The following is a 57409-nucleotide window of genomic DNA, read 5'->3' on the forward strand; positions in this document are numbered from 1 at the left end:
GGCGAAGCCACGCGACTGGATCTCCGGTCCGACGACGCACTGGCCGGTGGTGAAGTCGACGGCGCAGAAGACGGAGATGAACCCCTCCTCCGCCAGGACGCGACGGTCCTTGAGGTCGGCGTCGGTGATCTCGCCGACGGTCGAACCGTCCACGTACACGTACGCGATGTCGAGCTGACCCGCCACGGTGACCTCGCCGTCCTTCAGGTCGACGACGATGCCGTCCTGCCCGAGGATGACGTTCCGCGGCGGCACGCCCGTCTGGATCGCGAGGTCCGCGTTGGCGTACAGGTGGCGGTGCTCGCCGTGCACGGGCAGCACGTTCTTCGGTCGCAGGATGTTGTAGCAGTAGAGCAGCTCGCCGGCCGAGGCGTGTCCGGAGACGTGGACCTTGGCGTTGCCCTTGTGCACGACCTTCGCGCCGAGCTTCGTCAGCCCGTCGATCACGCGGTAGACGGCGTTCTCGTTGCCCGGGATCAGGCTCGACGCCAGGATGACGGTGTCGCCCTCGCCGATCTCGATCTGGTGCTCGAGGTTCGCCATGCGCGCGAGGACGGCCATCGGCTCGCCCTGCGACCCGGTCGACATGTAGACGATCTGGTCGTCGGGGACGTTCTTCGCCTTCTTCGTGTCGATGAGCACGTTCTCGGGCACCCGCAGGTAGCCGAGCTCGGCGGCGATCGTCATGTTGCGGATCATCGACCGGCCCATGAAGGCGACCTTGCGGTTCGCCGCGGCCGCGGCGTCGAGGACCTGCTGCACGCGGTGCACGTGCGACGAGAAGCTCGCGACGACGACCTTCTTGCGGGCGCGCGTGATGATGTTCTCGAGGACCGGACCGATGTCGCGCTCCGGGGCGGTGAAGCCCGGCACGTCGGCGTTGGTCGAGTCCGGCAGGAACAGGTCGACGCCCTGCTCACCGAGCCGCGCGAAGGCACGGAGGTCGGTGATGCGGTCATCCAGCGGGAGCTGGTCCATCTTGAAGTCGCCCGTGTGCAGGACCCGACCGGCGGGGGTCGTGATCGCGACGGCGAGGGCGTCCGGGATGGAGTGGTTCACGGCGACGAACTCGAGGTGGAACGGGCCGAGCTGCTCCGTCTGGTCCTCCTGCACGACGAGCGTGTAGGGCTTGATCCGGTGCTCCTTGAGCTTCGCCTCGACGAGTGCGAGCGTCAGGGTGGAGCCGATCAGGGGGATGTCGCCCTTGAGCTTGAGCAGGTACGGCACGGCGCCGATGTGGTCCTCGTGCCCGTGGGTGAGCACGACGCCGAGGACGTCGTCGAGGCGGTCCCGGATCGGCCCGAAGTCGGGGAGGATGAGGTCGACGCCCGGCTGGTGCTCCTCGGGGAAGAGCACGCCGGCGTCGACGACGAGCAGCTTGCCGTCGAACTCGTACACGGTCATGTTGCGACCGATCTCGCCGAGACCCCCGACGGGGATCACGCGGAGGGTGCCGGGTTCGAGCGGCTGCGGTGTGGAGATCTGGGTGGGCATTCGGTCCTGACTGTCGTGCGACGCGCTCCGGGCGAGCCGCGGTCTTCCTAACGTGTGGTGCCTGGCACCTTCGGCAGTGCGCCGCCGGCCGCCGCGTTGCGGTCCGGGCGGAAGTTCGAGAAGTCGGCGCCCGGGATGTCCCGGACCGCTTCGAGGGAGGTCTCGATGGCGTAGGCCTCGGTGTCCTCGGGGCCGACGAGCGGCAGGCGGACCCGCGGGCTGCCGATGCGCCCGAGCCCGTGCAGCACGTACTTCGCGGCGACGGTGCCCGGCACGTGGGTCATGATCGCGCGGACGAGCGGCTCGACGCGCTTGTGCTCGGCGGTGGCGGTCGCCAGGTCTCCGCGGTTCACGGCGTCGACGATCGTGCGGTACGGGGTCGACGTGATGTTCGCCGTCACGCCGATGAGCCCGGTCGCGCCGATCGACAGGTGCGGGAGCACGTTCGTGTCGTCGCCGGAGAAGTACATGAGGTCGGTGTTGTTCAGCACCCGGGAGACCTCGGCGAAGTCGCCCTTGGCGTCCTTCACCGCGAAGATGTTCGGGTGCTTCGACGCCCGCACGAGGGTTTCGTAGGTGATCGGGATGCCCGTGCGCCCCGGGATGTCGTACAGGATGACCGGCAGGTCGGTGGCGTCCGCGATCATCCGGAAGTGCGTGAGCACGCCCGCCTGGGTGGGCTTGTTGTAGTACGGCGTGACGATCATGACGCCGTCCGCGCCGGCCCGCTCGCTCTGCTTGTAGAGGTGGATCGCGTGCGCGGTCTCGTTCGAGCCGCCGCCGGTGATGATCTTCGCCCGACCGGCGGCCACGGACTTGCCGACCTCGACCAGTCGGAGCTTCTCCGGGTCGGTCAGCGTGCTCGTCTCGCCCGTGGTCCCGGTCACGACGATGCCGTCGGCACCGGCCGTGATGCAGTCGTCGATGTGCTGCTCGACGCCGGGCCAGTCGACCTCGCCGTCGGCCGTGAACGGCGTCACGAGGGCGACGAGGACCTGACCGAAGGGATTCTCACGCTGGGACACGCGCACCAGCGTACCGGGGATGCGCGCCGCGGCTGCCGTCCGGTCGGACGGTGCGCGGCTCCCGGACGGTCGGGAGGCGCGGTCGGGAGGCGCGGCTCGCCCCCGCCACGGCCGGTCCCGCCCGGCACCGGTGGCGGTCCACCGCGAGCGGCGCGGCGCGCTACGCGCGGCGGCGCCACTCCAGGAAGCGGTAGCGGGTGCCGTCGACGCGGGACTCCTGCCACGGGCCCTCGTCGACGAGCTCCCACGCGTCGTCGAGCCCGGGCGCGCGGGTGTCGCCCGGTACGTCGAGGTCGACGATCGTCTCGGAGACCCGATCGGCGAAGGGCAGGGCGTCGGTGTAGACCGCTCCCCCGCCGATCACCCACACCGGCTCGTCGGTGTCGAGCGCTGACGCCAGGTCGTGCACGACCTCCGCGCCCTCGGCGGACCACGACGCGTCACGCGTGAGCACGACGTTCCGGCGTCCGGGCAGCGGACGGAAGCGCGGCGGCAGCGAGTCCCACGTTCGGCGACCCATCACGACGACACCGTCACCGGTCACCTGCCGGAAGTGCGCGAGGTCCTCGGGCACGTGCCACGGGATCCCACCGTCGGCACCGATCACCCCGGAGGCGGTGCGCGCCCACACCATGCCGACGCCGCGGACGGGCTCGGTCCAGCCGGAAGCGCCTGTCCCGGTCATCAGACGGCGACCGCGGCCCTGATCGCCGGGTGGTGCTCGTAGCCGACGACGGAGAAGTCCTCGTACTCGTAGTCGTCGATCGAGTCACGCGGTGCGATCTCGAGCGTCGGGTACGGGTACGCCGTACGGGACAGCTGCTCGCGGACCTGCTCGACGTGGTTGTCGTAGACGTGGCAGTCGCCGCCGGTCCACACGAAGTCGCCGACCTCGAGCCCGGTCTGGGCCGCGATCATGTGCGTGAGCAGCGCGTAGGAGGCGATGTTGAACGGCACGCCGAGGAACATGTCCGCGCTCCGCTGGTAGAGCTGGCACGAGAGCTTGCCGTCGACGACGTAGAACTGGAAGAACGCGTGGCACGGGGCGAGGGCCATGTCGGGCACGTCGGCGACGTTCCACGCCGACACGATGAGCCGTCGCGAGTCCGGGTTCGTCCGGATCTGCTCGATCACCTGCGCGATCTGGTCGACGTGCTCGCCCGAGGGCGTCGGCCACGAGCGCCACTGCACGCCGTAGACCGGGCCGAGGTCGCCGTCCTCGTCCGCCCACTCGTTCCAGATCCGGACGCCGTGCTCCTGCAGCCAGCGGGCGTTGCCGTCGCCGCGGAGGAACCAGAGCAGCTCGTACGCGACCGACTTGAAGTGCACGCGCTTGGTGGTCACGAGCGGGAAGCCCTGCGACAGGTCGTAACGGAGCTGCGCCCCGAAGATGCTGCGGGTCCCGGTGCCGGTGCGGTCGCCCTTGGGGGTCCCCTCCTCGAGCACCCGGCGCAGCAGGTCCTCGTACGGAGTGGGCACTGCAGGGGTCGGGACGGTGGGGTCGGGCTGCACGGTCTCGGTCACACGAAGACTCTACGTGGCGTGAGTACCGTGGCGGTCATGTCGACCCAGCCGCTCTCGATCCTCGTCGCCGGTGCGTCCGGCTTCATCGGGACCCCCCTCGTCCGTGCCCTGCGCGACGCCGGACACCACGTCACGACCCTGGTGCGCCGCGCCCCGCGCTCGGCGTCCGAGTTCCGCTGGTCCCCCGGCACCCGCCCGCTCGACCCCGCGATCCTCGACGGTGCCGACGTCGTGGTCAACCTCGCCGGCGCGAACATCGGCAAGCTGCCGTGGACCGAGTCGTACAAGCGTGAGATCCTCGACTCCCGGGTGCACGCCACCGAGACCCTCGTCGAGGCGATGCGGCACGCCACGACGCCCCCGGCGCTCTTCCTGTCCGGGTCGGCGTCGGGCGTCTACGGCGACCGCCCGGTCGACGTCCTCGACGACGACGCGACCGCGGGCACGGGCTTCCTCGCGGAGGTCTGCACCCGGTGGGAGGCCGCCGCGACCGCCGCACCCGAGGGGGTCCGCGTCGTGCTGCTCCGCACCGGGATCGTCGTCGGACAGGGCGGTGGCGCGCTGGCGCCACTCGTGCCGCTGACGAAGGCGGGCCTCGGCGGGAAGCTCGGCACCGGCGGGCAGTTCTGGCCCTGGATCGCCCTCGAGGACGAGGTGGGCGCGATCGTCCACCTCGCCACCAGTCCGGACGCGGCCGGGGTGACGGGACCGGTCAACCTGGCGGGACCGGAGGCAGCGGTCGCGACCCGGATCACGCGCCGGGTCGCCGAGGACCTGCACCGGCCCTACCTGTTCAGCGTGCCCGCCTTCGCGCTGCGGACGCTGCTCCGCCAGGCCGCGGACGAGATGCTGCTCTCGAGCCAGCGCATGGTCCCGCGGAAGCTCACCGAGTCCGGCTACCGGTTCCGGTACGAGCGCGCCGAGGACGCGGTCGACGCCGCGTTCTAGTCGGCCCTGGCGGTCCGGTCCGCCCTGGCGAGCGCGGTCCGCATCGCCACCCGGGCACGCTTCCGGTCACCGGCGGCGTCGTAGACGACCCCGAGCCGGTACCACCCCCGCCAGTCGTCGGGATCGGCCTCGACCGCGTCCCGGTACCGCGGGAAGAGCTCGTCGGCGGCCTCGCGGGTGGGGCGGCCCGACGGACGGACGGGGACGACGTCGTCCGGGGTGCCGCCCTCCCGTTCCAGCCGCGCGCCGAGCCGGGTGATGCGCACGCCGAAGCGCAGCTCGAGCACGAGGAGCAGCGCGCCGATCGCGGCGACGACGAACAGGGCCACGCCGATGCCGATGCCGATCGGCTGCCCGGTCCGGACGAACGCGACCGCGCGCTGGCCCACGAGCACGATGTAGAGCGCGAGGAGCAGGGTCATCAGCGCGGCGCCCCAGAACGGGGAGCGGAGCGACCGCCAGAGCGTCGACACGGCTCAGCCCACGCCGAGGACGCTGCCGAGCCCGACGGTGAGCCCGCGGGCACCGACCACGGCGGACAGTGCGGCGCGGATGCCGGCGACGTACGCGACGTCGTCGTTCGTGTCGTGGCGGATCGTGACGGTCTCGCCCGGGCCGCTCAGGAGCACGTCCTGCACGGCCTTCACGCCGGGCAGCCGGAGCGAGTGGATCGGGACGCTCGCGACCTGCTGCCCACGGGCGCGCTGGTCCACGTGGGGGGCGTCGACCGGGCCCACGTCGCGCCGGGCGTCGGCGATCAGCTCCGCGGTGCGCACGGCGGTGCCCGACGGGCTGTCGATCTTGCCCGCGTGGTGCGTCTCGACGATCTCGACGGACGGGAACCACGGCGCGGCGATGGTGGCCAGGTGCGTCGCGAGCACGGAGCCGATGGAGAAGTTCGGCACGACGAGGACGCCCTGCTCGGGCCGGTCCTCGAGCCCGGCACGGAGCGACGCCAGCCGGTCGAGCGACCAGCCGGAGGTCCCCACGAGCACGTTCGCGCCGCTCGCCAGCGCGTGCTCGACGATCGCCGGGCTGAGCGCCGGCACGGTCACGTCCACCACGACGGCAGCTCCCCCGAACACCGACGGCGGCGCCTCGTGCACGGCGTCCTTCGAGGACAGCGACGCGACGAGCTCGAAGCCGTCGAGCGACTCCACGACGGAGGCCACGAGGCCCCCGAGACGACCGGTGGCGCCGACGACGGCGACGGGAGTGACCATGCCCCCATCCTAGGATCGACCCATGTCGCTCCAGGTCAGGTCCGTACCCGCCGACGCCCCCGAGGTGGACGCCCTGCTCGACGCCTACCTCGACGAGCGCGAGGCGACGTTCCCGAGTGCGCAGGGCTCCTACTCGCGCAAGCGCACCCCGGCGGCCGAGTTCGTCGCCCCGGACGGTACCTTCGCGCTCGCGGTCGACACCGCGGACGGCACCGAGGTCCCGGTCGGCTGCGGCGGTCTCCGACGGATCGCGGACGACGGCGACGACGTCCGGTTCGAGGTCAAGCACGTCTACGTCACCCCCGGCGGACGCGGACGGGGTGTCGCGACCGCACTCATGGACGCGCTCGAGCAGGCGGCGCGGGACCTCGGTGCCACGAGCGTGGTCCTCGACACGAACGACTCCCTGGTCGCCGCGGGTGCGATGTACCGGAGTCGGGGCTACCAGCGGGTCGAACCGTTCAACGAGAACCCGAACGCGACCGCCTGGTACCGCAAGCCGGTGCGCTGAGGCGAGCAGCGCCTCCAGGCCGGTGCCCGCCCGGACGCCGGACGCCGGACGCCGGACGCTAGACGGGCTGGTCGACCGGCAGGCCCGTGCGCAACTCGACGGGCAGGTGCGCCAGGTCGTTGAGCGTGACGACCTCGGCCGGCTTCGCGGAGCGGATGCGGATGATCGTCAGCGCGGTGTGCGCGACGTTCGTGCCCATCCAGCGCCACTCCGGGGCCTGGAACGCCTCGCGCACGAACCACCCGATCACCGCGTTGTGGGTGATGAGCAGGTCGTGCCGGTCCTCGCGCGCGGGGGTGAACCACTCGGCGACCGCGTCGCCCATCTGCGCCTGGCCGGCGACGATCTCCTCCTCGGTCACGCCGCCGTACCAGCCCTGGTAAGCGTGCGGCATGTCCGGGGTCGGACCCGAGGGGATGCAGTCGAAGAGCAGCGTGGACGCTTCGGGCTGGACGGCCGGCAGCCGCTGCGCGAGGAACGACGCCGTCTCGCTCGGGGCGTCGAGCGGCGAGTGGTACACACCGTCGAAGGGCACCCCGCCGAGCCGGTCGGCGACGAGCATCGCCTGGCGCTTGCCCCGCTCGGACAGCTTGCCGTCGCGGAGCCCGTGCTCGGCGTCCTGGTGTTCACCGTGGCGCACGAGGTACAGGTAGTGGGACACGTCCGTCACCCCTCGGCACCGATGGCGGCGGCGAGTCGGTCCCGCTCGACCGCGCCGACGACCGAGGTGATCGTCGGACGGGTGAGCAGGTCCCGCGCGAGGTCGAGCACGTCGGCGGCGGTCACGCGGTCGACCCGCTGCAGCGCGGTGCCGAGGTCGGTGAACTCGCCCGTGCCGAGCTCGGAGCGCCCGAGCCGGGTCATGCGGGCGTCGGAGTCCTCGAGCGAGAGGGTCAGCGCCCCCTCGATCTGCCCCTTCGCGCGTCGGAGCTCGTCCTCCGTGATGCCGTCGTCGACCATGCGGGCGAACTCGGCGTCGATGATCTCGACGACCCCGGCGACGTTGTCCGGCGCGCACCCGGCGTACACGCCGAACGCGCCGTTGTCGAGGTACGCCGGCGCGAACGACGAGACGGCGTAGGCCAGTCCGCGACGCTCCCGGACCTCCTGGAACAGCCGGGAGCTCATGCCGCCACCGAGCACGGCGTTGAGCACGCTGAGCACCGGTCGCCGGTCGTCACGCAGGTCGAGGCCCTGCGATCCGCGGAGCATGCTGACCTGCTCGGTCGGACGGTGCGCGACAGTGAGCCGCGGCACGGCGGGGTCGGCGACGGGCTGCGGGGTCCGACGGGCGAGCGGCGACGCCTTCGGGGCGTCACGGAAGACCCGCTCGACGAGCTCGCGGAAGCGGTCGTGGTCCACGGCACCGGCGGCCGTCACGACGATGCCGTTCGGCGCGTAGTGCTCGCGGTAGTGGTCGAGCACCTCGTCGCGGCCGACGGCGCGGATGCTCTCCGGGGTGCCGCCGATCGGGCGGCCCAGCGGGTGCCCGTCGAACGCGGCGGCGAAGAAGGCCTCGCCCGCGACGTCCGCCGGGTCGTCGGCGGCCATCGCGAGTTCCTCGAGGATGACCCCGCGCTCGACGTCGAACGCGTCGGCCTCGAGCACCGAGCCGGTCACCATGTCGCCGATCACCTCCACCGCCATCGGGACGTCGGTGTCCCGCACGCGTGCGTAGTAGCAGGTGTACTCCTTCGCGGTGGCAGCGTTGTGCTCGCCACCGACGGAGTCGAACGCGATCGCGATGTCCAGGGCGCTCCGGCTCGCGGTGCCCTTGAAGAGCAGGTGCTCCAGGAAGTGCGTCGAGCCGAACTGCCCCTCGCGCTCGTCGCGGGAGCCGACACCGACCCAGAAGCCGAGGCTCGTCGAGCTCGCCCCCGGGACCGACTCGGTCAGGACCCGGACCCCGGACGACAACACGGTTCGACGGACGAAGGCGCCGCCGGACGTCAGGAACGACGTGTCCTGCGACCCGAGCGGCAACGGCACTGGCTGGTTCATCGGGTAGGAGCCTACTGATCCGCCACGGCCCGCTGCCCAGTTTCCCCAGCCCGGAGCCACGTGCCTCGAAGTGGGGTACATCGAGTGAGGATAGAAAGACTCGTCTGTCTGTCCTCCCTGTGGTACAGTTTCTTCCATCGGGTCGGAAGCCCCCCTAGATTCCGACCCGGTGGCTCGGGACATCAGTCCTGCGCGCGGGAGTCCCCCCACTCCCCCGCGAAGCCGATGAGTCCGAGGAGCAGCGCTGTGACGGTCGATTCCCCCCAACCGGCCGTCCAGCGTCTCCCGGGCCCGAGCACGAACCTCGCGTCGCCGGACGGGTCGAGCGTCCCCCCGGCTCCCCGTTCCGGCGGCGCGAAGGTCCGCATCCTCGAGACCGCGACGCGGCTCTTCTACGAGGAGGGCATCCGCGGCGTCGGCGTCGACCGCCTCATCTCCGAGGCCAGCGTCACGAAGGCGACGTTCTACAAGCACTACGGGTCGAAGGACAACCTGATCCTGGCCTACATCCGGTCGCAGGACGAGCGGGTCCAGCGCGCCTTCGAGCAGCTCGTGGCGGACGCGGACAGCCCGACGGACGCCGTCCGCGCGTGGGTCGCCGCCGTCTCCGACGAGGTCGGCCGCTCCGAGTTCCGCGGCTGCGCCTTCCTCAACGCCGCTGCCGAGTACCACGACCCGCGCGACCCGGTCCGCCAGGTCGTCGCCGCGCACCGCGACTGGTACACCGAGCAGCTCGCTTCGTTGCTGCAGCGTGCCGGACACCCGCTCGCGGGCGACGGCGCCGACGAGCTCATGCTCGCGCGCGACGGCGCGATGGCCGGTGCGTACGCCGGCGACGCGATCGCGGCGACGGCGGCGCTCGGCCGGGTCGCCGAACGGGTCCTGACCGTCTGACGCTGACCGCCTGACGGTGGCCACCTGACGGACGGGAGGCGCGTGGCGGCGCCGCCACGCGCCTCCCGTGGCGTCCCACCCACGCACCAGGGCCCGGGTGTTGGCTGGGCACATGGCCAACGACCCCAACTGGAACCTCCCGGAGGTCCCGTCCTTCACCCTGTCCAGCCCCGACTTCACCGACGGCGGCGTCCTGCCCGACTGGGCACGCGGCTCCGACGCCGGCGGTGGTGGCGAGGACCGCTCCCCCGCCCTCGAGTGGGAGGGCGCGCCCGAGGGCACCCAGAGCTACGTGCTCACCGTGTACGACCCCGACGCCCCGACCGGTTCGGGCTTCTGGCACTGGAGCCTCACGGACCTGCCGGCCTCGGCGACCTCGCTGCCGCAGGGCGCCGGGACGGACGACGCGCTGCTGCCCGCGGAGGCCCTGCGCCGCCGCAACGAGTACGGCACCGACACGTTCCTCGGTGCCGCACCGCCCGCCGGCCACGGTCCGCACCGGTACTTCTTCACGCTCAGCGCGCTCGACGTCCCCGTGCTCGAGGCCCCGGCGGACGCCACCCCGGCGGTCGTCGGCTTCGTGCTCCGCGAGCACCTGCTCGGCCGCGCGCAGCTGATGGGCACGCAGGAGACCCCCGCGTCCTGACCCGCACCGCCCACACGGCCCGCAACGGCGAACGGCCGCCGCTCCAGCAGGAGCGGCGGCCGTTCGGGTGTCCGGGGATCAGCCCTCGGCGGGCGCCTCGGCGTGGGTCGCGTGGTCGTCGCGGCCCTCGGTGTCCACCTCGTCGGCGACGACCGGCGCGAGCGACAGCTTGCCGCGGTCGTCCACCTTCGTGACCTCGACCAGGATCTTCTGGCCGACGCCGAGCACGTCCTCGACGTTCTCCACGCGCTTGCCACCGGCGAGCTTGCGGACCTCGGAGACGTGGAGCAGACCGTCGCGGCCCGGGAGCAGCGACACGAACGCACCGAACGTCGCGATCTTGACGACCGTGCCGAGGAACTGGTCCCCGATCTCCGGGTTCGTCGGGTTCGCGATCGCGTTGACCTGGGCGCGGGCGGCCTCGGCCGACGGACCGTCGACGGCGCCGATGTAGACCGTGCCGTCGTCCTCGATCGAGATGTCGGCACCGGTCTCGTCCTGGATGCCGTTGATCGTCTTGCCCTTCGGGCCGATCAGCTCGCCGATCTTGTCGACGGGGATCTGCACCGAGATCACGCGCGGGGCGGTGTCGGCCATCTCGTCGGGGGCGTCGATCGCCTCGGTCAGCACGCCGAGGATCGCGGAGCGCGCTTCCTTGGCCTGCTTCAGCGCGGCGTCGAGCACCGACGACGGGATGCCGTCGAGCTTCGTGTCGAGCTGGATCGCCGTGACGAACTCCGAGGTACCGGCGACCTTGAAGTCCATGTCGCCGAGGGCGTCCTCGGCACCGAGGATGTCGGTCAGCGCCGCGTAGCGGGTCTGACCGTCGACGGTGTCGGAGACGAGGCCCATCGCGATGCCCGCGACCGGCGCGCGCAGCGGCACACCGGCGTTGAGGAGCGACAGGGTCGAGGCGCAGACGGAGCCCATCGACGTCGAACCGTTGGAGCCGAGGGCCTCGGACACCTGACGGATGGCGTAGGGGAACTCCTCGCGCGACGGCAGCACCGGCACGAGGGCGCGCTCGGCGAGGAAGCCGTGCCCGATCTCGCGACGCTTCGGCGAACCGACACGACCGGTCTCACCCGTCGAGTACGGCGGGAAGTTGTAGTGGTGCAGGTAGCGCTTCTTCGTGACGGGCGACAGCGAGTCGATCTGCTGCTCCATCTTGAGCATGTTCAGCGTGGTGACGCCGAGGATCTGCGTCTCGCCGCGCTGGAAGATCGCCGAACCGTGGACGCGCGGGATCACGGCGACCTCGGCGTCGAGCGGACGGATGTCGGCGAGACCGCGACCGTCCATGCGGACCTGCTCGGTCAGGATGCGGCCGCGGACGACCTTCTTCGTGACCGACTTGTAGGCGGCGCTGACCTGGCCGTTGGCGCTGTCGGGGAGCTCCCCGGCCTCGACCTTGGCGGCGACGGCCTCCTTCACGCGGGCCTTGAGGGCGTCGTCCTTGTCCTGACGCTCGAGCTTGCCGGCGATCTGGTAGACGTCCTTGAGCTCGTCGAGGGCGATGGCCTCGACGGCGTCGTAGACCTCGGGGGCGTACGGCGGGAAGACCGGGTAGTCCTGGATCTCCTTGGCCGACTGCGCGGCCATCTTCGCCTGCGCCTCGACGAGGACCTTGAGGAACGGCTTGGCCGCCTCGAGGCCCTGCGCGACGATCGCCTCGTCGGGCTTCGTGGCGCCGCCCTGGATGAGACCCCAGGCGTGTTCGGTGGCCTCGGCCTCGACCATCATGATCGCGACGTCCTCGTTGCCCTGGTCGTCGGTGACGACACGCCCGGCGACGGTGAGGTCGAACACGGCCTCGGCGAGCTGCGAGGCCTTCGGGAACGCGACCCACTGGTCGCCGATGAGGGCGAGGCGCACACCGGCGATCGGGCCGGAGAACGGCAGACCGGAGATCTGCGTCGACGCCGACGCGGCGTTGATCGCCAGCGCGTCGTAGAACTCGTCCGGCGCGATGCTCAGGACGGTGATGACGATCTGGACCTCGTTGCGCAGGCCGTCGACGAACGACGGACGCAGCGGCCGGTCGATCAGACGGCAGACGAGGATCGCCTCGGTGCTCGGACGGCCCTCACGGCGGAAGAACGAGCCGGGGATCTTGCCCGCGGCGTACGAGCGCTCCTCGACGTCGACCGTCAGCGGGAAGAAGTCGAAGCCCTCGCGCGGGTGCTTGCCGGCGCTGGTGGCCGAGAGGAGCATGGTCTCCTCGTCGAGGTACGCGGCGACCGCGCCCTGGGCCTGCTGTGCGAGTCGGCCGGTCTCGAACCGGACGACGCGCTTGCCGAACTTGCCGTTGTCGATGACGGCCTCGGCGAACTTGATCTCGGGACCCTCCAAAAGGGTGCCTCCTTGACGTGTTCGGCAGACCTGGGCGACGGCACTCGATGGTGCGTGCGCGCCGAGGGGTCGGGACGCATGTCTGGTCAGCAGTAGAAGCACTCGGGACGGACGGACTGCCCGCGAGCCACCACCGATGACCAGCTCCGTGCCCGGTCTGCGCAGTGTGTGTTGTGACGCCCGGGGAAACGGTCCCCGGACGAGGAGGACTTTACCAGTCCTCAGGTCGCTCGCGGGTGTTGCTCCCGGCGAACGGGCGTGTCCCCGGTAGCCTGCCGCCATGCGCTTCACCCCTTCGCGGGGCGTGCTCGTCGCGGCGGCCGTGGTCGTCGGCGCGCTCGTCGCCCCGGTGGCCACCGCCCTCCCCGCGACGGCGGACACCCAGCAGTACCCGAGCTGGCAGGACGTGCAGCGGGCGAAGGGCAACGAGCAGGCCGCGGCGGCCGAGGCCACGAAGGTGCAGTCCGCCCTCCGGTCCGTGCAGGCCGACGCGGCGGCGAAGTCGCAGGCCGCGCTCGAGGCGTCAGCGGCGTCCGACCGCGCCGCGGCGGACCTGGCCTCCGCCACCCAGGCGGCCACGAGCCTCCGGTCCCAGGCGGACAGCGCCGACCGGACGGCGGCCCGCGCCCGGGAACGAGCCGGCCAGCTCGCCGCCACCCTGTACCGGGACGGCAGCGGCAACGCGATGACGACGCGGATCGCGACCGCCGACGACCCCCGGCAGCTGCTCTACCAGCTCGGAGCGATGGACCAGCTCTCGACGACGTGGGAGGGCGTGCTCGACGAGGCCTCGGTCGCCGGACACACCGCGTCCGCCCTGCACGACCAGGCCGAGCGGGCCGAGTCCGAGCGGACGACGCTCGCGCGCGCCGCCGAGGAACGGTCGGCAGACGCCCGCTCCGCCTCGGACGCGGCCGCACGGAGCGTCGCCGACACGCAGCAGCACAGCGACGAGCTCTACGCCCAGCTCGCGGAACTGCGGGACACGACCGCCGAGACCGAGCAGCGGTACGAGCTGGGTGTGCAGGTCGCGGCCCAGAAGGCGGCACAGCAGCGCGCCCGCGAACGAGCCGCCGCGGCAGCCGCGGCATCGGCGGCCGCGGCTGCCGCAGCGGCGTCCACGCCCGCCGCCACGAGCGGCGGATCGGGCACGTCCTACCCGAGCACGGACGGCGTCGCCGTCGACCCCGCCGGCGCGCAGGCGTACGCCCGCGGCGCCATCGGCTCCTACGGGTGGGGCGGCGACCAGTTCTCGTGCCTCGTGTCGCTGTGGAACCAGGAGTCCAGCTGGCGGGCGAACGCGCTCAACGCCTCGAGCGGGGCCTACGGCATCCCGCAGTCACTGCCGGCGAGCAAGATGGCCGTCGCGGGGGCGGACTGGCGGACGAACGCCGCGACCCAGATCGACTGGGGGCTCGCGTACATCCACGACGCCTACGGCTCCCCCTGCGCCGCGTGGAACCACGAGATGAGCGAGAACCCGCACTGGTACTGACCCCCACGGGGCGACCCGCTCAGTGGCCGAGGCCGCCGAGCAGCGACGCGAAGTCGGTCGGTGCCGCGAGCACGTCCACCTGCTGCGGCGCCCGCCGGGAGGCGCGGATCGCCCAGGCCAGGTCGACCCCGGCCCGGCGGATGCGTGCGTCGAGCGCGGCCGCGTCCTCGGGGCTCCCCCAGTCGTCCGTGGCGGCGAAGACGCCGGTCGGCACGACGGCGGCGCGCAGGTAGGCGAACACCGGTCGCAGTGCGTGGTCGATCGCCAGCGAGTGACGGGCGGTGCCACCCGTCGCGGCCAGCAGCACCGGCAGGTCCGCCACGGCGTCCTTGTCGAGCACGTCGAGGAACGACTTCGCGAGACCGCTCACGCCGGCGGTGAAGACCGGCGTGACGAACACGACCGCGTCGGCCTCGAGCACGGTCGCCTGCGCGGCGGCGAGCCCCGGCGCGGCGAACCCGGTGAGCATCGCGTCGACGATCTCGTGGGCGATCGGGCGCAGCTCGACGTGCCGGACGTCCACCGCGGTGCCGGGCTGGTCGGCCTCGACGGCGGTGACCGCGGCGCTGGCCAGGCGGTCGGCGAGCAGACGGGTGGAGCTGGGCTCGGAGAGTCCGGCGGAGACGACGGCGATGGTGGTCACGGGAGCACTGCCCTTCGGGAGTCTTTCAATGCGTTTGCATGAACATCGTACCGAACCGCGCCGCCCACGGCGACATTCCCCGGGAACGAGGAACGCCCCGGTCCTCACGAGGAGGACCGGGGCGTTCGGTCACGCAGTGTCTGCGAGTCGACCAGTGGCGCTACTGCCTAGCGGCGGAGGCCGAGACGCTCGATGAGCGCGCGGTAGCGGTTGATGTCGACGTCGGAGAGGTAACCGAGGAGACGGCGACGCTGACCGACCATGAGCAGCAGACCACGACGCGAGTGGTGGTCGTGCTTGTGCTCCTTGAGGTGCTCGTTCAGGTCGTTGATGCGACGCGTCAGAACGGCGACCTGGACCTCGGGGGATCCGGTGTCGCCCGGGTGGGTCGCGTACTCTTCGATGATCTCCTGCTTGACCTTCGCGTCAAGTGCCATGGATGATCCCCTCTCTGTCCGTTGCGCGGTGCCCGTACCTGATGCACGAGCGCTCTTGATCCGCGGCCGTTCGACGGCAACCGGACGAGACTACCAGAGTTCAGACCGTGCGGGCGCGGAGCCGCTGACGCCGGGGTGCGGGCAGCAGACTCCGGAACAGTCCGACGAGCGTCGCGCCGAGCATGCCGCCGAGCCCGTTCGACAGCACGTCGCGGGGGTCGGCGACCCGGTACGGCAGGTACAGCGCCTGCGCCACCTCGATGCCGACGGAGAGCCCGACGGCGACGACGGCGCCGAGCAGCCACCAGCGCCGCGGCAACCAGAGCGCCGCGAGCATGCCGACGGGCACGAACATCCCGATGTTCGCGAGGAACTCCACGCGGTCGTACGAGAACCACGTGCCGTGCGGCAGCCGCTGCAGCCAGGCGATGGCGTGCTGCACGAGCTCGCCCTGCGCGTGGGTGAAGACCTGCGGCGTGAGCGTCATCCGCCAGATCACCCAGGCGTAGCCGACGGTGACGGCGAGCAGCAGGAGCTTCCGGAACATCCGGTCAGTATCGCCGTGCCGTCCTGGCAGGAGCCCGCGTCCCACCTGGGTGGACGCCCGGCTCCGCTGGCACCGAGGCTCCCGCTCCTGCGAGCATGGGGGCATGCCGCACCAGGGGGAACGCGACCACCGGACGTCGGTCCGGTCCGGTGCCGGTCGTCGGCAGTGGGCGTGGCTCGGGGTCGGCGCACTGGTCGCGGGCGGGCTCGTCGCCGCCGTCGTGCTCGCCGTCCTGCCCGCGCGCGATCCGGACGGGATCGGCCCGGACGGACGCTCGAGCGACCGGCCGGTCGCGGCGAGGGCCACGGCGGCCGAGGCGTTCCCCGGCGGTCTCGCGCGCCAGCCGTCCGCCGTCAACCAGGCGGCGCGGCAGGCGGCCGAGGCGCGTGCGGACGGGCGGGACACCACCGCCGCACGCATCGACGTCATCGCCGACGAGCCGGTGGCGACCTGGCTGACCGACCCGTCCGAGCGGGCCACGGCGCAGACGGTCCGACGGGTGGTCCGCAGCGCCGAGCAGCAGGACCGCACCCCGGTGTTCGTGCTCTACGCGATCCCGGACCGCGACTGCGGCAGCTACTCGGCCGGCGGCACGAGCGACGACGCGTACCTGCCGTGGGTCCGGTCGGCGGTCCGGGCGATGGCCGGGTCGCACGCCGTGGTCCTGGTGGAACCGGACTCGATCGCGCAGATCCACGTGTGCGAGCGCCTCGGGCACGACCGGCTGCGGCTGCTCGACCGGGCGGTCGACGAGCTCGCCGGGCACGGGCTGACGGTCTACCTCGACGGCGGCAACGAGGACCGGGTGCCGGTGGCGACCATGGCCGACTGGCTCCGCCGGGCCGGGGTGGACCGGACGCAGGGCTTCGCCACGAACGTCTCGAACTTCTACCGGGTCGACCAGGAGCGTGCCTACGCCGACCGGTTGGCGGACGCCGTCGGCGACGATCCCCACTACGTCATCGACGTCTCGCGGAACGGGCAGGGGTGGCGCGGGACCTGGTGCAACCCCGAGGGCGTCGGCCTCGGGCAGGCACCGCACGTCACCCGCGGGACGACCCGCCTCGACGCCCTGCTGTGGGTGAAGACGCCCGGACTGAGCGACGGCACGTGCAACGGCGGACCGGCGGCCGGGCGGTGGTGGGAGTCGTACGCACTGGCCCTGGTCGAGCACCGCGTCCGCGACTGACCGCCCGTCGGACGTCGGTGGTTGCATGTCGCCATGACCGCCACCGACCGTCGCCGCTCCGTCGTCCCGCCCTACCTGCTGCGCGCCGTCGCCGCGGCCGGTGAGCACCCCCGCGCCGCCTCGGCGGCAAGGACCGCCCTGGCCGAGATGTCGGCCGTCGCCGCACCCAAGCACGAGCACCGCGTCCGGCCGCAGGGCGTCACGGGCACCGTCGACCGGTCCCCGCAGCGCACCGTCGCGGACGCGCACGGCTCGACGACGCTGCCCGGCACCGTCGTGCGGCGCGAGGGCGACCCGGACTCGGGCGACGCCGCGACCGACGAGGCGTACGCGGGCCTCGGGGCGACGCACGCGTTCTGGCTCGACGTGTTCGGACGGGTGTCGATCGACGGCGCGGGTCTCCCCCTCGACGCGACCGTGCACTACGGGCAGGACTACGACAACGCGTACTGGGACGGCAGCCGCATGGTGTTCGGCGACGGGGACGGCGAGGTCTTCCGGCGCTTCACCGTCGCGCTCGACGTCATCGGGCACGAGCTCGCGCACGGCGTCACCCAGTACACCGCGGACCTGACCTACGAGGGGCAGTCCGGCGCGCTCAACGAGTCGGTCAGCGACGTCTTCGGCTCGCTCGTCGCGCAGTACGCCGCCGGACAGACCGCCGACCAGGCGACGTGGCTCATCGGCGAGGGCCTCTTCACGGACGCCGTGCACGGGGTCGCGCTGCGGTCCATGCGGGCACCGGGCACCGCCTACGACGACCCGGTGCTCGGCAAGGACCCGCAGCCGGCGACGATGGCCGACTACGTCGAGACGACCGAGGACTCCGGCGGGGTGCACCTGAACTCCGGCATCCCGAACCACGCCTTCTACCTGGCCGCCACCGCGATCGGCGGACACGCGTGGGAGGGTGCCGGCGCCGTCTGGTGGGACGCCCTCACCTCGGCGGAGACGACCGCCGGGATCGACTTCGCGGGCTTCGCCGGGGTGACGGTGCGCGCCGCCGCGGACCGCTTCGGCGACGGCTCGGCGGAGCACACCGCGGTGCGGGACGCCTGGCGCACGGTGGGCGTGCTCGCCGCGTCGTGACGGCGTAGAACCGGAGCATGCACATCGTCGTCCGCCGCAGTGGTGGACTCGCCGGGACCTCGCGGGGCTGGCGGGTCGACACCGAGTCGCGCGACGACCCGGACGCCTGGTACGACCTGGTCGGCGCGCTCCCCCGCGAGGAGCCCGTGCGCCGGAGACGCGCGGTCCCCGACGACTTCACCTGGACCGTGACGGTCGCCAGGACCACCGTGACCATCCCCGGCAGTCAGCTGGACGGCCCGTGGGCGGCCCTGGTGCGCCGCGTCCGCGACGAGGGCGACCCGGACTGAGCGGGGTGCGGGAGCACGCGCCGGGTGCCGGCACGCCGGGTGCCGACGTGCCGTGTGCCGACGCGCCGACGCGCCGTGTGCCGTCGTGCTCTGTGCCCGACGGGAGGCGCGCGGCGCTGCCGCCACGTGCCTCCCGTCCGTCAGTCGGTGACGTCGACGACCACGAGCCGTCGCGTCGGACGCGTCATCGCGACGTAGACGGCGGCCGCGGCGCGCGCCGCGTCGGCTCCCACCCGGTCCGGGTCGACGAGCAGCACGCCGTCGAACTCGAGGCCCTTCGCGTCGGCGCCGGTGAGCACCGTGACGGAGCCGGGACGCGGCGAACCGAGCCCGCGGACGTCGGCGTCGGTCCGTGCCAGGCGCTCCCGGACCGCGGCCACGTCGGCCTCGGGCACGACGACCCCGATGGTGCCCGAGCCGATCCGGTCGCGCTCGGCGTCGACCCGCTCGGCGACCGCGTCGAGCAGCGCCGCACGCGGCACCGTGACGCGGTCGACCGGGTCGCCGTCGCGCACGGCCTCGGTCCGGGTGACCGTCAGTCCGGCGGCGGCGGCGAACGCCCCGGCGGCCTGCACGATCGAGCGCGGGGTCCGGTAGTTGACCGTGAGCTCCTCGATGCGGTGGTCGAGCGGCACGACCGGCGCACGGCCCCGACGACGCCGGGCGAGGGCGCCGAGCACGTCGTCCCACGTCCGCGCGGCTGCCGGTGAGGAGCCCTGCGCGGTGTCGCCGACGATCGTGAAGGACCGCAGCGGGTTCCGACGGGCGAGCACACGCCACTGCATCGGCGAGAGCTCCTGCGCCTCGTCGACCACGATGTGTCCGTAGGTCCACTCGCGGTCCTCGGCGGCGCGCTCGGCGGTCGTGCGCGGGTCGCCGCCCTCGGCGAAGGACCCCGCGACCTGCTCGGCGCTGACGATGCCCTCGACGCCCATGTTCTCGATCGCCTGGCGCGCGTTCTCGATGTCCCGGTTCCGGCTCGCCTTCGCGGCGCGCTTCGCGGCCCCGCCGGTCGGGTCGAACGGGCCGAGGAGCTCGGCGGCCTCGTCGAGCAGCGGGACGTCCTCGATCGTCCACGCGGTACCACGGGACCGCTGCAGCAGGGCGCGGCGCTCGGGCGTCCAGTCGGGGGTCAGCGAGGCGAGCCAGTTCGGCCGCGCGTACAGGTCCTCGAGGAACTTCTCCGGGGGCAGCGGCAGCCACGCGGTGTTGAGCAGGACCCGGGCGTCGTAGGAGCTGCGGATGTCCTCGCGCAGGACCTTCTCGTCGGCCTCGTCCACGGTCGTGCCGCGCGCCCGCAGCTGCTCGGCGAGCAGGCGGGTCATGGCGTCGAGCGCGATCTTGTTGAACGTGACGCGGGCGACGTTGTGCGGCTTCCCCCGGTCCTGCGCGCGCTTGAGCGCGTCGGCGACGAGCTGCGGCGGCACGGTGAGCCGCTCGCCCTCGACCTCCAGGGTGACCGACGTCGTCGGGACGACCTGGCGGGACCGCACGGCCCGGTGGAGCAGCGAGGCCATCTGCGCCGACCCCTTGACCGCGGCGACGTCCCCGTGGTCGTGCGTCGTCGCGTGCACGCCCGGGTAGAGCGACCCGAGCGACGCCATCACGACGCCGGTCTCGCCGAGGGACGGCAGCACCTGCTCGATGTAGGTGAGGAAGGCCGGCGACGGACCGACCACGAGCACGCCGGAGCCACGGAGCCGCTCGCGGTGCGAGTAGAGCAGGTAGGCGGCGCGGTGCAGCGCGACGGCGGTCTTGCCGGTGCCGGGGCCGCCCTGCACGACGAGCACGCCCTCGAGGGGCGACCGGATGATGCGGTCCTGCTCGCCCTGGATGGTCGCGACGATGTCGGTCATCCGGCCGGTGCGCTCGACGGTGACGGCCGCGAGCAGCGCCCCCTCGCCCTGCAGGTGGGTGCGCTCGTCGTCGTAGAGCGCGGCGTCGAACACCTCGTCCTCGACGCCCTCGACCGTGCGGCCCTCGAGGGTCAGGTGTCGGCGGGCGCGCATCCCCATCGGGTGCGCCGCGGTCGCCTGGTAGAAGGCGCTCGCACCGGGGACGCGCCAGTCGAGCAGGAGCGGCCGGTGCTCGTCGTCGCGCAGGCCGACGCGGCCGATGTACCGGAAGGCGTCCTCGGTGGAGTCGGGGTCCGCGACCTCGAGCCGACCGAACACGAGCCGGTCGCCGACCCGCTCGAGCGTCGCGACGGTGTCCTCGTAGAGCCGGGCGTACGCATCGCGTTCGCTGCGGCTCTGGTGGTTGCCGCCCACCGCCTGGCGGCGGGTCTCGGCGAGGCGCTGCTCGGCGTCGGCCGTCAGCTCGTCGAGACGGGCGAAGAGCCCGTCCACGTACCCACGCTCACGGTCGATCTCGGTCGGTTCGGACACACGCCACCCTTCGGGAAACAGGGGTGTCCAGTGTAGTCCCGCCGGGCGACCACGAGGGGCGTCGTGACGCCGGACGGACGGGAGGCGCGTGGCGGACCCCGCCACGCGCCTCCCGTCCCGGGCACTCGGCCCTACATCTCCTCGTGCGTGTCCGGGTCGCCGTCCCACAAGCGACCGCGCTCGAGCCCGGAGATCGCGCGGACCTCGTCGTCGGAGAGCTCGAAGCCGAAGACGTCGAGGTTCTCGCGCTGCCGGTCCGCGTCGCCGGACTTCGGCACCGGGACGGCACCGAGCTGGACGTGCCAGCGCAGGACGACCTGGCCCGGCGTCACCCCGTGCGCGGCGGCCGCGTCGAGCACCGGCTGCTCGGTGAGCAGCTCGGACTGCTTCGCCAGCGGGCTCCAGCTCTCGGTGACGATGCCGTACTCGGCGTGCACCTTGCGGAGCTCGGCCTGCGGGAAGTACGGGTGCAGCTCGACCTGGTTCACCGCGGGCGCGACACCGGTGGCGTCGATGATCGCCCCGAGGTGCTCGGGCGTGAAGTTCGAGACGCCGATCGAACGGACCTTGCCGCTGTCCCGGAGGTCCACGAAGGCCTTCCACGTGTCGACGAACCTGCCGACCGACGGGTTCGGCCAGTGGATGAGGTACAGGTCGACGCGGTCCAGCCCGAGGTTCCCGAGCGTCTCGTCGATCGACCGGTGCGCCTCGTCGTAGCCGTGGTGGCGACCGGGCAGCTTCGAGGTGACGACGAGGTCCTCGCGGTCGACCTCGGACTCGCGGACGGCACGGCCGACGGCGTCCTCGTTGCCGTAGTTCAGCGCGGTGTCGAGCAGCCGGTAGCCGCTCGTGATCGCCGCACCGACGGCAGCGGTGCCCTCGTCGCCGTTCAGCCCGTAGGTGCCGAGGCCGAGCTCCGGGAAGCGGTGGCCGTCGTTCAGCTCGATGGTGGGCGCGCCGACCTGCATCAGCGGACCCCGAGCAGGTCGATGATGAAGATGAGGGTCTTGCCGGACAGGAAGTGTCCGCCGCCGGCGGGGCCGTAGGCCAGCTCCGGCGGGACGACGAGCTTGCGGCGGCCGCCGACCTTCATGCCGGGGATGCCCTCCTGCCAGCCGCGCACGAGCGCCGCGAGCGGGAAGTCGATGGGCTCGCCGCGGTTCCAGGAGCTGTCGAACTCGTCGCCGGTCTCGTACTCGACGCCGGCGTAGTGCACCTTGACCGTCGAGCCGGCGGTGGCTTCGTCGCCGGAGCCCTCGACGATGTCGGTGATCTCGAGCTCGGTGGGGGCCGGGCCCTCGGGGGCGTCGAACTCGGGCTTGCTGTTGAGGTCAGTCATGCCGGCCAGTCAACCAGGTCGGTGCGCGGCCGATCCGGGCCGCGCGGTGGTCTCGCTGCCCGCGAACGGGCACGATCCGTCGCGGTGGACGGACCGTTGCGACCGATTCCGCCCGCTCGTGCGGCGGGGGCACCAGAATGGTTCCACCGTGACACGACCTGACATCGCCCCGCGCCGCCGCCTGCTCGCCGACCTCACCCCGCTCCGCCGCTCCCCCGCGTTCGCGCGGCTCTGGGCCGGTACCGCGATCGCCGGCATCGGCACGCAGATGACCACCGTCGCCGTCGGCCTCGAGGTCTACGAGATCACCCGCTCGACCTTCGCCGTGGCGCTCGTCGGCGTCATCGCCCTCGTGCCGATGATCGTCGCGGGGCTCTACGGCGGCATGCTCGCCGACGCCTTCGACCGGCGGCTCGTGGCCCTGGTGTCGTCGATCGTCGCCTGGGGCGCGGTCGCGCTCATCGCCACGCACGCCTGGCTCGGGCTGCACAGCGTCGCGCTGCTCTACGTGCTCGCGACCGTCAACGCCGTGGCCGCGACGGTGAGCAACGCCTCGCGGTCGGCGATCGTCCCGCGCCTGGTCGGCACCGACCTGCTCCCCGCGGCGAGCGCCCTCGGCGGCATCGCCTCCGGGTTCCAGGTCACCGTGGGTCCGGCGATCGCCGGGGTGCTCATCGCGAGCGTCGGCTTCGCGCCGACCTACACGATCGACGTGGTCCTGTTCACGTTCGCGTTCCTCGGCGTCCTCACCCTGCCGCGCATGGCCGCCGACCGCGACGCCCTGCGGCCGGGGTTGGGCTCGCTCGTCGAGGGCGCCCGGTTCCTCCGACGCTCCCGGAACATCACGATGACGTTCGTGCTCGACATCGTCGCGATGACGTTCGGGCAGCCCCGCGTGCTCTTCCCCGCGATCGGCGCGCTCGTGATCGGCGGTGGATCGATCACGGTCGGGACGCTCACCGCCGCCTACGCGATCGGCGCGCTGCTGTCGAGCGTGTTCTCCGGTCCGCTCGGCCACGTGCGGCGCCAGGGCGAGGCCGTGGGCTGGGCGATCACCGCCTACGGAGCGGCGATCGCGGCGTTCGGCGTGGTCATCGCGCTCGCGCACGTGCTCGGCGGTCGCTCGGGCGAGGCCTTCAGCACCGGGATCCTGCCCGCGCTCGGGCTGGCGGCACTGTTCCTCGCCGCGGCGGGCGGCGCCGACAACGTCAGTTCGGTGTTCCGGAACACGATCCTGCAGGCGGCGTCGCCCGACGGCATGCGCGGGCGGCTCCAGGGCATCTTCATCGTCGTCGTCACCGGCGGCCCGCGGCTCGGCGACCTCTACGCCGGCCTCGTCGTCGCGGCCGGCATCGCGTACCCGCCGGTCATCGGCGGCGTGCTCATCATCGGGCTCGTCGCGCTGCTGCTCCGGCTCGTGCCGTCCTTCCGCCGCTACGACGCGCTGCACCCGCACGCGAACTGACCGCCGTCGCGCCCCGGGCGAGAGGACGAGACTCGCCCCGGCGGACGAGACTCGCGCGCGGACGCCGCGGAAGTGTCCGCCGGGCCGAGTCTCGTGGAGCGGGTCCGGTACCGTTCACTCCATGCCCGACAGCGCCTCGCGCGACCTGCAGCGGACCGGTGTCCGCGCGGTCGTCCGGCGCACCTACCACTCGGTGATCCGGCACCGGGTCGTCGACGCCGCCGCGTCGCTGACGTTCTTCGCGCTGCTCACGGCGTTCCCGGCGGCGCTCGCGGTCGTGTCCGCCCTGTCCGTCGTCGACCGACAGGGCGACAGCGTGAACGACATCGTCGAGGTGCTCGGCTTCATCGTCCGACCGGAGACCGCGCAGCACCTCGAAGGGCCGCTCCGGCAGCTCCTGACGCTCGACGACCCGTGGGTGGGCTTCTCGATCGGGCTCGTGCTGACGCTCTGGTCGCTCTCCGGGTACGCGACGGCGTTCGGTCGCGCGATGAACACGGCGTACGAGGTCGAGGAGGGCCGCCGGATCTGGAAGTTCCGCAGCATGATGCTCCTCGTCACGCTGCTCGTGATGGTGGGCGGGGCGATCGCGATCGTCATCCTGCTCGGCACCCCGACGGTCTCGGCCGCGATCGTGCGGCAGCTCGGGTGGGCGCCCTGGATCGACGACCTGTGGAACGTGGCGAAGTGGCCGGTGCTCGCGGTCGTCCTCGTCGTGATGGTCGCGGTGCTCTACACCGCGACGCCGAACGTCAAGACCCCGCGGCTGCGGTGGGTGTCGGCCGGGGCGGCCTTCGCGATCCTGACCTGGGCGCTGGCGACCGTCGGCTTCTCGGTCTGGGTCGAGACGGTCGGCAGCGGCGGGAACCGTGCGTACGGCTGGCTGGGCGGCGCGATCCTGCTGCTCGTCTACCTGTACATCTCGAACTTCGTGCTCGTGGTCGGCGGGGAGCTCGACTCCGAGGTGATCCGGCTGCGGCAGCTGCTCGCGGGCATCGAGGCCGACGAGACGATCCGGCTCCCGCTCCGCGACGTCACGCGGAACTTCACGCTCGCCCGGTGGCGGGACCAGGACGTCCGCGCGGCGCAGGACGTCCGCACCGCCGCGCTCGAGCGGGCCGCGGAGGACGACGAACCCGACCTCGAGGCCGAGCGCCTGCGCGAGCTGTCGCAGCAGGTCCGCGTCGGCGAGCGCCCGCTGCCGTAGGGCGCGGCGCTGCCGCCGGCGCTCGCCGTCAGCGCTCGCCGCCGGCGCTCGCCGTCAGCGCTCGCGAGCGGCCTCGTCCAGCATCTCCTCGGTGACAACCGGGATCGCGCCCGTCGCGAGCTCGATGCCCGACAGCCGCGCCGGCGACAGGACGCGGTGCACCTGGTCCTCGTCCATGAGCCCCGCCGCCGTCACGAGCGTCGCGATCGGCGTCGAGGTCGTCAGCGCCGTGTGCGCGATCGACGCGGCGGCCGCGTACCCGATGTAGGGCGTCAGGGCCGTCACGACGCCGACGTTGGTGTCGACCTGCGCCGCGAGCTTGGCCTCGTTCGCCTCGATCCCGGTCACGCAGTGCACCCGCAGCGTCGCGCACCCGCTGGCCATCCACTGCAGTGACTGCAGGATCGAGTGGGCGATGATCGGCTCGAAGGCGTTGAGCTGGAGCTGCCCGCCCTCGGCCGCCATCGTCACGGTCGTGTCGGCACCGGCGACGGCGAACGCGATCTGGTTCACCACCTCCGGGATCACCGGGTTGACCTTGCCCGGCATGATCGACGACCCCGCCTGTCGCGCGGGCAGCGTGATCTCGCCGAGCCCGGCCTGCGGACCGGACGCGAGCAGGCGCAGGTCGTTGCAGATCTTCGAGAGCTTCGCGGCGCTGCGCTTCACCGTGCCGGACAGGGTCATGAACGCACCGGCGTCGCTCGTGGCCTCGATGAGGTCCGGTGCCGTGACGATGTCGAGCCCGCTGGCGACCTGCAGCTGCCGACGGACCTCGTCGCGGTACTGCGGGTCCGCGGTGATGCCGGTGCCGATGGCCGTCGCACCGAGGTTCGTCTCGGCGAGCAGCGGCGTCACGGTCCGGAGCAGCAGGACGTCCTCCTGGATCGTGTGCGCGAACCCGGTGAACTCCTGCCCGAGGGTCATCGGCACCGCGTCCTGCAGCTGGGTCCGTCCGATCTTCAGGACGTCCTGGAACGCCCGACCGCGCTCGGCGAAGGCGTCGGAGAGCAGTTCGAGCTGCTCGGTGAGCCGCCGCACCCCGAGGATCATCGCCAGCTTGATGCTCGTCGGGTAGGTGTCGTTCGTCGACTGGCTGCGGTTCACGTGGTCGATCGGGTGCAGGTACGCGTAGTCGCCCTTCTCGCGCCCGAGGATCTCGAGGGCGCGGTTGGCGAGCACCTCGTTCGTGTTCATGTTCGTCGAGGTGCCGGCACCGCCCTGCACGATGTCGACCACGAACTGCTCGCGGAGCGCCCCGTCGCGGACCTCCTGCGCGGCTCGGTCGATCGCGTCGGCCCGTTCGGGGTCGAGCACGCCGATCGCCTTGTTGGCGCGTGCCGCGGCCTGCTTGACGGTCGCGAGGGCCTCGATCAGGTCCGGGTACACCGCGATCGGCACCGAGGTGATCGGGAAGTTCTCGAGGGCCCGCAGGGTGTTGATGCCCCAGTAGGCGTCGGCCGGGACCTCGAGGGTCCCCAGCGAGTCGGTCTCGGTGCGGGTGCGTGCTTCGTTGCCGGTCACCCTGCCGAGGCTAGCCCGTCCGGTCGGTGCGGTCCGGCAGGTCGGCGCGCGTGGTGACCGGTGGACGGACGGAAGGCCCGTGGCGGCGTCGCCACGGGCCTCCCGTCCGTCAGGTGGTGACGTCCGTCAGTGGAACTGCGGGACGATCAGGTAGATCCCGTAGAGCACGGCGAGACCGGAGAGGGCGAAGCACGCGACGGCGAGCGCGCGGAACGCCCGGACGCCGGACTGGACCCTCCCGGGCTGGGGGAAGCCGGCCGTGGCCGGGCCGACCGTGCCGTCGTCCTTCACGGTGTACTTACCGGCGCGGGTGTCGGCGGCGCTCCAGAGGCGGAGGCCGATCGAGTAGACGAGCACCACGAAGCACGCGGCGACGACCGCGACGATCGCGACGGTGAGGAACGCGAACCAGTCGATACCCATCAGCGGCGTCCTCCGTTGCGTCCGGCCATGCGGCGCAGGGTGCGCTCGCGGCTGAGCTCGGCTCGACGCTCGGCGACCCGGGCCGCGCGCTTCTTGCGCTGCAGGTCGCGCAGCTCCTTGCGGGTGAAGACCGCGTTCGCGGCGACGTCGACCTCGATGGCCGAGGCCTGCTCGTGGGGCTTCCGGAGCGACCAGAGGTACAGCCCCAGGATCACGGCGGCACCGACGACCGCGTCGATCACGAGGCCCCCGATGCCGAGCCGGGCGATGCCCGACGCGACGGCCCCGACGGCCGCGGCGGCCGGCAGCGTGATGAACCAGGCGATGACGATCTTGCCCGCGGTCGACCACTGGATCTTCGACCCACGGCGGCCGAGACCGGCGCCGATGATCGAGCCCGAGGAGACCTGGGTCGTCGACAGGGCGAAGCCGAGGTGGCTCGACGCCAGGATGGTCGCGGCGGTCGACGCCTCGGCCGCGAAGCCCTGCGTGGCGCGGATCTCGGTGATGCCCGACCCGAGCGTCCGGATGATGCGCCACCCGCCGGTGTAGGTACCGAGGGCGATCGCGAGGGCGCACGCCACGACGACCCAGAACTGGACGCCCTGGTCAGCCGACTGCGCGCCCGAGGCGATCAGGGTCAGGGTGATGACGCCCATGGTCTTCTGCGCGTCGTTCGTGCCGTGCGCGAGCGACACCATCGAGCTCGTGAAGACCTGGCCGATGCGGAACCCGCCGCGCTCGTTCGGGAACACCGGACGGCGGGTGACCCGGTAGGCGATGCGCGTCGCGAGCAACGACACCAGCGCGGCGATCACCGGCGACAGGAAGGCCGGGATGATGACGACCGTCAGCAGCGCGGCGTAGTTGACCGAGTCGAAGCCGGCGCCGACGATCGCGGCGCCGATGAGCCCGCCGAACAGCGCGTGCGAGGACGACGACGGCAGGCCGCGCAGCCACGTGATCATGTTCCACACGACCGCGCCGATGAGTCCCGCGAAGATCATCTCGGGGGTGATCGCCACCCCACCGGGTCCCTCGTTGATGAGGCCGTGCGAGATCGACGTCGCGACGGCGGTGCTGAGGAACGCACCGACCAGGTTGAGCACCGCGGCGACCGTGACGGCCACCTTGGGCTTCATGGCACCGGTGGCGATCGGCGTCGCCATCGCGTTGGCGGTGTCGTGAAATCCGTTTGTGAAGTCGAAGAAGAGGGCCAACGCGATGACCAGGACGACTATGAGTGTGATGTCCACCGCGGGCAAGTGTCCCAGGCAGGACCGCTGAGCACAAACCCTGCCGTTCACCCGTTGTTCACCAGGCCTGCGGGATCGTTCAGGATCGGAACGACCCGGATGGGAGGATGGACCCCATGGACACCGCGGAACTCCTCATCCTGCTGATCGGTTCGCTCGCGGTGACCGGCTTCGCGCGCGCCAAGGGGCTCCCCGCACCGCTGCTCGTCACGGCCGTGGCGCTGGCGGTGTCGTTCCTCCCCGGACTGCCCGAGATCGAGATCGACTCCGAGGTCATCCTCACCGTGGTCCTGCCGCCGCTGCTCTACTCGGCGGCCCTCGACGTCTCGTGGCAGAGCTTCCGGCAGTCGATCAAGCAGATCCGTCGCCTCGGCATCTTCCTCGTGATCGTCACGGCGGCGGCGGTCGGACTCGCGGCGTACGTCCTCATCCCCGACATGGACTGGCCGGCCGCGATCCTGCTCGGCGCCGTGGTCGCGCCGCCGGACGCCGTGTCCGCCGCCGCGATCGGGCGCAAGCTCGGCCTCCCCCGCCGCGTGATGACGGTGCTGTCCGGCGAGAGCCTCATCAACGACGCGGCGTCGCTGACCCTGGTCAGGGTGTTCACGCTCATCGCCGCGGGCACGTCGCTGACGATCTGGCAGGACCTCGGCATCTTCGGGCTCGCGATCGGCGTCGGCCTGGTGGTCGGCATCGTCCTCGGCGTCGCGGTGCACTGGATCCGGATGCGCATCAACGATCCGGTCGTCGAGACGATCATGAGCATCCTGCTGCCGTTCGTCGCCTACGTCCTCGCCGAGCACCTGTCCGGCTCCGGGGTCATCGCGGTCGTCACCGCGGGGCTCTACATCGGCTACAACTCGCCGAAGGAGGGCTACGCGACCCGGCTGCAGGAACGCCCGCTCTGGACGAGCATCGACGTCATCCTCGAGGGGTTCGTCTTCGCCCTCATCGGGCTGCAGCTGAAGACCGTCGTCCAGGACCTCCTCGAGAGCGACCGCAGCCTGACGCAGACGCTCACCGCCGCCGCGGTCGTGCTCGCCGTCGTGATCCTCGTCCGGCCCCTCTTCGTCTTCGAGTCGTACGCGCGCAACCGGTTGAACCGGCTGTGGCTCAGACCCCTGCGGGTCCGGCTGTCCCGGGGGCACCGGTCGCTCCGCTGGCTCCGCGGCACGGCCGAACCGAAGCTGAACTGGCGGGAGCTGACCGTCATCTCGTGGACCGGCATGCGCGGCGTGGTCACGCTCGCCGCCGCGGTGGCCGTCGTCGCCGACCCCGTGGAGATCAAGGCACAGGACACGATCTTCATCATCGCGTTCGTCGTCACGGTCGGCACGCTCCTGCTGCAGGGCCTCACGCTCCCCTTCGTCATCCGCGCGCTCAGGGTGCAGGACCCGGCGGAGGGCGAGGAGGACGTCCGGAGCGAGATGCGCCTCAACCAGCGCACGACCGAGGCCGCGATCGCGCTGCTCGAGCGCCGGCGTCCGGCCTGGGCCCAGCAGTACGGGCACCAGGCGGTCGACAGCGTGGTGAACCGGCTGAAGGCCCGGCTCGAGCGGCAGGCCGAGACCTTCCGCCGCGACGCGGAGGAAGAGGAGGACGAGGAGCGCAACGCCCCGATGCGCCTCCGCGGGGCGCAGATCCAGGACATCCGGCGCGAGCTGCTCGACCGGCGGCGGGAGATCGTGCTCGAGGAGCGCGAGAAGGGCAACCTCGACGAGGAGGTCATGCGCCGCGTGCTCGTGACGCTCGACGCCGAGGAGCTCGCGATGGACTCGGCGCAGGCCTCCCGCAGTCGTTCCTGACCGGCGTCCCGCTCTCGGCGCACCGTGAGCGGACCGGGCGTATCGTGGCGCTCCGATCCCAGGAAGAGGAGCAGAGCGCCGAGTGAGCGAGCCGCGGAACGACGTCCCCAGGAACACCGACCTCCCGGAACGAGACGGAGCGCCGCGGCAGACCGCCGCCCCCAGGCAGCGGCAGACCCGGCCCTCGACCCGCGGCGGCTCGAAGCCCCGCCGGGGTGCCCCGGTCGCCGGCAGCCGGACCAGCGCGGGCGGCCGCTCCCGCGTGCGCCAGGCCCCCGTGCCGGAGCCGCAGCACATCAGCCGGTACCGCCGCTGGTACGGCACGCTCCACCCCTCGCTGCAGCTGATCGGCCTGCAGCTCTGGATGCCGCTGTTCTTCATCGTCGGCTTCTGCCTCTGCTACGTCTTCGCCTTCCACGCCCCGCACCCGCACGACGTCCCGGTCGCACTCGTCGGGAGCGACCCCACGCTCGTCGCCGCCGTCGACAAGGCCCTGCCCGGTGAGTACGTCTTCCACGTGGTCGACTCGCTCGCGCAGGCGAAGCGGGACGTGCTCGCGGGCACGATGGCCGTCGCCTACGACCCCTCGACGAACGAGGTCTTCAAGGCCAGCGCCCACCAGTTCCAGGTCGCCTCGCTCGTCCCCGCGACGCTGTCCGGCGTGCTGACGGGCATCGGCGTCGCCGCACCGACGATCACCGAGCTCGCGCCCCTGCCCGCGTACGACGAGTACGGCACCGTCGCGATGTACGTCATGCTCGCCTGGTGCATCGGCGGCTACATGGTCGCGATGTTCATCGGCATCATGGGCGGCCCGCTCCGCCACCGCGTCCGCATGGCGGTCATCGTCGTCGGCGGCCTCGTCATCTCGCTCATCACGAACACGCTCGCCGGGCCCGTGCTCGGGGCGATCCACGGACACTGGGTCGAGCTCGTCCTCATCGCCTGGGGGTGGATCGTGGCGATCGGGCTCGCGGTCAACGGCCTGAGCTACTTCGTCGGCCGGTTCATCGCCGCACCCGCGATGATCTGCTTCGTCTTCCTCTCGATGCCGTCGTCCGGCGGCGCGTACCCGAAGTGGTTCATGCCCGAGCCCTTCGCGTGGCTCAACCACGTCGTGGTCGGCTCGAGCATGGTCGACATGATCAAGCACGAGATCTACGGCGTCGGCCCCGGGTTCGGCCGCGGTCTCGTCACGATGGCCTGCTACGCCGCGGCGGGCCTCGTGCTGATGTTCTTCGGCAAGGCGTGGTGGGAGCGCCGGCGCATCGCGGCGATCGTCGGGAACCGCACGACGATGTTCCAGGACGCGCAGACCGCGAACCGGGAGTTCCTCGGCCGCCAGCGCGACGCCGAGCTCGAGCGGCACGGTCTGACGTCGACCGAGACGGGCACGCTGAGCGTCCTGCGCGACGAGGACTGGCAGGACGAACGCGTGGGCGGTGACGTCTTCACCGGTGCCCGCGACGGGCTCGAGGGGCAGGCGCCGCAGACCGGTCGCATCCCCGTGGTGCGGTCGGCGGACCGACCCGGTCCGGCGCGGACGCCCGGAGCGGGGAACGGTCCACGCACCCGCCCGGTCGCGCGACCGGAGGCACCGCGCACGGAGGTCGCCCGCACCGCGGAGCGGGCGCACGGGCGGCACGCGGACCGCTGAGCGCGTCCGACCCGGCGTATCCTGGCCGGATGGACTCCCGCACCGTCTGGCACCGCACGCTCGTCACCGTGGTCGTCGTGTTCCTCGTGCTCGCGGCCGTGCTGTACGCCGCGAGCGTGCTGCTGGCGCCCGCGGACGGGCGGAACACCGCCGGCCTCTTCGTGGGGTGGGCGATGTTCGCGGTCATCGGTGCGATCGTCGTCGGGATCGTCGACTTCTTCGTCCGCCCGCTCGGTGGTCGGAGCGGGGACGCCGACGTCCTCGCGGCGGCCGAGGAGGCCCGGACCGGCAGCACCCGGACGCACGCGTCGCGCTGAGCCGCGACCGCACCGGCCGTGTCCCGGACGCGCCCGTCGGGCTGAACGGGCGCCGGGTCAGACCCCGCGACCGCTGAAGCCCGACACCGTCGCGTCGTCCGCGGCGAAGGTGAACCGCGCGTCCACCGTCCCCCCGGCGAGCACGCCGGGCAGCCAGTAGCGCGCGTCGTCCCACATCGCGTCGTACGGCACCGCGTCGACGGGGATCCACCGCGGCTCCAGCTCGTCGCTGCCCGTCGGGCTCCCCTGCCAGCGGCGGCAGACGAACACGTCCGAGACCTGGGACCAGGACGGGCGGTACGGGAACCGGTAGTCCAACGTGCCACGCGCCTCCAGGTCGGTGGGGTCGAGCCGCAGGCCGACCTCCTCCCGGACCTCCCGCACGGCGGCCGCCACCGGCGGCTCGCCCGGCTCCCGCTTCCCACCGGGGCCGACGAGCCGCCCGGTCCCCAGGCCACGACGCTTCTCGCCGAGCAGCACCTCCGGCCCCGCGACGCCGTCGCGCAGCAGGTAGACGACGACCACCGGGGCGTGCTGGGACTTGCTCTCGTCGCGCTCGGTCACGCGTCCAGTCTGTCGGACGATCTGTCGTACGCTCTCCTCATGGCACGCGTGCTGCGGGGGCACCATGGCTGAGCCCCGCAGGACCGGGCGCAGCCTCGAAGTGCTGCGCGCCGAGGCCGCCGAGGAGATCGCGGTGCTCGTCGAGCACCGGAGCCGCGCGGGCGAGGACCCGTGGGAGTTCATGCCGACGCTGCCGACCGTCGACGAGCAGGTCGTGCTCATCCTCCGGGCCGAGGCGGTCGAGCTCGACGCCGCGATCGGGCAGCGGAGCGCGCACTGGGCCGGGCACCCGGCGTCCGGGCAGGGCACCGAGCTCGGCGAGGAGTACCACCGCCTGCGCCGCATCGCCCTGCTGCACCCGGAGCTGACGCCCGCGGTGTGGAAGCTCATGGGCGCACTGCCCGGGCCCGGCTGACCCGCACGGACGCCGGCTGCGGTTGGATGGGGGCATGACCGACACCGTCCTCGCCGTCCTCAACCAGCCCTCGCGGCACGCCGACCCGCACGACCCCTCGGCCGACGCGTACACCTGGGTGGAACCGCTCGAGGAGCACCTCCAGGTGCAGGACCTCGGCGCGATCCGCGGCGACGGCGTCTTCGAGACGATCACGGTCGTCGACGGCCGACCGCAGGCGCTCGAGCCGCACCTGGCACGGTTCGTCCGGAGCGCCGCGATGCTCGACCTGCCGGAGCCGGACGTCGACGCGTGGCGGCAGGCCATCGAGGCCGTCTGCGCCCGACTCGACCCGGTGCACGAGGCGTTCGCGAAGACCGTCATGACCCGTGGCGTCGAGGGCTCCGGGCGTCCGACGGGCTGGGTGTACGCGGCACCGTCGGGCGACCAGACCCCCGCCCGCACCGAGGGCATCGCGGTCGTGACGCTCGACCGCGGCTACCGGCACGACGTCGAGCGCACCTCGCCGTGGCTGCTGCAGGGTGCCAAGACACTGTCGTACGCCGTGAACATGGCGGCACTGCGCGAGGCCGAGCGGCGCGGGGCCGACGACGCGCTGTTCGTCTCGACGGACGGCTACGTCCTCGAGGGCACCCGCGCGAACCTCGTCGCCTCGATCGGGGGGCGCCTCGTCACGCCGCGCACGGACATCGGCATCCTCGCCGGCACGACGCAGGCCGACGTCTTCCGCTTCGCCGAGGCGGAGGGCATCGCGACGTCGTACGAGCTCCTGACGCTCGCCGACCTCGAGGCGGCGGACGCGCTCTGGCTGCTGTCGAGCGTCCGCCAGGCCGCGCCGATCCGCTCGGTGAACGGTGTCGCGCGCGGGATGGACCTGCCGATGACCGAGCGGATCAACGACTTCCTGCTCTCCCGCGAGCAGTAGCCGGTACCCCGGGACGGCCTGGAGGCGCGTGGCGGGCTCGCCGGACGCCTCCAGGCCGTCGTCGGGTCACCAGCGCGGGGTGGTGACGCCCGTCCCGTCGGCCCACTGGTAGACGGACGCGCCGTCGATCCAGACGCGCGTCGCGCGACTGGTCGCCGCCAGCGGGTCGCCGTCCCAGAGCACCAGGTCGGCGTCGAAGCCCGGCTCGATGCGACCGACGCGGTCGCCGAAGCCGAGGAAGTCCGCCGGGTTCACGGTGAGCGCCTCGAGGGCGGTCTGCCACGGCAGGCCCTCCTTGACGGCGGCGGTGGCCTGGTCGACGAGCATGTTGATCGGGACGACCGGTGCGTCGGTGGTGATCGCGACGCGCACCCCCGCGGCGGCGAGCCGCGCGAGGTTCGGGATCCCGCGGTCGCGCAGCTCCACCTTCGAGCGGCTCGTGAACAGCGGGCCGTAGATGACCGGGACGTCGCGCTCGGCGAGCAGGTCGGCGATCTTGTGCGCCTCGGTGCCGTGGTTGACGACGAGCCGGTAGCCGAACTCGTCGGCGAGGCGCAGCGCGGTCGCGATGTCGTCGTGCCGGTGCACGTGCTGGTCCCAGGCGAGCTCGCCGTCGAGCACGCGGACGAGCGTCTCCTTCGTCAGGTCGCGGGTGAAGGGCTCCCCCTTCGCGGCGGCGGCGTCGCGGGCGGCACGGTAGTCCTGCGCGGCGACGAAGGCCTCGCGGATGACCTTCGCGACACCGAGGCGCGTCGAGGGGGTCTTGCCCTTCTCGCCGTACACGCGCTTCGGGTTCTCGCCGAGGGCGCTCTTCACGCTGACCGCGTCGGAGATGAGCTGCTCGTCGATCGTGCGCCCGCCCCAGGTCTTGATCGCGACGGTCTGTCCGCCGATCGGGTTGCCGGAGCCGGGCTTCACCACGATGCTCGTGATGCCGCCGGACAGGGCGTCGCGGAAGCCCTCGTCGTCGATGTCGACGGCGTCGATCGCCCGGACGGCGGCCGTGTTCGGGTCCGTCATCTCGTTCGTGTCGTTGCCCGCCCAGCCGTTCGCCTCCTCGTGGATGCCGACGTGGCCGTGCGCCTCGACGAAGCCGGGGACGAGCCAGGCGCCCGCGGCGTCGACGACGGGCAGCCCGGGCGGCGGGGTCACGTCGGGGCCGACCGCGGTGACGCGGCCGTCCTCGACGACGACGGCGCCGCCGTCGAACGCGGGGGCGGTGACGGGGACGACGTGGGCACCGGTGACGACGAAGGAGTTGGTCATGCCACCACGCTACGTCCGCTGCGGGCAGGCGCCACGCGGATCGCGGATCGCGGGTCTGCATGCGACATGCGGATCGTTGGCGCCCGTGGGCTGCCGAGTCGTACCGTCCGGGGACGACCACGACCCAGGAGGTGCCGTGACCCACGCCCGTCGCCGTTCCCGCTCGTCCGCAGCACCCCCTGCATGGCCGGCGCACCGGACCGAGGACCGCCCGTGGCGGAGCAGTGTCCGGGGCGACCGAGCCACCCGGACGACCACGACCGTGCGGGTGTCCGTCCCGCCCTCGATCGCGGGTGCCCGGTGGGAACCCGACGAGGGCACCGAGGCACTGCTCGACCGGAGTCTCGACGCCCTGTCCGCCCTGGACCGCACGGACGGCGCCGGCCCGCTGCACCGGCTGCTCGCCCGGACCGACGCCGTGGCGACCTCGCGAATCGAGCACGAGTCCGCCGGGGTCGACGACGTCGCGCGGGCCCTCGTCGGGTCACGGGCGAACCCGAGCGCCTCGGCGATGGTGCACGCCGGTGACGCGCTCGAGCGCCTCGTCGCGGACGCGGGCGACGACCGACTCGACGAGACGACGCTGCTCGACGCGCACCGCCGGCTCATGCGGCACGACCCGGTCGACGGCCGGTACGCCGGCCGCTACCGCGCGGTGCAGAACTGGATCGGCGGCGGCCGCACCCCGCGGGACGCCGACCACGTGCCGCCCCCGCCCGAGCTCGTGCCGGCGCTCATGGCCGACCTGTTCGCGTTCCTCGAGCGCGACGACCTGCACCCCGTGGCACAGGCGGCGATCGCGCACGCCCAGTTCGAGTCGATCCACCCGTTCACCGACGGCAACGGGCGGACGGGGCGTGCGCTCGTGGCCGCGGTGCTGCGCCGACGGGGCTGTACCCGGACGGTCAGTGCACCGGTCGCCACCGTCCTGGTCGCCGAACGCGACCGGTACTTCGCCCACCTGGCCCGGTACCGCGACGGGGCGGTCGACGGGTGGGTGCGCGACCTGGCGATCGCGGTCGGGACGGTGTCCGACGAGGGGGTCGTCACCGGCCTGCTCCTCGACGAGGTCGCGCGTGACCGTGCGGCGACCACGTGCGCGACCGGCCCGCACGCGGTCCTGGGGCGCGCACTCGAGCAGGACGCCGTGCTGACCGAGGAGCACGCCGCGGACCTGCTCGAGGACCCTCGCGCGGACCTGCCACCTGCCGTGCTCGACGACACGGTCGCCGACCTCTGTCGCGCCGGGGTGCTCCGCCCGGTCACGACCCGCCGCTCCCGGCGCGCCTGGGTCGCCCCCGCCGTGGTGGCCGAGCTCGACGCGTTCACCGAGCGCGTGCGGGACGGCGTCGAGGCCCGTGCACGTAGGGTGGCGGGGTGAGCAGCGAGCACGTCCAGGTCACCCCGCCGACCGCCGCCAAGCGGCCCGTCACGCGGACCCACCACGGCATCGACTTCGTCGACGACTACGAGTGGCTCCGGGACAAGGAGTCACCGGACACCCTGGCGTACCTCGAGGCCGAGAACGCGTACACCGACGCGCAGACCGGGCACCTGGACGCCCTGCGGGACCGGATCTTCGCCGAGGTGAAGGACCGCGTGCAGGAGACGGACCTCTCCGTGCCGGTCCGGACGGGCGGCTGGTGGTACTTCACCCGCACGGCCGAGGGTAGTCAGTACGGCGTGCACTGCCGCGCCCCGATCGCGGGTCCGGACGACTGGACCCCGCCCGCCGTCGACGAGGACGGCGCGGCCCTGCCGGGCGAGGAGGTCGTCCTCGACGGCAACGCCCTCGCCGAGGGCCACGACTTCTTCTCGCTCGGCAGCTACGACATCAGCGACGACGGCACGCGGCTCGTGTACGGCGTCGACGTCGAGGGCGACGAGCGGTACACGCTGCACGTTCGCGACCTCACCGACGGCACCGAGCTCGGCGACGAGATCCCGAACACCGGCGCCGGTGCGACCTTCGACCCGTCCGGACGATTCGTGTTCTACCCGACCGTCGACGAGTCCTGGCGTCCGGACCGTATCTGGCGGCACACCGTCGGCACCGCCGCGGCGGACGACGTGGTGGTCTTCGAGGAGCCGGACGACCGGTACTGGGTCGGCGTCGGGGTCACCCGGTCGTCGCAGTACATCGTCATCGAGCTCGGCTCGAAGATCACGTCCGAGGCCCTGGTGCTCGACGCCGCCGACCCGACCGGCGAGTTCCGCGTCGTGTGGCCGCGGCGCGAGGGCGTCGAGTACGAGATCGAGCACGCCATCGTGGGCGGGAGCGACCGCTTCCTGGTGCTGCACAACGACGGTGCCGAGAACTTCGAGCTCGTCGACGTGCCCGCCGACGACCCGACCGACGAGCACGACCGCCGCGTGGTCGTCGCGCACCACCCCGAGCGCCGGATCGAGTCCGTGGACGCCTTCGCCGGACACCTCGCGCTCGAGTACCGGTCGGAGGCGCTCCCCCGCGTCGCGATCATCCCGATCGAGGGCGACGGGTACGGCGACGCCCACGAGGTCCCCTTCGACGAGGCGCTCTTCTCGGCCGGACTCGGCGGCAACCCCGAGTGGGACCAGCCGACCCTCCGCATCGGGTACACCTCGTTCGTCACCCCGTCCGAGGTGAGCGACCTGGACCTGGCCACCGGCGAGGTGACGGTCCTGAAGCGCCAGCCGGTCCTCGGCGGCTACGACCCGGACGACTACGTTCAGGAGCGGGACTGGGCGACCGCGCCCGACGGCACGAAGGTGCCGATCTCGCTCGTGTGGCGGCGGGACGCCGTGGACGCCGACGAGCCGGCACCCCTGCACCTGTACGGGTACGGCTCGTACGAGCACTCGATCGACCCGGGCTTCAGCGTGATGCGCCTGTCGATGCTCGACCGCGGGGTCGTCTTCGCGGTGGCACACGTGCGCGGCGGTGGCGAGATGGGGCGGCACTGGTACGAGGACGGCAAGACCCTCACCAAGAAGAACACCTTCACCGACTTCGTGGCGGTCGCCGAGCACCTCGTCGAGTCCGGTCGCACGAGCGCCGACCGGCTGGTGGCCGAGGGCGGCAGCGCCGGCGGCCTGCTCATGGGCGCCGTGGCGAACCTGGCGCCGGAACGCTTCGCGGGCATCCTCGCCGCGGTGCCGTTCGTCGACGCGCTGACGAGCATCCTCGACCCGGACCTGCCCCTGACGGTGATCGAGTGGGACGAGTGGGGCGACCCGCTCCACGACCCCGAGGTCTACCGGTACATGAGCGAGTACTCGCCGTACGAGAACGTCCGTGAGGGCGTGCAGTACCCGCGGATCCTCGCGGTCACGTCCATCAACGACACACGGGTGCTCTACGTCGAGCCGGCGAAGTGGACCGCCAGGCTCCGCGAGGTCGGTGCCCCGGTGCTGCTCAAGACCGAGATGGCCGCTGGGCACGGCGGCGTGAGCGGCCGCTACGACTCGTGGCGGGAGCGGGCGTTCGAGCTGGCCTGGCTGCTCGACGTGCTCGGCCTCGCCGACGTCAACCCGGCGGCGGCGGCCGCCCGGCCGATCGCCGCCGGCTGAGGACCGCGGGCCGGGCCGGGCCAGGACGACGCGTCCCGGCCCGGCCACTCAGACGCGGTTGAGCGCGTGCACCGCCTGGTCGTAGGACTCCTCGGCCAGGCGGACGCGGTCACCCGCGAGCACGCCGTACCCGAACGTCCCCTCCCCTCCGCGCTCGGCGATCCCCGCGTGCACCCGCAGGACGTCGAGCGCGTGCAACGAGCGCACCCGCTCGGTCAGCACGTCGGCCGCGTCCCCGGTGCGCGTCCACAGCGCGTGCGGGAAGGCGTCGTCGCCGAGCACGTCCATCGCCGCGCGGGCCCGGGTGGCCGCGCGCCAGGCCTCCTCGGTCGCGGTGCGCTCCGAGGCCTCGCGGTCGACGAGTCCGACGCTCTCGTCGTCGTCCGCGACGGCCTGTCGCACGAGTTCACGGACGCGCGGCTTCTCGATCGCCGACACGTCCTGCGCCACGTGCTTCGGCGACCGCAGCGCCCACGCGGTCGGTGCGGGCCGTTCGACCGCGTCGTCGAGGGCGTCGAGCAGCTCGAGGTACGGCTCGCCGTGCAGGAAGGCCGTGACCTCGCCCACCGCGACGGAGCGGCGCTCCCGGGTCGCAGCGAGGATCCGCTCGCGGGTCATGGCGTCGACGAGCAGGTCCTGGGCCGGTGACGACGCGTAGGGCAGGCGCTCCACGAGGTGCTCTGCAAGCGCGGCACGGGCGGTGACGGCCGCCAGGGCGTCCGCCGCCTCGGCGGCGCGGTCGGCCGCGGCGGTGTCGGGGAACGCCGGACGGTAGGCCGACAGGACGGCGGCGATGCCGAGGGCGGTCCGGGCCGTCCCGCGGAGGTCGGCCGACCCGCCGGCGCGGAGCACGGCCTCCTGGCCGAGGAGTGCCGTCCGCAGCTTGCGCAACCGCTTCGTGAGCGCACGGGCCGCGGTGCCCTTCTCGGGCTTGTCGGCGGTGCGGAGGCGGGCCGCCGGCGCACCCTCGAGCCCCCGCGCCAGCTTCGACGCGACCGCTGCCGGCGCGGCACCGACGGCGGCGAACCGTCCGTCGAGCGAGGCGAAGAGCTCGTGCGCGACCTGTTCGTCGACGTCGCCGACCGTCTCGACCTCGACCTCGCGCCACGTCCGGGGGGCCGCCGGTGCCGCGTCATCGAGGCGCTGCGCGACGACGGCGTCGTCCGCGAGCTCGGCGACCTGCTCGTCGTCCTCGTCGAGCAGCCGGGTGACCGTCCGCGTGGTCGTGATGCGCACGACGGGGCGCAGGCCGCGTCCGCGCCGCTCGGTGAAGAGCGCGCCGAGGACCTCGTCCGGCACGGTGTCGGCGTCCTCGGTCAGGGGGAAGTGCTGCTCGTGGCGGACGGTGTCCGACGCCGAGCGCTTGATGTGCCAACCGGCGTCGTGGCCGCCCGTCCGGCGCCGGACGGTGACACGGGACGCCACGAGGTCGTACCGCTCGGTGTCCCAGTAGGTGGCGTCGAGGACGAACGGTTCCTCGTGCTCGGTGCGGGCGATGCTGCCGATCCCGACCAGGTCGGGGAGGTCGTCGCCCTCGGGCAGGTCGTAGGTGCGCTCGATCTCGAGGTGGGTGTCCGTCACACGCTCCTGTCTACCAGGGCGTCCGGGGTTCCCCGAACCGGCGGGGTTAGCCTGTGGACATGAGCGAGACGATCACCCGCGACGCGTTCGTGCCCGAGGCCGGCGGCGTCACGATGTTCACCACGAGCTGGTGCGGCTACTGCGCCCGGCTGAAGAACCAGATGACGAAGGCCGGTGTCCCCTTCCGCGAGGTCGACATCGAGCAGACCCCGGGGACGGCCGAGCTCGTCGCCGAGGTGAACGGCGGCAACCAGACCGTGCCGACGCTGGTGTTCCCGGACGGGAGCACGGCGACGAACCCCTCGTTGGCCGAGGTGCAGTCGCGCGTCTGAGGCGCAGCGCGGGGCCGGCTGGCCCTGACGAACCACGAAACCGACATCGAACCAGGCGTGAGCCCGGGTTCAATGTCGGTTTCGTGGTTCGACACCGCGTGTGAGGCGCCAGCGCCCCGCGTCAGCGCGCCAGCGCGTCCTCGAGCAGCGCCACCATCGCGTCGAGCTGGATGTCGCCCGAGTCGGCGACCTCCTCGTCCGAGCCGTCGAGCGCGCGGGCGGCCAGGGACGCCTTCGAGTCGATGAGCTCGGCGATCTTGGTGTCGATCGTCTGGGCGGCGATGATGCGCCACGCGGTGACCGGCTCCTCCTGCCCGATGCGGTGCACGCGGTCGATCGCCTGGGTCTGCTCGGCGCTCGTCCAGGACAGCTCGGCGAGCACGACGTTGGACGCCACCTGCAGGTTGAGGCCGACGCCCGCCGCGGTGAGCGAGCAGACGATGACGGCCACGTCGGGGTCGTTCACGAACGAGTCGATCTCGGCCGTGCGCTGCGCCGGCGTCTGGTCGCCGCGGATCGTGGCGGTCTTCAGGTGCCGACGGGCGAAGACCTCCTCGGCCTGGTCCATCACGTCGAGGTGCTTCGCGAAGAACACGACCTTGCCGACGTTCGAGGCGAGCTGCGCCGCGTAGTCCGCCGCGAGCTGCGCCTTCGCGCGACCGATGCGTCGGACCATCGAGAACACGTTCTCGCCGGTCGACGAGGCGTCCTGGTCCTCGAGCTCCCACCGCGCGACCTGGCGGACGAGCTTGTGGTCGATGCCGACGACCGGGTCCTGCCCGGTGCGGCCGTCGAGCGCCTGGTGGTAGCGGCGCACGAGCTTCGCGGTGAGCTCGCGCTCGGCGTCACGGATCGACCGGCCCTCTTCCCCGTCGAGCTCGACCGGGATGTCGGCGATGCGGCGGGCGGGGATGTCCGCGGCGACGTCCACCTTGCGGCGGCGGACGATGCCCTGGTCGATGACGGCCTTGCGCGCCTCGACGAAGAACCCGGGGTCGGCCGGGGTGAGCCCGATCTCCTCGAGCTCGTTCATGAGCTTCGCGCGCGGCTTCTTGTCGTCGATCCAGCCGAGGAACTCCCAGATGGTGCGGAAGTCCTCGACGGAGTTGATGAGCGGCGTCCCGGTCAGCGCCATGAGCAGCGGCGACGACACCCGCGAGCGGATCTTCTCGGCGAGCTGCAGCACGAACCGGGAGCGCTGCGACTCCTTGTTCTTGATGAAGTGCGCCTCGTCGACGACCATGCCGCGGAACCCGAAGTTCCCGAGCCAGCCGGCGTGCCGGTCGAGGATCTCGTAGTTCACGATGACGATGTCGGCGAAGCCGTCCAGGTCGTCACCGTCGCCGTGGATGACGGTCGCGGTCCGGTTCGGCACCCAGCGGGCGGCCTCGCGCGCCCAGTTCGTCTTCACGACGTTCGGCACGACGACGAGCAGCGGGAACGCGTTCGCGGCGTCGGCGGCGAGCAGGGACTGCGCGGTCTTACCGAGGCCCGGTTCGTCGGCGAGCAGGAACGAGCGGTGCCCCTGGGAGGCGGCCGCCACGAGCTCCGCCTGGTGCTTCATGAGCGTGGTGCCGGACCGCGAGTGCAGCGACGACGGCTCGGGCAGCGGCATCGAGGCCGCTCCCCCGCCGGCGCCGTACTCGAACGACTTGAAGAGCGGACCGAACAGCTCCCAGTTCGCCAGGCGCCGCGGGTGCGCGACCGGCTGGTCGGCGAGGGCGAAGTCCGGCGCGAGGAACGGGTTCGCGAGCTGGCGCTGCACGACCGCCTGTGGCAGCACCGAGCGCACCGGCGTCTCGACGACCGGCGACGGCTCGGCGGCGATCACGAGGTCCTCCGGCTGCAGCTCCATGCCGCCGGCGATCATCATGTCGCGCTTCGCGGTCCGGGTCGCCTCGCCGACCGAGGCCTCCTCGGTGAGCAGCTGGATGACGCTCGTGTCGCGCGCCGCGGTCTTCGCCAGGATCGTCGCGACCCCGTCGAGCCGCTTGAGCTGCTCGGCGCGCTGCGCGTCGGAGAGCTCCGGGTCGGCCTTGACCCGCGCACGCTCCTCGCGCATGAGCAGCGCGACGGCCTGGAACTTCGACCGGTTCGACGCCTTGAGCGGTCCACGTTGCGCCGCCGCCTCGACCTCGCGCACGGCGCGGGCGAGGACGGGGATGACGCCGTCGTTGTCGAGCGGCCGGGTGCGGCGCGACGCGGTCCGCGTCCCGCCGGCTGCTCGCCGGGTGCCTGATCGAGCCAACGCTCCTCCTTGTTCCGCCCGTGTCCGGGCGAGCCGCCGTCTCGGCGGGAAGTCATCGACCGGCGCCTGGCGCGGCTCCGGCCCACGGGCCACCCTGGCCCGCTCGTTCGCCGGTCCCGTCACAGGACGTCCGGTGGAGTCCCGCGGTCCGCCCCGCGCCCGCACCCCGAGGGTGTCCGGCACGACGGTCCGCGCCGGGATCCGGCGCCGTCGCACGCACGTGGTGCCCGTCGGGCATCCACGGATCCGGTCCCCACGTCGGTCAAGCGACCGACTGTCGCGTCCGGAATCGACGCGGCACGTGACGACACGGTGCGTGCAGGCACAGTTTACTCCCCGACGACCGACGGAGGCGAGTCCACGGGACCCGCGCGCGTCGCGGTCGTCGACCGGCCCCGGTGCGCGGTCGCGCGGGCGGCTCTCGACGGTGACCGGGCGTCGGACGGGAGGCACGGGTCGACGCCTCCGCGTGCCTCCCGTCCGACGCGGTGCACGCCCGACGGGACGCGGCGCACGCCCGACTGGACGCGGCGGTGCGGGGGCGGTGCGGTCAGGCCTGCGGCGCGGACCGCGGGCGGAGCGTGCCGTCCGACGGCACGACCGGCGACGCCTCGGCGAGCGCCGCCCGCGTCGCCGTCAGCAGGTGCTGCGCGGTCTCGATCCCGTTCGCCGAACCGGTCGTCGCCTGTCCGCCCGCGTGTGCGAGGAGCTGCGCGCCGATCGCCGGACCGATGCGGTCCGCTTCGCCGGGGTTCCGTGCGACCCAGTCGCGCGCCACGGCGTCGGCGAGGCGCTCCGCGGCCGCACCGCGCTCGGCGTCGCCGCGCGACCGGTGCCAGAGTCCCGTGACGACGAGGTGCGCCACCACGGCGCCGATGTCGCGGACCGGGAAGCCCCACCCGGCGGTGTCGATGTCGAGCAGGCCCGAGATGCGCCACGGCTCGTCCTCGTCGACGAAGACCTGCTCGAGGTGCAGGTCCCCGTGCACGACCTGCTTCGTCGCGCTCCCCCAGCCGACCGAGCGGCGGCCGATCGCGTCGTAGAGCGCGTCGATCTCGGCGGCGTCCTGCGGCAGCGCGGTGACCAGCGTGCGACGGTGCCAGTCGGCGTGGTCCATCGCGTCGGCGCGTGCCTGCTGCGTCATCGGCACGGTCGCGATCCGCCCGGTGAGCGCCGCGAGCGAGGCGACGAAGCGCGGGTCGTCGGCGATCTCGGTGATGCGGCTGCCGGCCGGCACCCCGCGGATCCGCTCGAGCACGAGCAGGCCGTCCCCGCGGCTCGACAGCACCCGCGGCACCGGCAGCCCGGCGGCGGTGAACTGCTCGTGGGACTCGACGATCGGTGCGACCCGGTGCGGTCGCACGATCTTGAGGAAGAGGGTGCGCTCCGGGGCGTCGACGCGGACGACCGCCCGCTTGCCCGGGCGGTAGGCCGCGACGGAGAGCACCGGGTCGGTGACGGGCATGCCGAGGCCGGCCAGGAGCTCGGCCACGGCGTCACGGTAGGTGACCTGCGGCAGCACGGGCAGGCCGGGGTCGTTCGGGTACGCCCACACGGACACGGGCTCGCCGGTCGCGGGATCGGTGACGATGGCGCTGTTCTGGTCGTGGGCGCCGCCGGTGTCGACGTAGGTCAGGACGGTGGCGCGCTGGCCGGCCCGGTCCACGGTGTCGACCTCGTACCCGTAGAGGTAGCCGTTGCCCGACGGTTCGACGGAGTGCGCGCGTGCGGCGACCACCGAGGTCCCGGAGCCGGCGAAGGCCTGCGGGATGACGCGCTCATGGTTGGGCCACACGGGACCAGTCAACCGTGCGGACGTGCTTTCGTCGCCATCGTGCACGGCTCGGCGTGCGGCTCGTGGCTAGCGTGGTCGTCGTGAACCCGGTCGCGCGCCTCCGCAGTTCCAGCCGCACGCCGTTCCTGCAGGTCGTGAAGACCGCGGTGGCGGTGGTCGCGGCGGTGCTGCTCTGCCGGGTGCTCGTCGACGGACCGTTCCCGACCTTCGCCGCGATCGCGGCGCTGCTCGTCGTGCAGCCGAGCATCAACCAGTCCTTCGTGAAGGGGTTGGAGCGGAGCGCCGGGGTCGTGCTCGGCGTCGTGCTGGCCACCGGGTTCCACCTGCTGTTCGGCGACGCCGTCTGGGTCGTGCTCGTCGTCATCGTGCTCGCGATCCTGCTCAGCTGGGCGCTCCGACTGACCCCGACGTCGGCGACCCAGGTGGGCATCAGCGGCATGCTCGTGCTCACCGCGGGCGTCGTCACGCCGAACTACTCGGCGGACCGCATCCTCGAGACGGTGATCGGCGCGGTCGTCGCGCTCGTGGTCAACGCGGTCGTCGTGCCGCCCGTGCTCCTCGAACCGGCTCACCTGGCGGTCGCCCGACTCGCCCGCGACACCGCGGCCGCGTTCGAACGGATCGCGATCGGGCTCACCGAGGGGTGGGACGCCGACCGGTGGCACGAGGCTCTCCTGCAGGCCCGGGCGCTCCGGCAGCAGCACGCCCGCGCCGAGGCCTCACTCACCGCCGCCGGCGAGTCGCTGACGATGAACCCGCGGGGCGGTCGGCACCGGACGATCCTCGAGCGGGACGTCGCCGTCGCCGAACACCTGCGGGTCCTCGTGACGCGGGTGACCGGCATGACGCGCGCCGTCCGCGACAACACCGCGCCGGACCTGCGCTCGGACCCCGTCGTCGGCAGCATCGCGACCGAGGTCGCCCGGATCGGAGCGGACGTCCGGGCGCTGAGCGCACGGGTCGAGGCGACGCGGCTGCACCACGCGGAGCACGACGGCTTCGTGGGCGCGGAGCGGGACGACACGGACTCGGTGGAGCCGGCGCTCACGGCGCCGCTCGCGGTCGTCCGACCCAACTCGCGGCACTGGGTGCTCATCGGGGCGCTGCTCGAGGACATCCGCCGCGTGCGCGAGGAGCTGCTCGGCGAGGACGACTGACGGCGGCAGGACGCTCCGCCGGGTCGCCGGGTCGCCGGGTCGCCGGGTCGCCGGGTTGCCGGGGCGCCGGGTCGCTGGAGCGCTGGAGCGCTGCGTCGCTGCGTCGCTGCGGTCAGCGGACCAGGGTGACGGGCTCCGGACGTCCGACCGCCCGGGCTGCCTCGACCGCCGTGTGCACGATGTCCTCCCACAGCCCGGTCCCGGCACCGCTGACCGGTCCGACACCGTCCGGAGCGCGGTCGGCCACGGCACGGATGCTCGCGACGACGTGCTCCGCTCCGGCCTCGTGCGCGGCCCGGCTCGCCAGGTCCGGCACCGCGGTGCGGAGCTCGGCGACGACACGCTCACGTCGCGGGGCGTCGAGCTCGTCGAGGACGACGATGCCGACGCGCGCGGCGTCGAGCTCGGCCAGCAGGCGCGCGACCGCCGGGTGGTGCTGCGCTGGCGTGTCGGCGTGGTCTGATCGGTCGTGCACGGTTCCCCCCACGGACACCGCGTCGGGTACGCCGCGTCCGGTCCGGAGCCTAGCAACGAGTACCGCTCGGTATCACTCCCCACTCCACGGGACGCATCGTCCTGCCCCCGGCCGGGTGACACCGGCAAGGCGGGCCCGTCGTCCGGGCGCCGCTCTGCAGCCCGGTGCCCACGGGGTCACTGAGACGAGATTCAGCGACTTCGGAGGTCGGATGGCCCCGAACCGCCCGTTCCCTGCCACGATGGGGTCCGAGGAGGTCGATCATGCGCCTGTTGGTGGTCGAGGACGACGACGAGATGCGTGCGCTCATGGAGCGGGGACTCGCAGCAGAGGGGTACCGCGTCACCGCGGTCGAGAACGGGGTCGAGGCGCTCATCGCCCTCGGCGAGCAGGCCTTCGACCTCGCGGTGGTCGACGTCATGATGCCCGGCATGTCCGGCTTCGAGCTCGCGCGACGCATCCGCGAGCGCGAGGACCCGGTCCGCATCCTGCTCGTGACCGCGCGCGACGCCGTGGACGACCGGGTGTTCGGCCTCGACGCCGGCGCCGACGACTACCTGACGAAGCCCTTCGCCTTCGCCGAGCTCACCGCCCGGCTCCGCGCCCTCGGTCGCCGTGAGTCGACCGCCGGCCAGCGCACGATCGAGGTCGGCGACGTCGCGATCGACTCCGAGGCCCGCCGCATCTCCATCAAGGGGCAGCGCGTCGCCGTGAGCCCGACCGAGTTCGCGCTCCTGCGGCTCCTCGCCCGCTCCGTCGGCTCCGTCGTCGACCGCCCGAAGATCCTCGAGGAGGTCTGGGACGGCTCGCAGCACGTCGACCCGAACGTCGTTGAGCAGTACATCTCGTACCTCCGCAAGAAGCTGACGTCGCACGAGGCGACCGTCGCGATCTCGACCGTGCGGGGTCGCGGGTACCGCCTCGACCTGCTCGGGGCGTGACCGAAACGGCGCCGACCCCCGGGAGTCCCGGACCCCGACACGGGCTGCCCCGTCCGCTGCGGAACCTGTCGCTCCGCTCGCGGATCACGATCGGTTCGACCGCGATCGCGGCGGTCGTCATCGTCCTGCTCGTGCTCGTCATGCGCTTCCAGGTCGTCAGCGTCGTCGCGAGCGCCACGAGGACGCTCCTCGACGCCGACGTCGACCCGTACGTGGCGACGCTCGAGGTGGACAGCGATCCCGACCTGTCCGCACCCGGCAACGCCCAGCTCGTCGCCGTCGTCGCCCCGTCGGGACAGATCCGCCTGTCGACGATGCCGCCCCGGGTCGAGCGCGCCCTCGGCAGCCTGACCAGCACCCAGGCCGGTGCCTCGGTCCTCGACGTGTCCGGCTCCGAGTACCGCGTGGTCATCGAGCACCCGGTCAACCAGGCCGGCCGCTGGACGGTCGTCGCCGCCCGCAACTCCCAGGCCGAGGCGATCGTCGTCGACGACCTCACCACCACCCTGTCGCTCACCGGACTCGCGATCCTCATCGCCTTCGGTGTCGCCTCGTGGATCCTCGCCACTGCCGCCTTGCGCCCGGTGAACCGGATGCGCCGCGAGGCCGAGCGGCTCTCGGTCGCCCCCGAGCGAGCCGAGCTCCCGGTCGGTCCGGCCCAGGACGAGCTCGCCTCGCTCGCCACCACGCTGAACGCCTTCCTCGCCCGGACGCGGCAGGCCACCGAGCGCGAACGACAGATGGTGTCGGACGCCAGCCACGAGCTCCGCACCCCGCTCGCCATCCTCACCACGCAGCTCGACCTCGCGTCACTCGACGGCGACGACGCCGCGGCGCTCGCGGCCCACATCGACCGCGCCAAGCGCAGTGTGGCCCGGCTGTCCCGACTCGCGAACGACCTGCTGACGCTCTCCAGGATCGAGGACTCGGAGCGACGCGAACAGGACGGCGGCCCGCAGCCGACGACCACGTGGAGCGACCTCGGTGACGAGGTCATGGCCGCCGTCGACCGCGTGCGGCTCATCGCGTCGGCGAAGGACATCACGGTGGACTTCGACCTCGAGCCGCCCGGACCCACGAGCCCGGCCGGTTCCTCCGAGCCGCACGGTGCACCGGTCGCGGCCCCGCGCTCGGACGCGTCGTCGGACCGCTCCGACGGCGTGGTCCCCGGTGGCGTCGGGACGGACGCCGGCGAGCCGCGCTTCCGGTTGGACACCGGCGGCATGGCGCAGCTCGTGACGAACACCGCGAGCAACGCGGTCGCGGCACTCCCCCGCGGGGGTGGCGTGTTCGTGTCCTGGCACGTCGAGGGGGCCGAGGGCGTCCTGCAGGTCACCGACGACGGCCCCGGGGTGCCGGAGTCGTTCATCCCGGTCGCCTTCGACCGGTTCACGCGCCCCGACGAGGCGCGGACGTCACGCCGCGACCCGGACCCGGCGACGGGCGGGGTCCCGCTGCCGGGCGGCTCCGGCCTCGGGCTCGCGATCGTGCGCGCCATCGCGGAACGGTCGGGAGGCACGGCCTCCCTCCGCAACGTGCGTTCCGGCGGGCTCGAGGTCACCGTCCGGGTGCCCGTGGTGCCTCCGCAGACCACCGCCTGACCGGCACCCGCGCACCGTCGCCGTCGGCCGTCGGCGCCGCCGACCGCGGCGGTCACTGGAAGTCCCGCGACCGCGTCCGCACCCCCAGCGGCAGGTGCTCGATCTGGTCGGCCACCAGGTTCACCACGCCGTCGGGCGACCGCTCGAGGATCCCCCGCACCACCACCGCCGGCGACTCCCGCGCCACCCGTCGGTACCGTCCCCACACGCCGACGCTGCAGATGACGTTCACCAACCCGGTCTCGTCCTCGACGTTGAGGAACGTGATCCCCGACGCCGTCGCCGGCCGCTGCCGGTGGGTGACGATCCCGCCGACCTCGACGCGACGCCCGGTCTCGGCCGTGGCCGTGTCCAGCACGCTCAGCACCCCTCGGGCGTCCAGCCTCGGCCGGACGTGTCGCACGGGGTGGTCGTCGGTCGACATGCCCGTGGACCACATGTCGGCGATGAGGACGTCCCCGCTCGTCATCTGCCCGAACAGCGGCGGCTGCACCGTCACCTGCGTGTCCGGCAGCTGGTCGGGACGCTCCGCCGCAGCCTGGGCGGCGGACCACATGCCGCTCCGCCGGTCGATGCCGAGTCCGACGAACGCGTCCGCCGCCGCGAGGGCCTCGAGCTGCGCCGTCGTCAGGCGGACCCGCCGGGCGAGGTCGGACATGTCGGTGAACGGCCCGTGGGCCTCCCGCTCGGCGACGATCGCCTCGGCACTCCGGCGACCGAGCGAGGCGACCTCGGCGAGCCCGAGGCGGACCGCGAAGGCCCCGTCGCGGCGGTGCTCGGCGGTGTCGTCCGGCCGCGAGCCGTCGAACGGCAGCACCGGGGGCTGTTCCTCGGCCAGGCACGCGTCGGCACCGTGGTGCACGGCTCCGTCGTGCTCGTCGAGCGGTTCGAGCGTCGCGTCGACACCCGAGCGCAGGACGTCCGGCCGGAGCACGCGCACGCCGTGCCGCCGGGCGTCGGCCACGAGCGTCTGCGGCGAGTAGAACCCCATCGGCTGCGCCCGGAGCAGCGCCGCCAGGAACGCTCCCGGGTAGTGCAGGCGCATCCACGCGCTCGCGTAGACGATGAGCGCGAAGCTGATCGAGTGGCTCTCCGCGAACCCGAAGTTCGCGAACGCCTGGATCTTCGCGTAGATCGCGTCCGCGTCCGCGCCGTGGATGTCGTTCGACGCCATCCCCGCGTAGAGCTTCTCGCGGAGCCGCTCGATCTTCTCGTGCCCCCGCTTCGACCCCATCGCGCGGCGGAGCAGGTCGGCGTCGTCGCCGGAGCACCCGCCGACCGCGATCGCCATCTGCATGAGCTGCTCCTGGAACAGCGGCACCCCCAGTGTCCGCTCGAGCACGGGCTCCAGTGAGGGGTGGATGTAGGTGATGGGCTCCTCGCCGGTCCGCCGCCGGATGTAGGGGTGGACGGCCCCGCCCTGGATCGGCCCGGGGCGCACCAGGGCGACCTCGATCACCAGGTCGTAGAACCGTCGGGGCAGCAGGCGCGGCAACGTCCCCATCTGCGCACGGGACTCGACCTGGAACACCCCGATCGTGTCCGCGCGGCACAGCTGGTCGTAGACGCCCTGCTCCTCCTTCGGGATGGAGTGCATGTCCCAGCGCTCCCCGCAGTGCTCGTCGGCCAGGTCGAACGAGTACTGCAGCGCCGCGAGCATCCCGAGCCCGAGCATGTCGAACTTCACGAGCCCCATGTACGCGCAGTCGTCCTTGTCCCACTGCAGCACGGTCCGGCCGTCCATCCGGGCGTGCTCGATCGGCACGACCTCGCCCACCGGTCGGTCGGTGAGCACCATGCCGCCGGAGTGGATGCCGAGGTGCCGCGGGAACCCGAGCACCTGCTGCGCCATGTCGACCACCGTGTCCGGGATGTCGTGGTCCTGGCTCTCGGTGACCGACCCCCAGCGCTCGACCTGCTTCGACCAGGCGTCCTGCTGCCCCGGGCTGTGCCCGAGCGCCTTCGCCATGTCGCGCACGGCGCCCTTCGGCCGGTAGGTGATGACGTTCGCGACCTGGGCGGCGTTGAACCGTCCGTACTTCTCGTAGACGTACTGGATGACCTCCTCACGGCGGTCCGAGTCGAAGTCGACGTCGATGTCGGGCTCCTCGTCGCGCATCGCCGACAGGAACCGCTCGAACGGCAGTCCGTACCGGATCGAGTCGACCGCGGTGATCTCGAGCAGGTAGCAGACCGCCGAGTTCGCCGCCGAACCGCGCCCCTGGCAGAGGATGCCGCGGTCGCGGGCGTACTGCACCATGTCCCGCACGATCAGGAAGTACCCCGGGAAGTCCTTGTCCGCGATGACGGAGAGCTCCCGCTCGATGCGCTCGCGCTTCTGCGGGTCGACGCCGTCCGCGCTGCCCGGGTAGAACCGCCGTGCCCCGCGCCAGGTGAGCTCACGGAGCCACGACATCGTGGTGTGCCCCTCGGGGACCTCGACGTCGGGCAGCCCGGGCTTCGCGGTCCGCAGCCGGAAGCCGAGCTCGTCGGCCAGCTCGACGCTCGTCTCCACCGCCCCCGGCCACCGCGCGAACCGCCGGGCCATCTCGGCCCCGGACCGCAGGTGGGCGGTCGGCGCGGCCGGCAGCCAGCCGTCGATCTCGTCGAGGCTCCGCCGGGCCCGCACGGCCGCCAGCGCGGTCGCCACCGGGAACCGGTCGGGCGTCGCGTAGTGCACGTTCCCGGTCGCGACGACGGGCAGCCCGTGCTGTGCCGCGAGGGCTGCGAGCACGTCGTTCCGCGCGCTGTCGAGCGGCTCGCCCTGGTCGGTGAGCTCGACGACGACCCCGGCCGTGCCGAACCGGTCGAGCAGGGCCCGCAGGGCCTCGTCGGCGGCGGACTCGCCGCCCTGCTCGAGGGCCCGGCGCACGGTGCCCTTGCGGCAGCCCGTGAGCACCCGCCAGTGCCCGTCCGCCTGTGCCGCGAGCTCGTCGAGGTCGTACTGCGGCCGCCCCTTCTCGGCACCGGCGGCGAGGTGCGCCCGGGTGACCGCCGCCGCCAACCGGTGGTAGCCGTCCTGGCCGTCGGCGAGCAGCAGCAGGTGCGTGCCCTCGGGGTCGGGCACCCCGTTCTGCGGTTCGGTCAGCCCGAGCGACAGCTCGGTGCCGTACACGGTGGCGACGGTCGGGTACGCCTCGGCGACCTCGGCCATCCGGGCGGCCCCGTAGAAGCCGTCGTGGTCGGTGAGCGCCAGGCCGTGCAGGTGCAGGCGCGCTGCCTCCTCGACCAGGTGCTCCGGACCGCTCGCACCGTCGAGGAAGCTGAAGGTCGAGTGCGCGTGCAGCTCGGCGTACGGCACGACCGGGACGTCGTCGTCGGACGCCGAGGGCGGCGGGACGTACCGGGAGCGCTTCCGCGACCAGGCCGGACTGTCCCCGCCGTCGCCGGCGTGCGCGCTGTCCGGACGCTTGTCGGACAGCGCTCGCTCGAACTCCGACCACGGGATCGGGGGGTTGCTGTAGCCCATCAGTGCTCCCTCACGTCGCGACCGCCTCGGCCCACCAGCGGTGGTCGGCGAGCACCAGGTACCAGGCACGGCCGTCACCGTCGACCAGCTGCAGCCGGTGCAGGCGCCGGCCGCCGGACTCCCACCAGCGCACGACGAGCGGCCACGGGCCCGCCCACGCGGTCACCGGGGCGAACCGTCCGCCGCGCTCCCCCTCGGCCCGGAAGCGCTCGGGCGCACCGGTCAGCGCACCGCGGTCGTCGACGTCCACGGTCTCACCGTCGGCGGCGACCACGTCCACCGGTCGGGGCCGCTCGAGCACGGTGGCGGGCGGCGGTCCGGGGAGCCGGCCGGGCCACGGTCGGTCCCGGACGGTCGCCAGCGCACGCTCGCCGCCCACGGGGGCGTCGCCCCACGGGACGAGCACGACGCGTTCGGCCAGGGTGCGCCCGCCGCCGATCCGCGGGGTGACCACGCCCTCGTGCCCGACGAGTCCCTGCACACGGGCGAGGGCGTGGTGCACCCGTTCGTCGGGTCCGGTGCCCCAGAGCCCGCGCTCGTGGTTCGCCGCGTCGTCGACCGCGACCGGTTCGAGCACGACCTGGACGACGGGTGCCTCGAGCCCCGTGGGGTCCACCCCGCCGGCGAGCTGCCACCGGACCCGGTCGACCACTTCGGCGGCGTCGAACCACCGCGGGTGCACCCAGGTCCGTTCGAGCAGCAGGTCGCGCTCGTCGACGATGCCGACCCGGATGGTGGTGGCGACCAGACCCGCCGATCGCAGCCGGGCGGCGAAGTCGTCCGCCGACCGCCGGAAGGCGAACGCCACCTGGTCGGCGCGGTCGAGCGGCGGTTCGAAGGACGCCTCGACCCGGAGCTCCGGCGGGACCGCACGCGACGTGACCTCGCGCGGGTCACGGCCGCCCGCGAGCCGGTGCAGGAACGCCCCGGCGACGCCGAACCGGTCACGCACCTGCTCGTCGCCGAGCGCGGCGAAGTCGCCGAGGGTGCCGAGGCCCAGCCGCCCGAGCACCGTCGCCAGGTCGGGGTCGCCGAGCACGCCGAGCGGCAGGTCCGCCAGGAACGGCGCCGACCCGCCGACCGGCACGATCCGCACCCGCTCGCCCGGGCGCACGGGACGGGCACGCGCCGCCTGCTCCGCCGCGAACGGCGTGTCCGCCACCCCGGCCCGCACCCCGGGGGCGCCGTGGTCGGCGGCGATGCCGGCGAGGGTCGCCGCAGCCGCACGCTCGCCGCCGTAGTACCGGGCCGGCCCCCGGGAGCGCAGGGCGACCGTTCCGGGGCGCAGGACCTCGACCCCGGGGACGGCTTCCTCGATCGCCCGGATGACCGGTTCGAACGCCCGGTGGTCGAGGGCGTCGTCGTAGGGCTCCACCACGAGCTCGGGACAGCGCGCCTGGGCCTCCCGCACGCGGAGCCCGCGCACCACGCCCTGCTGCCGGGCGCTGGCCGAGCTGGCGAACACCGTCCCCTTCGCCACCAGGGCGAACGGGTGGTCCGGTGGCGAGCCCGCCGCACGGGCCGCCGCGATCACGGGCCAGTCCGGGCACCAGAGCACGATCGTGCGGGTGGGCGGCGGCTCCGGCAGTGCTCCACCGCGCGCCAGCGCATCGGCCCGCACGGACACGGCACCGGGCACGGCGGCGCTCGACCGTGCCGCCACCCGCGGCGCGGTCGCCCGCGAGCGCCCGCGGGGACTCACGACGCCACCGCGACGGGACGCAGCACGGGCGACGACGACCCGGCAGCACCGGCAGCACCGACAGATCCGGCAGCCCCGACCGCACCGACGACCGCGGGACGAACCGCGCCGTCGGCCGCCGGCAGGAGCAGGTCGGCGCTGACCGGCCGTCCCGCTCCCGCCCGCCCCGAGGCCGTCACGGTCGCCCGGCGCTCCGCCAGGTGCCCGTGGCCGTCCCCGATCCCGCTCCACACCGACTCCGTCACCCGCAGCGTGACGTCGGCACCGGGCCAGGACCCCAGCGCGACGAGCGCCCCGCCGCGCTGCCGCAGCCGAGCGGCGAGCCGCGAGACGTCGCCGGGCACCACGCGGCCGAGCGGTCGGGTGAGGACGATCTGCGCGACGTCGGCGAGTGCGGCCGTCACGGTGAGCCACTGGTCCCCGGGGTCGGGCACGAGCACGAGCCGTTCGAGGTCGATCCCCATCGCGGCGGCGGCCTCGACCCCGAAGGACGGCACGCCGACGACGGCACACCAGGCACCCTCGGCCGACGCGGCCTGGAGCATGGTCATCGCGAGGAGCACCGACTCCTGCACCGCGTAGGACCCGCCGACGCGGATCGCACCGCCGGGCAGCAGGGACTGCAGCGCCGCGGCGGTGGGCAGCCCCTGGACGTCGACGCGGGTCGCCTCCATCTCGGACACCCGGGAGCGCAACGCGGTGATGCGCTCGAGCGCCGCCCGCGCGTCACCGAGGTGGTCCACGCGCCGGGTCGGCCGTGCGGAGGCCGGCGACACCGCGCCCGTCCGGGCAGGACCGGTCCGCCCGGACGTCCCCTCGGACCCGGGCGACAGGAGTGCCGCCGCCGACTGCATGCCCTCATATTCGAACATGTGTTCGATGATGTCAACCGGGTCCGACATCCGTGGACAACCTGGTCGAACACGCGTTCGACACGCCCGGCGTCACCAGGACAGGGTGGCTCCCAGGGCCCCGAGGACCGACCGGGTCTTCGTCTCGACCTCGTCGGCCTCGTCCGCCGCCGTCGAGGACCACGTCACCGCACCACCGGCGCCGAACGACCGCGACCGCTCGACGCCCCGACCGTCGAGGACCGTGACCAGTGTGCGGATGGCCACCGACAGGTCGACCGAGCCGTCCGCCGAGAAGTACCCGATGACCCCGGAGTACACGCCCCGCGGAGCACCCTCGAGCCGGTCCGCGATCGCCGTCGCGCTGCGCTTCGGCGCGCCGGTCATCGACCCCGGCGGGAACGCCGCGTGCACGACCGCCGCCCGCGAGACCCCCTCCGGCAGCACCGCCGACACCGTCGACACGAGCTGGTGCACGCTCGCGTAGGTCTCGACGGCGCAGAGCCGCTCGACGTGCACCGACCCGGGCACCGCCGTGCGGAGCAGGTCGTTCCGCAGCAGGTCGACGATCATGACGTTCTCGGCCCGGTCCTTCGCGCTCGTCGCCAGTCCGGCCCGGACGACCGCGTCGCGCGCCGGGTCCGGGTCACGCCGCCGGGTCCCCTTGATGGGCTCCGCGACCACCGTGCCCGCCGCGTCGACGCGCAGGAAGCGCTCCGGCGACCGGCTCGCCACCCGCAGGGGGCCGAGCCGCAGGTACGCACCGAACGGCACGGGGTCCGCCCGCCGCACCCGCAGGTACTCGTCCAGGTGGGGGTCCGTGCCGGGGCCGACCCGCGCCTCCCGTCCGACCGTGCCCACCGCGAAGGCGGTGGTGAGGCACACCTGGAACGCGTTCCCCTCGCGGATCTCGGTGCGGCAGTCCTCCACGGACGCCTCGTAGGCGGCGCGCGGCACGCGCCCGGTGGCGACGGCCGGGAGGCCCGTGGTCGCGTCCGGCGCGGCGCCCCGCGTCCGCGACCCGTGCGGGTCCTCGAGCCACGCCCGGTTCGCCGCACCGGCCGTCGGCTCGTCCTCGCCCACCAGGGCGAGCGCCCAGGCGCGCCCGTCGGCGTGCACGACCACCGCGCGGTCGACGAACCGCAGGTCCGCGTCGGCGTGCCCGTCGGCGGTGCGGTCCGGACCGTCCGACTCCCGGCCGAGCTCGTACCCGAGGAACCCGACCCACCCGAGCGCGAAGCCGCAGCCGGGCACGGGCGCATCGAGCACCGGCGTGCGCTCGAGCAGGTCGCCGAGCACGGCGAACGCCCGGCGGTCCTCCGTGCGGGACACCCCGAACCACCGCTCGGCGGCGGGTGGGACCTCGAGGACGGCCCGGCGGTCCTCGTGCCGGAACCGCGTCGCGAAGGGGCCGTCCGTCAGCGCGAGGACCGACCAGGCGGCCCGCTCGCGGCCGGTGTCGGGGGCACCGTCGGGCAGACCGGAGTCGAGCCAGACGACGTCAGCGGTCGTCGCCGCCGCGAGCGCGCCGAGGTCCGGCGTCCGGTCGAGCCGTCGCGCGACGACCCGCGCTCGGCTCAGACCGCGGCGATCGTCCACGACGCGGCGTGTGCGGCACCGGGGGCGAGCACGACGAGGCCGGACCCGGACCCGGCGTTGAAGGCGTCCGGCGCGCAGGTCATCGGCTCGACCGCGAGCCCGACACGGTGGTACTCGGGGACGACGTGGTCGGCGGTGTGCACCTGCGCCCAGCCGCACTCCGGACCGAAGGACACCCGGACGCCGTACCCGTCCACCGCGGTGAGCACGATGGTGGCGGTCCCCGCGGCGTCGCGCTCGAACCCGGTGAAGGCGTGGTCGATGAACCGGTCGCCGATCGGGGTCGCGGTGCGGAGGTCGAACGCGTCGTGCACGGGCGCGAGACCGGTCGGCACCAGGCGGTCCTCGGTGACCTCGAGCACCTCGGACGCGGGCAGGGTCAGCGTCCAGTCGTCGACCCGGCCGGCACCGGCCACGAGGTACGGGTGCGGCCCGGTCCCCCACGGTGCCGCGTCGGCGCCCGTGTTCGTGCCGGTGATCGTCGTGTGCAGGCCGTCGGCGTCGAGGCGGTACTCGACGAGCACCTCGACGCGGAACGGGTAGCCCTCCTGCGCCGGCACCGTCGTGGCGAGGACGGCACGGTCGGGCTCGTGCGCGACGACACGGAAGTCGGTCCACGCGACGAGGCCGTGCAGGGCGTGGTGGCGCTTCGGCTCGGTCAGGGCGAGCTCGTGCTCCCGGCCGTCGAACGTGTAGCGACCGTCGACGACCCGGTTCGGCCACGGCGCGAGCACAGCACCGCGGAAGGCCGGGCGGACCTCGTCGGCGGCGAACGGCACGACCAGGTCACGCCCCTCGACGCGCAGGGTCCGGAGGGAGGCCCCCACCGAAGCGATCTCGGCGGTGTACCCGCCGGCGGTGATCGTCAGGGCGGATCCGGACAGGGGCGCGTCGTTGCTCATGCGGATCAGCGTAGTGGCGGGCGGGAGCCGCGCCGGACCGCGGAGGCCGGCGCCCGGGAACGACGAAACCCCGCCGCATCGCGACGGGGTTCCTGCGTGTTCCGTTGTGGGTGGATCTGAGGGGACTCGAACCCCTGACCCCCTGCATGCCATGCAGGTGCGCTACCAGCTGCGCCACAGACCCGTGATGGTACTGCCGTTCGTCTTGCCGTTCTTCCGTGCCACCGTTCCCGGAGGCACCATGGAAGCGTACACCACGCGGACCCCGGGTGACGAAATCGTCGCCGCCACCCGGGCGCGTCGCACCTACGCGGTGTGGTCGACCGGCAGTTCGAGCGGGATCGTCGGG

At 73.1% G+C, this 57409-nt stretch carries 51 protein-coding genes and 1 tRNA gene (2 of these 52 only partly in view); 21 read left to right on the forward strand and 31 right to left on the reverse strand.

Features of this window, described 5'->3' with window-relative positions; translation table 11 throughout:
- The 4 genes from QUG92_RS02760 to QUG92_RS02775 all read right to left on the reverse strand — a co-directional run.
- A protein-coding gene (locus QUG92_RS02760) for a ribonuclease J (protein ID WP_182047076.1) crosses the window boundary here: on the reverse strand, positions 1 to 1494 show its 5' portion. The gene continues 183 nt to the left of window position 1, outside the view; the window shows 1494 of its 1677 coding nt (coding positions 1-1494); the start codon lies at positions 1492 to 1494; the stop codon falls past the left edge of the window.
- 47 nt (positions 1495 to 1541) lie between these two features.
- Entirely contained in the window at positions 1542 to 2519 is a 978-nt protein-coding gene (gene dapA / locus QUG92_RS02765) for a 4-hydroxy-tetrahydrodipicolinate synthase (protein ID WP_289457592.1), read from the reverse strand.
- A gap of 160 nt (positions 2520 to 2679) precedes the next feature.
- The gene (locus QUG92_RS02770) at positions 2680 to 3204 is read right to left on the reverse strand and encodes a dihydrofolate reductase (RefSeq protein ID WP_182047078.1); all 525 of its coding nucleotides are present in this window, start codon (positions 3202 to 3204) and stop codon (positions 2680 to 2682) included.
- Complete coding sequence (locus tag QUG92_RS02775) at positions 3204 to 4043, reverse strand: thymidylate synthase (RefSeq protein WP_289457593.1); 840 nt, start codon at positions 4041 to 4043, stop codon at positions 3204 to 3206. Before QUG92_RS02775 ends, QUG92_RS02770 begins: the two co-directional genes overlap by 1 nt.
- Positions 4044 to 4079: 36 nt before the next feature.
- On the opposite strand from QUG92_RS02775, the gene QUG92_RS02780 reads away from it, so the two are divergent.
- The gene (locus tag QUG92_RS02780) at positions 4080 to 4991 is read left to right on the forward strand and encodes a TIGR01777 family oxidoreductase (protein ID WP_289457594.1); all 912 of its coding nucleotides are present in this window, start codon (positions 4080 to 4082) and stop codon (positions 4989 to 4991) included.
- Here the strand turns inward: QUG92_RS02780 and QUG92_RS02785 are convergent.
- Both QUG92_RS02785 and QUG92_RS02790 read right to left on the reverse strand, forming a co-directional pair.
- Positions 4988 to 5464, reverse strand: coding sequence for a tetratricopeptide repeat protein (locus QUG92_RS02785; RefSeq protein ID WP_434533034.1), 477 nt, complete (start codon positions 5462 to 5464; stop codon positions 4988 to 4990). The two genes, QUG92_RS02780 and QUG92_RS02785, sit on opposite strands and share 4 nt — an antisense overlap.
- Positions 5465 to 5467: 3 nt before the next feature.
- Entirely contained in the window at positions 5468 to 6214 is a 747-nt protein-coding gene (locus QUG92_RS02790; protein ID WP_182047081.1) for a 4-hydroxy-tetrahydrodipicolinate reductase, read from the reverse strand.
- A gap of 22 nt (positions 6215 to 6236) precedes the next feature.
- On the opposite strand from QUG92_RS02790, the gene QUG92_RS02795 reads away from it, so the two are divergent.
- Positions 6237 to 6725: a GNAT family N-acetyltransferase gene (locus tag QUG92_RS02795; RefSeq protein ID WP_182047082.1), complete on the forward strand. Its 489-nt coding sequence runs from the start codon at positions 6237 to 6239 to the stop codon at positions 6723 to 6725.
- 58 nt (positions 6726 to 6783) lie between these two features.
- On the opposite strand, the gene QUG92_RS02800 is transcribed toward QUG92_RS02795, so the two are convergent.
- Together QUG92_RS02800 and QUG92_RS02805 are read right to left on the reverse strand one after the other, a co-directional pair.
- Positions 6784 to 7386 carry a histidine phosphatase family protein gene (locus QUG92_RS02800; protein WP_069713561.1) on the reverse strand — a complete coding sequence of 201 codons (603 nt, stop codon included), beginning with the start codon at positions 7384 to 7386 and terminating at the stop codon, positions 6784 to 6786.
- Positions 7387 to 7391: 5 nt separating this feature from the next.
- A complete protein-coding gene (locus QUG92_RS02805; protein WP_069713551.1) occupies positions 7392 to 8726 on the reverse strand; it encodes a M16 family metallopeptidase in 1335 nt (444 codons plus the stop codon).
- Positions 8727 to 8972: 246 nt separating this feature from the next.
- Between QUG92_RS02805 and QUG92_RS02810 the strand changes: the two genes are divergently transcribed.
- The gene (locus QUG92_RS02810; protein WP_182047084.1) at positions 8973 to 9620 is read left to right on the forward strand and encodes a TetR/AcrR family transcriptional regulator; all 648 of its coding nucleotides are present in this window, start codon (positions 8973 to 8975) and stop codon (positions 9618 to 9620) included.
- Positions 9621 to 9732: 112 nt separating this feature from the next.
- Positions 9733 to 10266 (forward strand): YbhB/YbcL family Raf kinase inhibitor-like protein, encoded by a 534-nt coding sequence (locus QUG92_RS02815; protein WP_182047085.1) that lies wholly within the window; start codon positions 9733 to 9735, stop codon positions 10264 to 10266.
- Positions 10267 to 10344: 78 nt separating this feature from the next.
- On the opposite strand, the gene QUG92_RS02820 is transcribed toward QUG92_RS02815, so the two are convergent.
- Positions 10345 to 12618, reverse strand: a complete 2274-nt coding sequence (locus tag QUG92_RS02820) for a polyribonucleotide nucleotidyltransferase (RefSeq protein ID WP_182047086.1) — start codon at positions 12616 to 12618, stop codon at positions 10345 to 10347.
- A gap of 280 nt (positions 12619 to 12898) precedes the next feature.
- Here QUG92_RS02820 and QUG92_RS02825 point away from each other — a divergent pair, with 280 nt between their 5' ends.
- Positions 12899 to 14113 carry an aggregation-promoting factor C-terminal-like domain-containing protein gene (locus QUG92_RS02825; RefSeq protein WP_289457595.1) on the forward strand — a complete coding sequence of 405 codons (1215 nt, stop codon included), beginning with the start codon at positions 12899 to 12901 and terminating at the stop codon, positions 14111 to 14113.
- Positions 14114 to 14132: 19 nt separating this feature from the next.
- Here QUG92_RS02825 and QUG92_RS02830 read toward each other — a convergent pair whose 3' ends face one another.
- From QUG92_RS02830 to QUG92_RS02840, 3 genes are all read right to left on the reverse strand, one after another.
- A complete protein-coding gene (locus QUG92_RS02830) occupies positions 14133 to 14756 on the reverse strand; it encodes a CE1759 family FMN reductase (protein WP_289457596.1) in 624 nt (207 codons plus the stop codon).
- Between the two features lie 167 nt (positions 14757 to 14923).
- Positions 14924 to 15193 carry a 30S ribosomal protein S15 gene (rpsO, locus tag QUG92_RS02835; protein WP_022902140.1) on the reverse strand — a complete coding sequence of 90 codons (270 nt, stop codon included), beginning with the start codon at positions 15191 to 15193 and terminating at the stop codon, positions 14924 to 14926.
- A 100-nt stretch (positions 15194 to 15293) separates the two neighbouring features.
- Entirely contained in the window at positions 15294 to 15740 is a 447-nt protein-coding gene (locus tag QUG92_RS02840; RefSeq protein WP_289457597.1) for a VanZ family protein, read from the reverse strand.
- A gap of 103 nt (positions 15741 to 15843) precedes the next feature.
- On the opposite strand from QUG92_RS02840, the gene QUG92_RS02845 reads away from it, so the two are divergent.
- The 3 genes from QUG92_RS02845 to QUG92_RS02855 are packed head-to-tail and all read left to right on the forward strand — an operon-like array spanning position 15844 to position 18308.
- Positions 15844 to 16929 carry a glycoside hydrolase family 6 protein gene (locus tag QUG92_RS02845; protein ID WP_289457598.1) on the forward strand — a complete coding sequence of 362 codons (1086 nt, stop codon included), beginning with the start codon at positions 15844 to 15846 and terminating at the stop codon, positions 16927 to 16929.
- 33 nt (positions 16930 to 16962) lie between these two features.
- A complete protein-coding gene (locus tag QUG92_RS02850) occupies positions 16963 to 18018 on the forward strand; it encodes a M4 family metallopeptidase (RefSeq protein WP_289457599.1) in 1056 nt (351 codons plus the stop codon).
- 17 nt (positions 18019 to 18035) lie between these two features.
- Positions 18036 to 18308, forward strand: a complete 273-nt coding sequence (locus QUG92_RS02855; protein ID WP_289457600.1) for a protealysin inhibitor emfourin — start codon at positions 18036 to 18038, stop codon at positions 18306 to 18308.
- 140 nt (positions 18309 to 18448) lie between these two features.
- Here the strand turns inward: QUG92_RS02855 and QUG92_RS02860 are convergent, their stop codons facing one another.
- The 3 genes from QUG92_RS02860 to QUG92_RS02870 all read right to left on the reverse strand — a co-directional run bounded on the left by QUG92_RS02860 (position 18449) and on the right by QUG92_RS02870 (position 22034).
- On the reverse strand, positions 18449 to 20695 hold the full coding sequence (locus tag QUG92_RS02860; RefSeq protein ID WP_289457601.1) for a HelD family protein: 2247 nt from the start codon (positions 20693 to 20695) through the stop codon (positions 18449 to 18451).
- Positions 20696 to 20826: 131 nt separating this feature from the next.
- Positions 20827 to 21663 carry an aldo/keto reductase gene (locus QUG92_RS02865; protein WP_289457602.1) on the reverse strand — a complete coding sequence of 279 codons (837 nt, stop codon included), beginning with the start codon at positions 21661 to 21663 and terminating at the stop codon, positions 20827 to 20829.
- Positions 21663 to 22034, reverse strand: a complete 372-nt coding sequence (locus QUG92_RS02870) for an FKBP-type peptidyl-prolyl cis-trans isomerase (RefSeq protein ID WP_069711463.1) — start codon at positions 22032 to 22034, stop codon at positions 21663 to 21665. The genes QUG92_RS02865 and QUG92_RS02870 overlap by 1 nt, the downstream gene beginning before the upstream one ends.
- Before the next feature lie 148 nt (positions 22035 to 22182).
- Here QUG92_RS02870 and QUG92_RS02875 point away from each other — a divergent pair, with 148 nt between their 5' ends.
- Positions 22183 to 23499, forward strand: a complete 1317-nt coding sequence (locus QUG92_RS02875; protein WP_289457603.1) for an MFS transporter — start codon at positions 22183 to 22185, stop codon at positions 23497 to 23499.
- A 121-nt stretch (positions 23500 to 23620) separates the two neighbouring features.
- Positions 23621 to 24706, forward strand: a complete 1086-nt coding sequence (locus QUG92_RS02880) for a YihY/virulence factor BrkB family protein (RefSeq protein WP_182047198.1) — start codon at positions 23621 to 23623, stop codon at positions 24704 to 24706.
- A 54-nt stretch (positions 24707 to 24760) separates the two neighbouring features.
- Here the strand turns inward: QUG92_RS02880 and QUG92_RS02885 are convergent, their stop codons facing one another.
- The 3 genes from QUG92_RS02885 to QUG92_RS02895 form a co-directional block, all read right to left on the reverse strand.
- Positions 24761 to 26230 carry an aspartate ammonia-lyase gene (locus tag QUG92_RS02885; protein WP_182047199.1) on the reverse strand — a complete coding sequence of 490 codons (1470 nt, stop codon included), beginning with the start codon at positions 26228 to 26230 and terminating at the stop codon, positions 24761 to 24763.
- 126 nt (positions 26231 to 26356) lie between these two features.
- Entirely contained in the window at positions 26357 to 26653 is a 297-nt protein-coding gene (locus QUG92_RS02890; RefSeq protein ID WP_182047200.1) for a hypothetical protein, read from the reverse strand.
- A complete protein-coding gene (locus QUG92_RS02895) occupies positions 26653 to 27909 on the reverse strand; it encodes an inorganic phosphate transporter (protein WP_083263701.1) in 1257 nt (418 codons plus the stop codon). Before QUG92_RS02895 ends, QUG92_RS02890 begins: the two co-directional genes overlap by 1 nt.
- A gap of 116 nt (positions 27910 to 28025) precedes the next feature.
- On the opposite strand from QUG92_RS02895, the gene QUG92_RS02900 reads away from it, so the two are divergent.
- From QUG92_RS02900 to QUG92_RS02910, 3 genes are all read left to right on the forward strand, one after another.
- On the forward strand, positions 28026 to 29714 hold the full coding sequence (locus tag QUG92_RS02900) for a cation:proton antiporter (protein ID WP_289457604.1): 1689 nt from the start codon (positions 28026 to 28028) through the stop codon (positions 29712 to 29714).
- Between the two features lie 262 nt (positions 29715 to 29976).
- Entirely contained in the window at positions 29977 to 31371 is a 1395-nt protein-coding gene (locus tag QUG92_RS02905; RefSeq protein WP_289457605.1) for an ABC transporter permease, read from the forward strand.
- Between the two features lie 29 nt (positions 31372 to 31400).
- A complete protein-coding gene (locus QUG92_RS02910; protein WP_182047203.1) occupies positions 31401 to 31688 on the forward strand; it encodes a hypothetical protein in 288 nt (95 codons plus the stop codon).
- A gap of 57 nt (positions 31689 to 31745) precedes the next feature.
- On the opposite strand, the gene QUG92_RS02915 is transcribed toward QUG92_RS02910, so the two are convergent.
- Positions 31746 to 32252, reverse strand: a complete 507-nt coding sequence (locus QUG92_RS02915) for an 8-oxo-dGTP diphosphatase (protein WP_182047204.1) — start codon at positions 32250 to 32252, stop codon at positions 31746 to 31748.
- 64 nt (positions 32253 to 32316) lie between these two features.
- On the opposite strand from QUG92_RS02915, the gene QUG92_RS02920 reads away from it, so the two are divergent.
- Both QUG92_RS02920 and QUG92_RS02925 read left to right on the forward strand, forming a co-directional pair.
- Entirely contained in the window at positions 32317 to 32667 is a 351-nt protein-coding gene (locus QUG92_RS02920; RefSeq protein ID WP_289457606.1) for a tryptophan synthase subunit alpha, read from the forward strand.
- A 34-nt stretch (positions 32668 to 32701) separates the two neighbouring features.
- The gene (locus tag QUG92_RS02925; protein ID WP_289457607.1) at positions 32702 to 33592 is read left to right on the forward strand and encodes an aminodeoxychorismate lyase; all 891 of its coding nucleotides are present in this window, start codon (positions 32702 to 32704) and stop codon (positions 33590 to 33592) included.
- 66 nt (positions 33593 to 33658) lie between these two features.
- Here QUG92_RS02925 and QUG92_RS02930 read toward each other — a convergent pair whose 3' ends face one another.
- On the reverse strand, positions 33659 to 34858 hold the full coding sequence (locus QUG92_RS02930; protein ID WP_289457608.1) for an amidohydrolase: 1200 nt from the start codon (positions 34856 to 34858) through the stop codon (positions 33659 to 33661).
- 268 nt (positions 34859 to 35126) lie between these two features.
- Between QUG92_RS02930 and QUG92_RS02935 the strand changes: the two genes are divergently transcribed.
- Both QUG92_RS02935 and QUG92_RS02940 read left to right on the forward strand, forming a co-directional pair.
- On the forward strand, positions 35127 to 36239 hold the full coding sequence (locus tag QUG92_RS02935; RefSeq protein WP_289457609.1) for a Fic family protein: 1113 nt from the start codon (positions 35127 to 35129) through the stop codon (positions 36237 to 36239).
- Entirely contained in the window at positions 36236 to 38407 is a 2172-nt protein-coding gene (locus tag QUG92_RS02940; RefSeq protein ID WP_289457610.1) for a S9 family peptidase, read from the forward strand. The genes QUG92_RS02935 and QUG92_RS02940 overlap by 4 nt, the downstream gene beginning before the upstream one ends.
- Positions 38408 to 38455: 48 nt before the next feature.
- On the opposite strand, the gene QUG92_RS02945 is transcribed toward QUG92_RS02940, so the two are convergent.
- The gene (locus QUG92_RS02945) at positions 38456 to 39988 is read right to left on the reverse strand and encodes a CYTH domain-containing protein (protein WP_289457611.1); all 1533 of its coding nucleotides are present in this window, start codon (positions 39986 to 39988) and stop codon (positions 38456 to 38458) included.
- 59 nt (positions 39989 to 40047) lie between these two features.
- Here QUG92_RS02945 and QUG92_RS02950 point away from each other — a divergent pair, with 59 nt between their 5' ends.
- Positions 40048 to 40320: a mycoredoxin gene (locus tag QUG92_RS02950; RefSeq protein ID WP_022902366.1), complete on the forward strand. Its 273-nt coding sequence runs from the start codon at positions 40048 to 40050 to the stop codon at positions 40318 to 40320.
- A gap of 121 nt (positions 40321 to 40441) precedes the next feature.
- On the opposite strand, the gene QUG92_RS02955 is transcribed toward QUG92_RS02950, so the two are convergent.
- Together QUG92_RS02955 and QUG92_RS02960 are read right to left on the reverse strand one after the other, a co-directional pair.
- A complete protein-coding gene (locus QUG92_RS02955; RefSeq protein ID WP_289457612.1) occupies positions 40442 to 42568 on the reverse strand; it encodes a DEAD/DEAH box helicase in 2127 nt (708 codons plus the stop codon).
- A 550-nt stretch (positions 42569 to 43118) separates the two neighbouring features.
- Positions 43119 to 44363 carry a phosphotransferase enzyme family protein gene (locus QUG92_RS02960; protein WP_069711479.1) on the reverse strand — a complete coding sequence of 415 codons (1245 nt, stop codon included), beginning with the start codon at positions 44361 to 44363 and terminating at the stop codon, positions 43119 to 43121.
- An 80-nt stretch (positions 44364 to 44443) separates the two neighbouring features.
- Between QUG92_RS02960 and QUG92_RS02965 the strand changes: the two genes are divergently transcribed.
- Positions 44444 to 45520 carry an FUSC family protein gene (locus tag QUG92_RS02965; RefSeq protein ID WP_069711749.1) on the forward strand — a complete coding sequence of 359 codons (1077 nt, stop codon included), beginning with the start codon at positions 44444 to 44446 and terminating at the stop codon, positions 45518 to 45520.
- A gap of 112 nt (positions 45521 to 45632) precedes the next feature.
- Here the strand turns inward: QUG92_RS02965 and QUG92_RS02970 are convergent, their stop codons facing one another.
- Positions 45633 to 45995: a hypothetical protein gene (locus tag QUG92_RS02970; protein ID WP_289457613.1), complete on the reverse strand. Its 363-nt coding sequence runs from the start codon at positions 45993 to 45995 to the stop codon at positions 45633 to 45635.
- Positions 45996 to 46258: 263 nt separating this feature from the next.
- On the opposite strand from QUG92_RS02970, the gene QUG92_RS02975 reads away from it, so the two are divergent.
- Positions 46259 to 46936, forward strand: a complete 678-nt coding sequence (locus QUG92_RS02975) for a response regulator transcription factor (protein WP_069711481.1) — start codon at positions 46259 to 46261, stop codon at positions 46934 to 46936.
- On the forward strand, positions 46933 to 48537 hold the full coding sequence (locus QUG92_RS02980; RefSeq protein WP_289457614.1) for a sensor histidine kinase: 1605 nt from the start codon (positions 46933 to 46935) through the stop codon (positions 48535 to 48537). The genes QUG92_RS02975 and QUG92_RS02980 overlap by 4 nt, the downstream gene beginning before the upstream one ends.
- Before the next feature lie 52 nt (positions 48538 to 48589).
- On the opposite strand, the gene QUG92_RS02985 is transcribed toward QUG92_RS02980, so the two are convergent.
- From QUG92_RS02985 to rsfS, 7 genes are all read right to left on the reverse strand, one after another.
- Positions 48590 to 52006 carry an error-prone DNA polymerase gene (locus QUG92_RS02985; protein WP_289457615.1) on the reverse strand — a complete coding sequence of 1139 codons (3417 nt, stop codon included), beginning with the start codon at positions 52004 to 52006 and terminating at the stop codon, positions 48590 to 48592.
- Between the two features lie 10 nt (positions 52007 to 52016).
- Entirely contained in the window at positions 52017 to 53669 is a 1653-nt protein-coding gene (locus QUG92_RS02990) for a DNA polymerase Y family protein (RefSeq protein ID WP_289457616.1), read from the reverse strand.
- 35 nt (positions 53670 to 53704) lie between these two features.
- The gene (imuA', locus tag QUG92_RS02995; protein WP_289457617.1) at positions 53705 to 54580 is read right to left on the reverse strand and encodes a DnaE2-dependent mutagenesis accessory factor ImuA'; all 876 of its coding nucleotides are present in this window, start codon (positions 54578 to 54580) and stop codon (positions 53705 to 53707) included.
- 72 nt (positions 54581 to 54652) lie between these two features.
- On the reverse strand, positions 54653 to 56158 hold the full coding sequence (locus QUG92_RS03000) for an anthranilate synthase component I family protein (protein WP_289457618.1): 1506 nt from the start codon (positions 56156 to 56158) through the stop codon (positions 54653 to 54655).
- On the reverse strand, positions 56137 to 57060 hold the full coding sequence (locus QUG92_RS03005; protein ID WP_289457619.1) for an aldose 1-epimerase family protein: 924 nt from the start codon (positions 57058 to 57060) through the stop codon (positions 56137 to 56139). Before QUG92_RS03005 ends, QUG92_RS03000 begins: the two co-directional genes overlap by 22 nt.
- 111 nt (positions 57061 to 57171) lie before the next feature.
- Positions 57172 to 57244 (reverse strand) — tRNA-Ala (locus QUG92_RS03010).
- Between the two features lie 122 nt (positions 57245 to 57366).
- Positions 57367 to 57409: the 3' end of a ribosome silencing factor gene (gene rsfS / locus QUG92_RS03015; protein ID WP_289457620.1), read on the reverse strand. The gene runs 332 nt beyond the window's last position; only the last 43 of its 375 coding nucleotides appear in the window; the start codon falls outside the window, past its right edge; it ends in the stop codon at positions 57367 to 57369.

This window comes from Curtobacterium citri, from assembly GCF_030362955.1.
GTDB classification, from domain to species: Bacteria; Actinomycetota; Actinomycetes; order Actinomycetales; family Microbacteriaceae; genus Curtobacterium; species Curtobacterium citri.

Bases quoted from the DNA above. Each gene is read 5' to 3' on its own strand.
- QUG92_RS02845 (WP_289457598.1), top strand. From the start codon at position 15,844: ATGCCGCACCAGGGGGAACGCGACCACCGGACGTCGGTCCGGTCCGGT.
- QUG92_RS02925 (WP_289457607.1), top strand. From the start codon at position 32,702: ATGACCGACACCGTCCTCGCCGTCCTCAACCAGCCCTCGCGGCACGCC.
- QUG92_RS02805 (WP_069713551.1), bottom strand. From the start codon at position 8,726: ATGAACCAGCCAGTGCCGTTGCCGCTCGGGTCGCAGGACACGTCGTTC.
- QUG92_RS02985 (WP_289457615.1), bottom strand. From the start codon at position 52,006: ATGGGCTACAGCAACCCCCCGATCCCGTGGTCGGAGTTCGAGCGAGCG.
- QUG92_RS03005 (WP_289457619.1), bottom strand. From the start codon at position 57,060: ATGAGCAACGACGCGCCCCTGTCCGGATCCGCCCTGACGATCACCGCC.
- QUG92_RS02950 (WP_022902366.1), top strand. From the start codon at position 40,048: ATGAGCGAGACGATCACCCGCGACGCGTTCGTGCCCGAGGCCGGCGGC.
- QUG92_RS02790 (WP_182047081.1), bottom strand. From the start codon at position 6,214: ATGGTCACTCCCGTCGCCGTCGTCGGCGCCACCGGTCGTCTCGGGGGC.
- QUG92_RS02870 (WP_069711463.1), bottom strand. From the start codon at position 22,034: ATGACTGACCTCAACAGCAAGCCCGAGTTCGACGCCCCCGAGGGCCCG.
- QUG92_RS02815 (WP_182047085.1), top strand. From the start codon at position 9,733: ATGGCCAACGACCCCAACTGGAACCTCCCGGAGGTCCCGTCCTTCACC.
- QUG92_RS02780 (WP_289457594.1), top strand. From the start codon at position 4,080: ATGTCGACCCAGCCGCTCTCGATCCTCGTCGCCGGTGCGTCCGGCTTC.
- QUG92_RS02770 (WP_182047078.1), bottom strand. From the start codon at position 3,204: ATGACCGGGACAGGCGCTTCCGGCTGGACCGAGCCCGTCCGCGGCGTC.
- QUG92_RS02795 (WP_182047082.1), top strand. From the start codon at position 6,237: ATGTCGCTCCAGGTCAGGTCCGTACCCGCCGACGCCCCCGAGGTGGAC.
- QUG92_RS02825 (WP_289457595.1), top strand. From the start codon at position 12,899: ATGCGCTTCACCCCTTCGCGGGGCGTGCTCGTCGCGGCGGCCGTGGTC.
- QUG92_RS02930 (WP_289457608.1), bottom strand. From the start codon at position 34,858: ATGACCAACTCCTTCGTCGTCACCGGTGCCCACGTCGTCCCCGTCACC.
- QUG92_RS02890 (WP_182047200.1), bottom strand. From the start codon at position 26,653: ATGGGTATCGACTGGTTCGCGTTCCTCACCGTCGCGATCGTCGCGGTC.
- rpsO (WP_022902140.1), bottom strand. From the start codon at position 15,193: ATGGCACTTGACGCGAAGGTCAAGCAGGAGATCATCGAAGAGTACGCG.
- QUG92_RS02880 (WP_182047198.1), top strand. From the start codon at position 23,621: ATGCCCGACAGCGCCTCGCGCGACCTGCAGCGGACCGGTGTCCGCGCG.
- QUG92_RS02865 (WP_289457602.1), bottom strand. From the start codon at position 21,663: ATGCAGGTCGGCGCGCCCACCATCGAGCTGAACGACGGCCACCGCTTC.
- QUG92_RS02910 (WP_182047203.1), top strand. From the start codon at position 31,401: ATGGACTCCCGCACCGTCTGGCACCGCACGCTCGTCACCGTGGTCGTC.
- QUG92_RS02920 (WP_289457606.1), top strand. From the start codon at position 32,317: ATGGCTGAGCCCCGCAGGACCGGGCGCAGCCTCGAAGTGCTGCGCGCC.
- QUG92_RS02850 (WP_289457599.1), top strand. From the start codon at position 16,963: ATGACCGCCACCGACCGTCGCCGCTCCGTCGTCCCGCCCTACCTGCTG.
- QUG92_RS02840 (WP_289457597.1), bottom strand. From the start codon at position 15,740: ATGTTCCGGAAGCTCCTGCTGCTCGCCGTCACCGTCGGCTACGCCTGG.
- QUG92_RS02855 (WP_289457600.1), top strand. From the start codon at position 18,036: ATGCACATCGTCGTCCGCCGCAGTGGTGGACTCGCCGGGACCTCGCGG.
- QUG92_RS02975 (WP_069711481.1), top strand. From the start codon at position 46,259: ATGCGCCTGTTGGTGGTCGAGGACGACGACGAGATGCGTGCGCTCATG.
- QUG92_RS02900 (WP_289457604.1), top strand. From the start codon at position 28,026: ATGGACACCGCGGAACTCCTCATCCTGCTGATCGGTTCGCTCGCGGTG.
- imuA' (WP_289457617.1), bottom strand. From the start codon at position 54,580: ATGTTCGAATATGAGGGCATGCAGTCGGCGGCGGCACTCCTGTCGCCC.